The following is a 53,943-nucleotide window of genomic DNA, read 5'->3' as shown; positions in this document are numbered from 1 at the left end:
CGAATTAACATACAGGCTGCATGTATGCAACACGATTTCGCGCGTCGTTCCAACCGCGACCGCACCGAAGCGACGCGCGCCCACCTGATTGCCGCGGCGCGAAAGCTGTTCACGGAGAAATCCTATTTCGAGACCGGCACGCCGGAGATCGTCGCCGCCGCCGGCGTGACGCGCGGCGCGCTCTACCATCATTTTGCTGACAAGCAGGCACTGTTTGCTGCCGTGGTCGAGCAGGAGGCGGCAGCGGTCGCCGAGGAGATCGAGCGCGCCTCGCCGCCATCGCTGTTTGCCCATGACGCGCTGATTGCCGGCTCCGACGCCTATCTCGCCGCCATGCGCGCGCCCGGACGCACGCGGCTGCTGCTGCTCGACGGCCCGGCCGTGCTTGGCCGCGCCGCCATGGACGCGATCGACAATCGCCACGGCAACCGCTCTCTGCGCGAAGGGCTGGTCGCGGCGATGCGGGCGCAGACGATGACGAGATTGCCGGCCGAAGCGCTGACCGCACTGCTCGGCTCCGCCTTCGACCGTGCCGCCCTGGCCATCGAGGCCGGCGCCTCGGCCGAGGACTACCGTGCCGTGCTCATGGCGCTGATCGATGGACTGTCTCGTGCTCCTCATCCGGCACCTCGCCCGGTTCGAACTCGTTGAAGCAGCCGAGCTGGCGCTTGAACTGGTCGATCAGCCAGGCCGCCGCCGGCTTCGGGCTGCGATCGCTGCGATGCATGGCAAACAGCGGCGAGCTCACCTCCCTGAAGGATTCGAGGTCGATCTCGACCAGCCGGCCGCTCGCCAGGTCGTCTGATATCAGCCAGCGCGGCAGCCCGCCCCAGCCCAGCCCCTCGCGCATCAGCATATGCTTGGTGCGCACATCCGTGAGCCGCCAGGTACGGTAGGCATAGACGCCGAAGTCGCGCCCCTTGGTGCGCTCCGACTGGTCGGTGACGACAAGTTGGGTGTGTTCGCGCGCATCCTCGATCGCCACCGGTTTCGGCAGCAAGGCCAGCGGGTGGGTGGGGGCGGCGGCCAGCACGATCGACATGAAGCCGATGCGCACAAGGTTCACGTCGACATCGCCCAGCAGGCCGCCAATGCCAAGGTCGGCCTGCCCGCTGACGACATGGTCGGGGATCAGGCCGAGCGTGCCGATGTGCAGCCGCAGCATCACGGTCGGAAACTGCGCCTCGAATGCCTTCAGCACCCGAACCAGCACCGGTGACGGCAGCGTCGCGTCGACCGACAGCGCGACCTCGGCCTCGAGCCCCTGGTGGTGGCCGTCGACGCGCGAGCGGATGCGCTGCAGCACGCCGATCATGCGCCGTGCGTCCTCCAGCATCGCCCGGCCGATCTCCGTCAATTGCGGCTCGCGCGTGCCCTCGCGCTCGAACAGTTTCAGCCCAAGCTGCGCCTCGAGATTGGCGATGCCGTAGCTGATGACGGACTGTGCCCGGTTGAGCTTGCGGCCGGCGGCCGAGAAGCTGCCGGCTTCGGCGACTGTCACAAAGATCTGAAGTTGATCGAGCGTCGGGTTGGGTTGCATCGTTATATCCAATTTATGGATGGATCGTATAGAAAATATAGCAGTTTATTGAATGGATCGAAAGCCCCATATCTGGCGGGACAAATCATTCCAACCGCTGGAGAGAGCCCAAAATGTCCATTCTTCTTGTCACTTCGAGCCCGCGCGGCGCTGCCTCGCATTCGACCCGCATCGCCACCGAATTCGCCGAAAAGCTCGTCGCCGCCGATCCGTCGAACACGCTCGTCGTGCGCGACCTCGTCGCCAATCCGTTGCCGCACATCGATGCCGACTATGCGACGGGCATCTATACCCCGGCCGAAGCGCGCACCCCGCGCCAGGCTGAAGTCGTCGGCGTCTCCGATGTCGTGCTCGACGAGCTGTTCGCCGCCGACACGGTGATCCTGGCCACCGGCTTCATCAACTTCAACATCTCCTCGACCCTGAAGTCATGGGTCGACCACATCTCCCGCTCCGGCAAGAGCTTTGCCTATGGCGAGAACGGCCCCAAGGGTCTGGTCACCGGCAAGAAGGTCTATATCGTGCTGGCTTCCGGCGGCATCTATTCGGAAGGTGCGGCCGTGCAGTTCGATCACGCCATTCCCTACCTGCGTGGCGTGCTCGGCTTCCTCGGCATGACCGATGTCGATGTCATCCGCATCGAAGGCGTCGGCATGGGTCCTGACGCGGTGACAGCAGCGCTTGCCAAGGCGACCGCCAAGGTCGACGCCGTTGTGGCCGCCAGCCGGGACGTCGCGGCTGCCGCGTAAACAGCCGAGATTTGTCCGCATCGAAGGCAGGCGTTCGCGCCTGCCTTTTGCGTTCTAGCCGATGAGGTGCCTCAGCAGACCAGCGGCGCTGACCCCGATCAGCACGGTCGGCAGCATGGAAAACCGCGTGGCGGCTGCCAGAGTAACAGCCAGCGCCAGAAGATCCGCCGGGGACTTCGATACGAAGGCCGGTGCGATGACAGAGATCAGCACGCAGCCGGGCGCAGCTTCCATCACAGCCGTGGCACGGGCGCCCAGCGTGCGGTTGCGCAGGACGACATAGCCGCCGATCCGCGTCAGGTAAGTGACGCCGGCCATCAGCACGATGGTGAAAGGGGTCGTTGCATCGATCATGCATCACCCGCCATCAGCCAGGCCGCGACCAGACCCGACATGGCGCCGGCGGCGACATACCAGGCACCGGGAACGAAGAGATAGACCAGTGCTGCAACGACCAGGCTGACCAGCCAGGGCCGCGCCGCCGCCATACCCGTCCACATGCCGCGCATCAGCACCAGGAAGACAGCCGGGAACGCCATGTCAAAACCATAGGTCTCGACATGGCCAAGCATCGGACCGAGCAAGGCACCCAGCGTGGTGAAGGCCACCCAGGTGAGATACATCGCCAGCGCCGCGCCCATATAGTAGCGCGGGCTGAAGGCCGGCGTGATGCCGGCTGCAGCACGCAGTTTGGCATCGGCCAAGCCCAGCGCCCAGCTTTCATCGCACATAAGGAAAAGCGCCGGAAACACCTTGCGCCGTGGCAGGTCGCGCAGGAACGGCGCCAGTGCCGCCCCCATCAGCAGGTGACGGCTGTTGACCAGGAAGGTGATGGCGACGATGAGCACGATGTGCGGCGGCGACGTCCACAACTGGATCGCCGCGAACTCCGAACCGCCGGCGAAGTTCAGCCCTGTCATGGCAGACAGTTCGACCGTGCTCAAGCCTTTCTGCGTGGCCTGGGCGCCAAGCACCAGCGCATAGGGGATGGTGCCGAACAGCACCGGCGCGCAGGACGCCACGCCACGGCGGAATTCGGATTTCGAACCATCTGCCACCGTCTCGACTGCCTGTGAAATGCTCATGTGTCTTCATCGGCTGACCTCGCGGCCGCCGCTTCCCTGCGTTTGAAATCAACTGATGTCGGCAGCAAACATACCGAAATCGGTCCGCAATTTGGTTGCGGAGATTGTTGTATTTCGTCGAATTCTGGCATTTTATGTTACAAATTTTCGAATAGATGGAATCTGTAGCCATGAAGCTGGATGAGATCGACAAGCGGATTCTGCGGGCGCTGCAGCGCGACGGCCGCATGGCCAACAATGATCTGGCCAATGAGGTCGGGCTGTCGCCATCGCCTTGCCTGCGTCGCGTGAAGCTGCTGGAGGAAGCCGGTGTCATCGACCGCTACGTCGCCGTGCTCAACCCGGCCAGCATCGGCAAGGGTCTGACCTTCTTCACCCGCATCTGGCTGAAGACGCAGGACGAAGACACGATCGAGCATTTCGCCACCGAAGTCGCCAAGCTGCCGCAGGTGATGGAGTGCTATCTGATGCTCGGCGATTGCGACGCCATGGTGCGCGTGGTGGCGGCCGGCATCGACGACTACCGCCGCTTCCAGTCGGAGCATCTGAGCCGCATCAAGGGCGTGCAGAACGTCAAGACCGACGTCCCCAGCCAGACGATCAAATACACGTCGGAACTGCCGATCTGACCGGCGCCCGCGGCGGTCTCTTGGCGCGCGCTAGGGCAAAGCCTCAAGTTTTCCGCAATGGTTTTCGATATGCTTGGTTTGGATTCTGCTGAACCATCCGCACCGACCGGCCCACTGTAATTGTACTGCCGAAAGAAGCAGCTTCAGCAGGTCAAAAATCCGGCTCGGTCTTAGCCCACCGATAGCGTGTGACATCATGCTCTATGGTTTTGAATCGGACAGATTCAACCGCGTGAACCTTTATGGAATCGGCCTCGATCCGAAGCGTAGTTTCGCGATGATCGCCTATCGGAGGCTCTACCCAATCGAAATCCAACGGATCATAAGGGCCATCGGTTTTGGGTTGATCTGGCTCCGGCTTCGGTATTCTTTCGATAACGGTATATTCGCGCTCCCAACCTTCTTCATACTGGCGGGCAGTACTGGCTTCGATCTCTGTGCCGACCGGGATGTCCATCGCCTCACATCGTGAGGCTTTGTAAAAGAGCACGGCATTCAGACCCACACTGCCTGCCTGGACCGACGGGAACAGAATGCCGTCGAGTGGCACCTTGCCTTCGGTCGCGAGATAGTCGGCGATCGCCTGTGTTGGCAAGTATTCAGAATCCTGATCATCCGGCATAACGGGTCGCGCCATTCTCGCAGACAACGAACGAAGGAACATCATGCGCCCCAAGCGATATGCATATTGCGGATCAAACACACTGCCATTCTCATGCACATATTTGAGCGCGTTGAGATTGAGTAGTTTCAGCGGACGGACAATGGCGAAGCGGGAAATAGCAACCTGACTGCCGACTGGCGGGCGCACTTCGGCCAGAGCGATTTCGGGATCGGTCGCACCATAAAAAGTCGATATCCCCTTGGCATTCATACGGCCTGCGGTGGCAACACCTGGAGGCGGCGCGGCGAGCTCCAAGTCAGGACGTTCCAAGGCCCTGACTAGCTTGGCATCAGACTGGAAGGCACGTGCCCGATAAAGATGCGTGAATTGCGTTCCCGGTCCTGCCTCTTCAATCAGCGGTTTGCCGTCACGCGTCCGCATTTCATCAATGTGGTCGAACAGTTCCGCAAGCTGGGTAGCTCCGGTTCGGCTGAAAAAGCGTGCTTCGGTTTTTATGCTCTTCTCGAATGAGCGCCAGCTTGCCTGCCACTCCTCATCGCCCGGCATAATCTCTTCATAATGCAGGTCGTCCGCAAACGCAGTCTCTTCCCCCATAGCGGCCGCATCGAAATCGCTGTGCTTGTCTGCGAGGATGGATTGAATATCGGTCGCCGCTGCCTCGGAGATGTTCGCCGCGTTCATGATGGCATACACAGTCGATTCTCCTCTAGGCTCCCAGTCGTAGGTGCTTTCGGGATCATTGTGCATAGCCCGCTCGTATCCGCTGGGCTCGCTGGGGGTCCTTGAATAGTGGCTGTCGAATGCCCGCTCGACCGACTCTGCAACCTCATCAAGCGTGAAGGACTTACCCTCCTCGTTGCAGTAACGACATACCCGATCTGTGCCATGCTTTTCGATCTCAGCGCGAAGATAAACCTCGCTGACGCAACTTGCGCAGATCGCCTCGTCCCCCAGGTCGTCAACTTCCCAATGCTTCATGTCGCCTCCGTACCTTCGGAGACTATCAGGCTGACTGGCAGTTTGCAGTATCGATGACTGCGTCCCTTCGCATGGGCGGAGTTTTGGGACGGGATGAAAGCGGGCTGTCCTGTTGTCCAAAGCGATCCGGCCGGCTGAAACAGTGCTCTTTCAGACTGGATAAAAAATGCAACCGGATTGTAGGATCGAACCCGGTGTCGGCGTCCTTCGGGTGCAAGCAGCGCGCAGCGCTGCCCTCTGGCATGGGAGATTTGAATGAGCTTTTCCTATCGTTGGGTCATCGTCGCGGCTGGCGCGCTGATGTCCTGTGTCGCCATCGGGACGATGTTTTCGCTGGCGATCTTTCTCGAGCCGATGGCGATCGACACCAACTGGTCGCGCGCCGGCATTTCGAGCGCCATGACGCTCAACTTCCTGGTGATGGGCCTTGGCGGCTTCGCCTGGGGCGCGATATCGGACCGTTTTGGCGCCCGCATCGTCGTGATGACCGGCGCGGTTCTGCTCGGGCTGGCGCTGGTGCTGGCCAGCCGGGCCGGTTCGCTGCTGAGCTTCCAGATTACCTATGGCGTGCTGGTCGGCCTCGCGGCAAGCGCCTTTTTCGCGCCGATGATCGCGCTGACCACAGGCTGGTTCGACACCAACCGTAGCCTCGCCGTCTCGCTGGTCTCGGCAGGCATGGGCGTGGCGCCGATGACGATTTCGCCCTTCGCCCGCTGGCTGATCTCCGCCTATGACTGGCGAACCGCCATGTTCGACATCGGCATTACCGCCTGGCTATTGCTGTTGCCGGCGGTGCTGCTGGTGCGCCAACCACCGAAGCCCGTCATGGCCGATACCGGCTCCGCGCCGGTTGCCGAAGGCGCCGGCCTGACGGTCGGCAAGGCGCTGCGCTCACCGCAGTTCATCGTGCTGGGGCTGACCTTCTTTGCCTGCTGTGCGGCGCATTCCGGCCCGATCTTCCATATGGTCAGCTATGCCATGCTGTGTGGCGTCGCCCCCATGGCAGCGGTCTCGATCTACAGTGTCGAAGGCCTGGCAGGCCTCGGCGGCCGGCTCTTCTACGGCGTGCTGGCCGACCGGCTGGGCGTCAAGCCGGTGCTGATCGCGGGCCTGGCGATCCAGGCGATCGTCATTGCCGCCTATCTCTCGATCAGCCGGCTTGAGCAGTTCTACATGCTGGCCGTTATCTTCGGTGCCACCTATGGCGGCGTCATGCCGCTCTATGCGGTGCTGGCGCGCGAATATTTCGGCCAGCGCATCCTCGGCACCGTGTTCGGCGCCGCCACCATGCTGTCCAGCCTCGGCATGGCGCTGGGCCCGCTTGCCGGCGGCATGGTGTTCGACGCCTACGCCAACTATTCCTGGCTGTTCATCGGCTCGGCTCTTATCGGGCTCGGCGCGGTCGGCATCGCCATCGCGTTTCCGCCGCTACCGCGCAGGGAGTTCCAGCCGGCGTAGTCCGGGTCGATTTCCCAAACCTTGCTGGCCAGGCGCGCAATCAGCCTGGCCCGTTCGGTTCACTGCGGATTCCCCCTTGCGCGAGGCAGTTTACGGCCAACGTTTGCACCAAGCGATCTCGACTGAGCTCGCGCATCCAGTCCACGCCAGAGAGGACACCCTGATGGTCGAACATCCGAGTGGAAGCGAAAGCAACAGAATTGCCGCAAGCGCTGTTGCCGACGACGATCCGCGTCTCGCATTCATTTATCAGGAAGCAGTGAGAGGTCTCACGCAACAGCAAACCCTTGTGGAGAACATGAGCAGCCGCGCCGGCAGCCTTGTCTTCGCCACCGCCTTCGCAAACTCGTTGCTTGGCGGTGCGGCCCTTTCCAACGGGCTTGGGCCTTGGGACTGGATTGCGGTGGCCCTGCTGTTCGGCATTGGCGGGCTGATCGTCTTCATGCTTTGGCCCTACCACCAATACACATTCCGCTTCGATCCCGAAGAGTTGCTTGATCAATATGTCGACGGCGACAGGCCGACGACGATGTCGGCCATGCGCCGCGCGCTTGCGCTTCGCATCAAGGCGGACATGGCCGGCAACTGGCGAATTATCCAGCGGCTGCGGGTGGCGCTGCAGATTGCGCTGCTGTTTCTGCTGCTCGATATCCTGGCCTGGCTTTTGGCGATTGCAGGCGTTTGAGCCGGAGGGCACACGGGTCCGCCACGGCCCGGCGCTTGAAGGACAGGCAACCCACGATGGATCGAAAAGCTTTCTTGAGCATTTAAGCTTTGGCTAATAGTAGCCCAGGAGAGAACCAATGAAAAAGACGCTGCTCATTTTGAGCCTGCTCATTCCGCTCTCGGCGTGCTCCCGTACCGAACAAGGCGCTGTCGTCGGCGGCTTGGGTGGCGCAGCGGTAGGCGCCGCGGTGGCCGGCGATCCTGTGCAAGGGGCGGTTGTTGGCGGTGCGGTTGGCGCGATAGCCGGGGCCGTCATCGGGCACGCCAGCGAAGCCGGCCAGTGCAGATATCGCGATCAGTATGGCCGGGTTTACGTTGCACGATGCCCGGAGGGTTACTGACCTGGAGGCGCGTGATCTCTTTCGATCACGCGCCTCCTCCGGAGGTGGGATAAGCGATGGGCTATCGGATCAAAGTACTGCTGGGTTGCTGGTTCGCCGTTGCCAGCGCTGCCGCGATGTATGCGGCATCCACCGCCGCGATCTCCGCCGCGCCTGTTGATGCCAAGACGATTGCCGATCACCTCTCATCGGTAAAGTCCATGTCCGGGGACTTCGTCCAGTCGGGTCCAAATGCGGAGAGGACCCGTGGCAGGTTTTTTCTACAACGCCCCGGCAAGATCCGATTCAACTATGCAGGCCAATCAGGGATCAGCGTGATTGCAGATGGCAAATCCCTGGTGGTTTATAACAGAAAGCTGAAGACATCGCGGCTTTATGCTCTCTCGAAGACGCCGCTTAAGCTGCTGCTCGACAATAAGGTCGACTTCTCCGGCAATCGCGTGAAAAGCATCAGGGACGATGGCGCCCAAGTTACCGTCAAGCTGTCCGACAGATCGACCTTCGGCAATTCGAGCATCTCCATGGTGTTCGACAGTAAATCTCTCGATCTGCGCAGATGGAGCCTCACCGACGAGAAGGGACTTACCACAACGGTGACTATATCAAATGTGAAGCAGGGCGTTCGCGCTCCCGAGGGCACCTTCGTGATCGATTACACGGCAAACCGTGAATTCAACACCACCACGAAATAGCCGAAGCCGCGGGCATATTCCCTGGGCCGGAACCAATGCGATTACCAGCGGTTTAGTCCATGAAGGGACCGGAACCGCAAAGGACGCGGCGCAATGATTGAAATTCACAGCATGGAAGCGGCCAAAGCCAGACTGCGTATAAGGAGAGCTGAGCACTCTTTGAAGTGCGCGAACGACTTGCTGGATGAGGAAGGTGGCGTCGCCCTCAATCTGGCATTGTGCAGCCGGATAAGAGCCGCGCAAAGGCACCTGATCGAGGCAAGGGCACGCCTGATGACGATCGATCCCGCCAGGACGAATTGACCCGCTGGTGGTCGCACGTCAACCCCTGAGCGATAGGTCTATCGTGGCGCAAGGCCCGGGCGGCGCTCGGTTCGGCGATGGTCCGGCCCTTACCCAAAAATCCGATCGCCCTGCTCGTCGACCAACTGGATGCCCTTCTTGATCGAGATGTCGACGGCGTCGTCGAGCGGAGAGTTAAAGAAGGTTGTGTCAGACAGACCTAAGGCGATAATAGTTATTCGTGGGTAAGTGGGGCTTTTCAACGTGACAACTCGCCTGGGTCCGCTGGTAACCTTTTGCTTGATCGCCTTTGTCGCCTTGACTGCAACTGCATCGGCCGTCGCAAAGCAGAAAGCGCCCGAAGAATGGCCGATGAACTTCATTCTGGTTCGGAACGGCGATTGCAACGTCAACTGCGTCCAATGGATATCTGCCGAGGGCATAATAAAACCTGATACCGCCAGGCAATTTGAGAAATTTCTGCGGAAACTGAAGGGAGAAAGGCTTCCTGTCGTGTTTCAGTCTGGCGGCGGGAACGTGGATGCGGCGCTCGAAATGGGACACATGATCCGCGCCGCCGGCCTCGAAACTGCGATAGGCAGGACGCAGTTGAACGGCTGCCCGATGCTGGTGCCACGCTGTCCGCAAAAGATGGTCAGGAACGGCTGGTCGGAAGGGGAAGTTCATTCTGGTGGGGCGTACTGTTTCTCGGCCTGCCCATGGGCCTTGGCTGGGGGCCAGGTCCGCGCCGCAGCTGCCAATGCCCGGATCGCCGTCCATCAGATAACGAACGGCCGGAAGACACCCCGAATGCACAACGGCAGAAGAAGCCTTGATGAGATTTCGACGGTGCCTGATCCGGCGCTGAAGCAGTTGCTGTCCGACTATTTCGACGAAATGGGCGTCAACAGCGCCGATGTGTTCGCCATGATGGGGCTGGCAACGCCGCAGGGCCTTTATAACGTCTGGGACGCTGAAGCGCTCAAATCAGGCATCATAACGAAAGTCTACTCGTACTCGGAAGAACCGGGCTACGTCATCGGTGGAACGAATGTTGCCGATCCGGCCGATCCCACGCCGGCGGCTACTCCGGTGCCGGCGGTTACCACAATGCCGGACGAACTCATGCATTTACTGCCATAGCAAGGCGGCCTATAGAGTGAGCCGGCTTTGATGGCATTGCGGAGACCCGGCCTTGTTTGGCGTTCCTAACACGCTTGACAGCATCTTCACGCTGATCGGTTGGGCTCATTGCGAGATGCCGAAGATTTCGCCTCGACCGGTCCTGCCTATCCAAAAACCCGATCGCCCTGCTCGTCGACCAGTTGGATGCCCTTCTTGATCGAGATGTCGACGGCGTCATCGAGCCCGGCAAAGCGGTCGGCGCGGATGAATTTGTGTTCCTTCACCACGCCGTCGATCTCCTTGGAGACGACGCCGCAGGTCTGGTACTGGCCATCGGCCTTGTAGGGCGTGGCGCTGATCAGAAAGCCCTTGTGCTCGACCTGCTTGGCTGGCGCTGCACTCGTCGGCTCAGCCGTCTGGGTTCCGCCGCCGCCACCGCCGAAAAGACGCTTCAGAAAAGACATCGGACTTCCTCCAACAGCATTCATCCCGCACCATGTAGAGTGACGCGGGATGAATTTCACTATCGGTCCTTGGGCCAGCGGGCAAGGGCTGCGTCCGGTCGGCTGGACGAGCTTACTTGTGCGACAGCGCTTCCAGCGCCTCGGCGGCGGCTTCGAGGATGGCGATGGCCTCGGCCTGCTTGTCGGCCGGGGCGTCGACGAAGTCGCCCAGAGCCGCGCGCAGCCGGTGACGGACTGCGCGGAATTCGTCGCGCGCTTCCGAACGATCCCCGCGGCCGCCACGACGCCCGCCCTCTTCGCTCTCGTCGTTCCAGCCGAACCAGTCGCGCGCCTTGGCCATTTTGCGGCCGAAGCGCTCGAGATGGTCGAGCACGCCGTCGATCATCTCGCGGTTGTCGGCGAGATGCGCCTGGCCCGCCTCGGTGATCGAAAACACCTTCTTGTTGCCGTCGGCGGCGGAGGCGGCATAGCCGGCCTCTTCCAGGAAGGTCAGCGTCGGGTAGACCACGCCCGGGCTCGGGCTGTAGATGCCGCTGGTGCGCTCTTCCAGGGCCTTGATGATGTCGTAGCCGTGACGCGGCGCTTCGGCCAGCAGCGACAGCGTGATCAGCTTGAGGTCGCCGTCGGCCAGCATGCGTCCGGCGCGGAACATGTCGCCCGGACCGCCGCGCCCGCCACCACGGCCGCCGTGGCCGAACGGGCCAAAGCCGCCGCCCCCTCTGCCACCGAATTTGCCGGCCATGTGCATGAACATGCGCTCGCCGAAATGACCGCGCCCGAAATGATTGTGTTTGTGCATTGATTGCTCCTTGAGTTGTATCGTACGATATATCTTAATTAGGCAAGTCAATCGATGGAGTCAAGATATATCTTACGATGTATCTGAATGCAGCACCAGCGGGCTCGATTTTCCAGTCTCGGCCGCTTCGTTGCGAACGGCGGCCACCGATAAATTCGGCTACCAGCGCCCCTTGCGCCGGTTCCAGGCATAGAGAAGATCGGCAAAGCGATCGTAGGCAAAGCGTGTCAGCGGCAAGGCAACCGGATTGCCGAACAGCGTCGCCAACCAGCCCTCGCCCGGCGTGACCTTCCATACCGCGATGGCGACATCGGCGCCGACCAGCAGTCGGCCCTCGGCATCGGTGGCGTGCAGCCGGCGGCGGATATCCTCAAGCGACGCGCCAAATCCGGCTAGCGCTGCCGGTTCAAGATTGATGTCTCGGAACTCGATCCGCCCAGCCTTGACCGCTTCGATCAGCCGCCGCTTCTGCCTGCTGATCCCGGCATCGCAGACCGGGCAGCGCGTATTGTACCAGACGGTCAGCATAGTTCCGGCATTTGGTTGGTAGCGCAAACTTGAAGGACCACGAACGATCGGGCGCCGTCAAGACGTCGCTCGGTCGCTCGCGCGAAGGAGAATGTATCGGGCCAGCCGGTCCGGCCCTTCCGCTACAGGCTCTATCCGAGCGAGGTGACGATCTCGCGGTAGGCCAATTCGGGAAAGGCCTTCAGCGTCCGCGTCCTGACATTGCCGGCTGCCGCCAGCATCAGCGAGAAGCGCGCCAGCACCGCGTCGTCGGGCGCTTCGACCATCGCCACCATGTCGTATTCGCCCATGGTCAGGTAGAACGCCTTGAACGATCCGCCCATGTCTCCCAGCTGCTTTCTGGCGGCGTCGAGCCGCTTCGGTGACTCGCGCACGTTTCTGGCACCCTGCTCCGTCCAGTTCATCAGCACGATGTAGCTTGTCATGGCACACCTCCCTCCGGGGCCACGGAGCACGGCGGCTTCGCCGGGGCGGGCATCCGGGTTATCGCCCAGAAATGCATCCGACAGCGAAATTATCCTCCCGAAGGGCCCGGCCCGCAAGAGTGCGCCCCACAAACAAAAAAGGGCGCCATCGGCGCCCTTGAACTCTTTGCATCGGTAAGTCTCAGCTATCCAGGAAACTGCGCAGCTTGCGCGACCTGCTCGGGTGCTTGAGCTTGCGCAGCGCCTTGGCTTCGATCTGGCGGATACGCTCGCGGGTAACCGAGAACTGCTGGCCGACTTCTTCCAGCGTGTGGTCGGTGTTCATGCCGATACCGAAGCGCATTCTGAGCACGCGCTCCTCGCGCGGCGTCAGCGAGGCCAGCACGCGCGTGGTGGTCTCGCGCAGATTGGCCTGGATCGCCGCGTCGATCGGCAGGATCGCCATCTTGTCCTCGATGAAATCGCCCAGATGCGAATCCTCCTCGTCGCCGACCGGCGTTTCGAGCGAGATCGGCTCCTTGGCGATCTTCAAGACCTTGCGTACCTTTTCGAGCGGCATGGCAAGCTTTTCGGCCAGTTCTTCCGGCGTCGGCTCGCGGCCGATCTCGTGCAGCATCTGGCGCGAGGTGCGCACGATCTTGTTGATCGTTTCGATCATGTGCACCGGAATGCGGATGGTGCGCGCCTGATCGGCGATCGAACGCGTGATCGCCTGCCGGATCCACCATGTCGCGTAGGTCGAGAACTTGTAACCACGGCGGTATTCGAATTTGTCGACCGCCTTCATCAGGCCGATATTGCCTTCCTGGATCAGGTCGAGGAACTGCAGGCCGCGATTGGTGTATTTCTTGGCGATTGAGATGACGAGGCGCAGATTGGCCTCGACCATTTCCTTCTTGGCGATCGCCGCTTCGCGCTCGCCCTTCTGCACCTGGTTGACGATCTTGCGGAATTCCAGGATCGAGATCGCCGTTTCGGTGGCGAGGTTCTGGATCTCGGCGCGCAGGTCCTTGATCGCATCCTTCTCGTTCTTGGTGAATTCCTTCCAGCCGCGCGAGGTCAGGTTGCCGATCGAGCGCGTCCAGTTCGGGTCGAGCTCGGAACCCTGATATTCCTTCAGGAACTCTTCGCGACGCACGCCGTAGCTTTCGGCGAGCCTGAGCAGCTTGCCTTCGTTCTGCACCAGGCGCTTGTTGATGTCGTAGAGCTGCTCGACCAGCGCCTCGATGCGCGCCGTGTTGAGCGACAGCGACTTCACCGCCTTGATCAGCTGGTCCTTCAGCTCCTTCAGCCGGCGATCCTGGCTGGGCGACAGCGTGCCGGCCGCGGCCAGACGGTTCTCGACCTGCTGATCCTGCAGCTTGCGCAGCTTTTTGTAGGTGTCGGCGATAACGTCGAGCGTCTCCATCACCTGCGGGCGGAGTTCCGCTTCCATCGCGGCCAGCGACAGGCTTGCTTCGTCCTCGTCTTCGTCGTCGTCATCCGTCAGCCCACGCGTATCGGCGCCGACATTGGTGATGTCGTCTTCGTCGTCGCGCGAACGGCGCGGCTTGTCCTCGACCTTGGCTTCCTCGACGCGCTCGACCACCGGCGCCTGCTTGGCCTCGGGGCCGGCATAGGTGGCTTCGAGATCGATGATCTCACGCAGCAGGATCTTGGATTCGTTGAGTTCGTCGCGCCAGATGATGATGGCCTGGAAGGTCAGCGGGCTTTCGCACAGACCCGCGATCATCGTCTCGCGACCGGCCTCGATGCGTTTGGCGATGGCAATTTCGCCCTCGCGCGACAAAAGCTCCACCGAGCCCATCTCGCGCAGATACATGCGCACCGGATCGTCGGTGCGATCGGTCGGTTCTTTCTTGGTGGTGGTGGCGGCAACCGCGGTGCCGGTCTGCTCAGCCAGCTCGTTGGCGTCTTCCTCGGCATCGGCCGCGGTGTCGGCGGCCTCGGGCTCCTCGCCCTGCTCGTCGTCCTCGACCACGTTGATGCCCATGTCGGACAGCATCGCCATCGTGTCCTCGATCTGCTCGGAGGTCACTTCCTCTGAGGGCAGCACCGAATTCAGCTCGTCCATGGTGACATAGCCGCGCTTCTTGGCGGCCTTGATCATCTTCTTGACAGCATCATCGGAAAGGTCGAGCAGAGGGCCATCGGTGGCGCCTTCGCGTTCGGTTTCGACCTCTTCCTTTTCCTTTGTCGCCATAGTCTTTATCTTCTCCTAGCGGCCGAACTTCAAAGCCGCGTAAGCTGTCGGACCAGTCAAATCGGATGCGCTCGCTTATGAAACGCGCTTCACCGGGCCAGTAACTGCATCAACTCGTTTCGTTTGGTGTATGTCGTTGCCCCAAAACCGGGTTTCCCCTTTTTGGGCGACATCCATTAAGTCCAGATTAACCCTGATATCTGTGGCAGGCGGGCTGCCTGTCCAGTGACCAGTACCTCACATCGCTTATTTCCCGTCGACGCGGGTTCGGGTTAACGTTTCGAATCGTCCTGATTCCGCCAATCTGCCAGAAGGTCAAGCGCCTCTCGCATGATTCGCATGAAAAAAGCGAATCAATTACCCGACTTAGCCCGTTACGCGCCATTTCGACGCGCAACGACGCTTTCTCAATTCACTCGCTTCCAACTAAGCTCGCCCTGCCCTGCCCGAGGAGACGCCAAACCCTTCGATCAGCGCTTCCGTGGCTTGCACATCCTGGAATTGCGCCTGAATTTCGATCAGGTGCCGGTAGTTTTCGTCTGTGGGATCGGTGGCGAGCGCCGCTTCCGCCTGTTTCAGTTCCTTATGTAAGGTGCGCGCGCTGCGCTGCAAGTGCAGCGCCTGGCTGAAAGCATCGCGGGCATCTTCAAGGGCGGCGGTCTCCAGCGCCGGCCATTGCCGCATCCGCCGGATCAACCCGACGGCCCGCTCCCAGATCTCGGCGCAGCCGGCGCGTTCGATCGTCGCAATCACCGCCTGCCGGTCATTGGCCATGTCATGCGCCATTGCATCGAGGATTGCCGCATGCAGCCGCCTCAGATCGGAGTTGGCGAGATCGAGAAACTCGATATGGGCGAAATTCTCGTCGATCAGTGCCGGATGGTTGACCAATGCGACGATGATCGTCGCCTCGCGCACCGACATCCCCTCGCCGCCGCGTTTGACCAAAGCCGACTGGCCGAGACTTTCGGTGATCGCAATGCGGCCGCCACCGCTCTTGGCGAACTGCCCGCCGGGAGCGGCTGCCTTGCCCTGGCCCGGGCGCCCATCCTGGCGGCCGCTTTGCCTGGTGCCGCGCTGCGAGCCGAAGAAGCTCAACACGCGCTCGCGCATCTCCTGTTGATAATGGTAGCGGAGACTTTCATCGCGGATGCGGCTGGTCAGTTCGCGCAGCGTCTTCTCAAGCTCGGCCCGCCGCTCCGGCGTGTCGAAGACGCCGCCCGCCGTCTCACGCATCCATAAAAGATCGACCAGCGGCCGCGCCTCGGCCAGAACGCTACGAAACGCATCCGGTCCTTCGGCCTTGACCAGATCGTCGGGATCCTTGCCTTCCGGCAGCAGCGCGAAACGCGCCGAGCGGCCGGCCTGCACCGACGGCAGCGCCATGTCGGCGGCCCGCCACGCGGCCTTCAACCCGGCCTTGTCGCCGTCGAAGCACAACATCGGCTCCGGCGCCATGCGCCACAGCAGCTCGAGCTGGTTCTCGGTAAGCGCGGTGCCGAGCGGCGCCACGACATTCTCGAAGCCGGCCTGTGCCAGCGCGATGACATCCATATAGCCTTCGACGGCGATGACCGTGCCGCCCTTGGCCAAGGCCTTGCGGGCGCGGGCGAAATTATAAAGCACGTTGCCCTTGTGGAAGAGCTCGGTGTCGGGCGAGTTCATGTATTTGGCCAGCGCATCGGGCTGCAGCGCGCGGCCGCCAAAGGCGATGATCTTCCCCCTGGAATCCGGGATCGGAAACATGATGCGGTCGCGGAACCAGTCATAGGAAACCGGGATGTCGTCGCCGTGGCGCACCAGTCCGCAGGCCTCGATATCGGCTTTCGGCACGCCCCTGGCGGCGAGATGCTCCTTCAGCGCATTGCGGCTGTCGGGCGCAAAACCAAGCCGGAACGATTGCTGCGTCGCCGGCGTCAGGCCGCGGTCGCGCAGATAGGCACGCGCCTTGGCGCCTTCCGGTCCCTGCAGCCGTTCCTGGAAGAAGGCGGTCGCCATCTCCATGACGTCGGTCAGGCTGGCGCGTTCCTTTTCGCGCCGCTCCTCCTGCGCATCGCGGACCGGCATCGGCACCCCGGCCATGTCGGCGATCTTTTCCACAGCTTCGGGAAAGCTCATCCCGTCCAGTTCGGTGAGGAACTTGAAATGATCGCCCGAGACCGAACAGCCGAAACAATGGTAGCGGCCCTTCTTGTCCTCGCAGTGGAAGGAAGGGCTCTTCTCGCCATGGAACGGGCAGCAGGCCCAATAGTCGCCGCGCGGTGCGTTGGTCTTCTTGCGGTCCCACGCGACGCGCTGGCCGATCACCGATGAAATCGGCACGCGGTCGCGTATCTCGTCGAGGAAGGCGGGTGGAAAGCGCATCGGGGAACTCGTTTCCCGATTATATAATCACGCCCGCGAAATCCGACGACCCTTAATGCGGGCCATACCCGGTTTCCACAGGCAAAAAGAAAGGCGGCCGTAGCGGGCCGCCTCCCTTTTCAATGTCCGGCAAGGTGCCGATTAATGCGCGGCAAGCGCGCCGAAGATGACGCCGGAGAGGATGCCGACCAGCACATAGTCGTTGCCGACGCGGATCCATTCCTGGCCGCGGCCGGGGCGATGCAGGCCGTAGCGGCCATAGTCGCGGATCGGCTGATGGCGCTTCCAGCCGGAATATTTCTGGCCATGCCGCCAGTTGTTGCGCTTCACGACGACGACCTTCTTCTTGTAAACGCGCTTCCTCACATCGCTGTGGTGGCCGGGCTTCTGCCAGTCGACCTGGCTGTAGTTCGACTGCGGCGCGTTCGGCGCATTCAGCGGTGCGGCCTGGCCGGTGAGCGACGTGGCGGCCAGCATCGAGAAAGCGAGTGCGGAAAGGACGATGCGTTTCATGAGAAGTCTCCTTGGTTGTCGATATCGAAGCAGTAGCTGCCCATCGATGAACCGAAACTGAACGCACGCATTACAATTATGTAATGGATTCCTTGATTTACCCAAGGAAGCTGAACATGATCGCAAAGGCAGGAGCCAGTCGCACCGCAAACTCGGCCTATCCGCCGCTTCGCGCCCGCCCAGCAATGCAACCATTTGCGCGTCCGTCCATTTTCCGACACCGCCTGTCGCGCGGCAACGGCCCTTGAAATCGACAAGATTTTATTATCCGGCTAAAATATTCGAGCTATTATAAGTCACCGCCATGAACATGATTCGTTCCCTCGTTTTTCCTTCTGATCGCCACGCAAAACAGGGCGGGCGCCCTGTTTGCATGCGGGGGACGAAATGAGCGGGTCCGTCGTCCTTCTGCATCTGGCCGGCGCCGTGGCGCTGATGCTGTTTGCCACCCGCATGGTGAAGACCGGCGTTGAACGCGCCTATGGCGACGTGCTGCGCCATCGCCTCCGCGCCACCATGCGCAATCCGATCATGGCGGTGCTGGCCGGCACCGGCCTTGCCATCGCCCTGCAGAGCTCCACCGCCGTCACGCTGCTGGTCGGCTCCTTCGCCGGCTCTGGCATCGTCTCTGGCGCCGCGGGCCAATTGGCGGTGCGCGGCGCCGAGATCGGCTCGGCGCTGGTGGTCAAGCTGCTGACCTTCGACCTCACCTTGCTGGTGCCGCTGTGCCTGATCACCGGCACGGTCATGTTCATGGCCACCGAGCGGCGCGACTGGCGCCAGTCCGGCCGCATCCTGGTCGGCATCGGCCTTCTGATCCTGTCGCTGGAGATGATCGGCCAGGCATCGGAGCCCCTGCGCAACAGCCAGCTCATGCCGGTCATCATCAACTACTTCTCGACCGATTCCATCACCGCCTATCTGCTGGCGGCACTGATCACCTGGCTGTTCCAGTCGAGCATCGCGGCGGTGCTGTTGATGGCGACGCTGGCAGGCCGTGGCCTGATCACGCCCGAACTTGGCGTCGTTCTCATCCTTGGCGTCAACCTCGGCTCCTCGATCATCGCGCCGATGCTGACCCGCTCGTCGAGCCCCGAAGTGCGCGTCGTGCCGATCGGCAATCTCCTGATGCGCGGGCTTGGCTCGCTGGTCATGCTGATCCTGGTCATGATCTTCAGGCCGCACTTCGCCTTTCTCGGTTCGACGGCGGCGGACCAGATCGTCAATGCCCACATCCTGTTCAATGTGCTGATCCTGCTCGCCGGCCTGCCGCTGGCAGGCTTCGTCTACCGCGCTTCGGAGAAGATCGTCGCACTTGGCACCAAGCCCGTGCCGGCCGCCTCGCTTGACGTCGTCGAGCTGTCCGCGCTCAACGAAAGCGCGCTCGACGTGCCGAGCCAGGCGCTGGCCAATGCCACCCGCGAGGTGGTGCGGGTCTGCGAGACGATCGAGATCATGCTCAAGCGTATCATCGAACTCTATGAAAGTGCCGACGCCGACAAGATCAAGGCGCTGGCCGCACTCGACGACCGCGTCGACCGCAAGCACGCCGCGATCAAGCTCTACCTCGCCAAACTGACCAGGAACCCGCTGACCGAGGACGAGGCGCTGCGCTGCCAGGAACTGATCGGCGCCTGCGTCAAGCTCGAGCAGGTCGGCGACATCATCGTGCGCAACATGCTGGTGCATGTGAAGAAGAAGTTCGAGCGCGGACTGGAATTCACCGACGAGGGCTGGGCCGAGTTGTGCGCCTTCCATGGCTCGGTTCTGGCCAATGCGCGGCTTGCCTTCAACGTTCTGGTGTCGCGCGATCCCGAGACCGCCCGTCAGCTGGTGCTGGAAAAGGACCGGCTGCGCGACCGCGAAAAGGAAACCAGCGCCAGCCATTTCGTGCGGCTGCGCGACGGCACCGCCAAGAGCGTCGAAACCAGCTCGATCCATCTCGACACCATCCGCGACCTGAAACAGATCAATTCGCTGCTGGCCTCGATGGCCTATCCGGTGCTTGAAGAGCGCGGCCTGCTGACGGGGTCGCGGTTGAAGGCGAGCTGAGAAGCGCCACTTTCCCTTCTCCCCTGGGGAGAAGGGAAGCGGCTGCTCGCATCCAATTCAAGAAAACCTAAACTCGCGACAAAAATTTCTGGATTGCCCGCAAAGCCCATCCGTGGTTTGAGGCGCTTCCAGCTAAGGCTTCTCCATGTCGCTTCCGCTCATCGCCCTGTTCATCGCCGCCTTTGCCTTCGGCACCACCGAATTCGTCATTGCCGGCGTGCTGCCGCAGGTGGCGCAAGGCCTGGGCGTCTCGGTTCCCTCCGCCGGCTATCTCGTCTCCGGCTATGCCGGCGGCATCGCCATCGGCGGCCCGCTGCTGGCGCTCGCCACCAAGTCATTGTCGCGCAAGACCTTGCTGCTCGGCCTCGCCATCGCCTTCACCATTGGCCAGGCGGCTTGCGCGCTGGCGCCCGATTTCACCTCGATGCTTCTGTTGCGCATTGCCGTGGCGGTCGCGCATGGCGCCTATTTCGGCGTCGCCATGGTCGTCGCCGTCGGTCTCGTGCGCGAGGACCAGCGCGGCATGGCTGTCGCCGTCATCCTGTCCGGCCTCACCGTCTCCAACGTCATCGGCGTGCCGGCCGGCACCGCAATCGGCAACATCTGGGGCTGGCGTGCGACTTTCTGGGTGATGTGCGCGCTGGGTGTCGCGGCAACGCTTGCCATGGCAACCCTTTTGCCGCGCACCACCGGCTCATCGGCCAAGCCCGCCGGCTTCGCCCGCGAGGTCCGCGTGCTGGCCCGCCAGCAGGTCTGGACATCGCTGATCCTGATGCTGATGCTGATGATCGGCCAGTTCGGCCTGTTCACCTACATCACCCCGACACTGCTGGAAGTCACCGGTCTCGACGAGAACCTGGTGCCGTGGGTGCTGCTGCTCAACGGCGTCGGCGCAACCCTTGGCGTCTTCCTCGGCGGCAAGCTCTCCGACTGGAAGCTGATGCCGTCATTGATCACCATGCTGGCCCTGCAGGCGGTGACGCTTGGCGTCATCTATGCCGTCAGCCCCTATCCCCTGCCGATGGTTGTGGCGATCGTCATCTGGGGCGGTCTCAACTTCGCCATCGGCACGCCGATCCAGACCCGCATCCTGGCCTGGACCGCGGACGCCTCGAACCTTGCCTCGTCGCTCATTCCCTCCGGCTTCAATGTCGGCATCGCGCTGGCCGCTTCGTTGGGCGCCGCGATGCTGAACAGCGGCTATGGCTACCGCAGCCTGCCGCTGCTGGGCGCCATCGCCATGCTGGTTGCCGTGGCAGTGGCGCTCGCCTCTTATGTCTGGGAAGGGCGCAGCAACGCCACGCCGCCGCTGACAGCCCCAGCCGAGTAGATCACGATCCGGAAAAGTGGACGCCGGTTTTCCGAAAAGATCGCGATCAACCAAAAACACTTCACCCGCGCCAGCGCAGCAGGCGCATGGCGTTGGCGGTGACCAGCACGGTCGCGCCGGTATCGGCCAGGATCGCCGGCCACAGGCCGGTGATGCCCAAAATGGTGGTGACCAGGAACACCGCCTTCAGCCCCAGCGCCACGGTGATGTTCTGGCCGATATTGGCCATCACCGCCCGCGACAGTTTCACCATACGCGCGACGTCCATGACGCGGCCGTGCAGGATCGCCGCGTCCGCGGTCTCCAGCGCCACGTCGGTGCCGCCGCCCATGGCAATGCCGATATCGGCGGCCGCGAGCGCCGGCGCGTCGTTGATGCCGTCGCCGACCTTGGCGACCTTGAAACCCTCGCGCTGCAATTCGCCGACGATGCGCTGCTTGTCCTGGGGCAACAGGTCCGCCCGCGCCTCGATGCCGAGCGAAGCGGCGATGGCTTGCGCCGTGCGGCGGTTGTCGCCGGTCAGCATCACCGCGCGGATGCTCTCGGCCTTCAGCGCCGCGATCCCGGCCGCAGCATCCGGCCGCGGCTCGTCGCGCATGGCAATCAGCCCGGCCACCACGCCATCGGCGACCAGCACTGACACCGTCTTGCCCTGGCCGTTGAGGCTGTCGACGGCGAGGCGCTGCGCTTGCGTCATGTCGGCGCGTTCGCCCGCCGCCTGGCCGGAGCCGAGGAAGACGGCGACGCCGCCAACGCTGCCCTCGACACCCTTGCCCGAGATTGCCTTCGCCGCGAGAGCCGGCGGCACCGGCGCCTTGTCGGCCTTGGCCCGGTCCAGGATCGCCATCGCCAACGGATGGCTGGAGCCCTGCTCCAGTGCTGCCGCCAGCGCCAGCACGGTGCGTTCATCCCTTCCATACGCCACGATGTCGGTGACGGCAGGCTTGCCTGCGGTCAGCGTGCCGGTCTTGTCGAAGGCGACCGCCGTGATCCGGCGAAAGCCTTCCAGCACCGCACCGCCTTTCATCAACAGGCCACGCCGCGCACCGGTCGCAAGGCCCGCGGCGATCGCCGCCGGGGTCGAGATGACCAGCGCGCAGGGGCAGCCGATCAGCAGGATCGCCAGGCCCTTGTAGATCCATTCGTTCCAGTCGCCGCCGGCAAGCAGCGGCGGCAACAATGCCACCAGCGCACCGACCGCCAGCACCGCCGGCGTGTAGGTGCGCGAGAAGCGATCGATGAAGCGCTCTGTCGGCGCCTTGGCCTCCTGCGCCTCCTCCACCAGCCGCACGATTCGGGCGATGGTGTTGTCGGAAGCGGCCGCCGTCACCCGCACCTTGAGCACGCCATCGATGCTGATCGTGCCGGCAAAGACGGCGTCCGCAACGCCCTTGCGCTTCGGCGTGCTCTCGCCGGTCACCGGCGCCTCGTCGATTTCGCTCGCGCCCTCGATGATCTCGCCATCGGCCGGGATGCGGTCGCCCGGCCGCACCAGGATGATATCGCCGACCGCAAGGTCTTCGGCGGGACACTCCGATGTGCCGCCTGCGCGCTCGACCAAGGCCGTCTTCGGCACCAGATCGGCAAGTCCCTGGATGCTCGCCCGCGCCCGGCCGGCGGCGACACCCTCCAGAAGCTCGCCGATCAGGAAGAGCACCACCACGGCGGCGGCCTCTTCAGTGGCACCGATCATCACGGCGCCTATCGCCGCGATGGTCATCAGCATCTCGATCGAAAACGGCGTGCCGGCCAATGCGGCCATCAGCGCGCGCCGTGCGATCGGCACCAGGCCGACCAACAGCGCGGCCAGGAACACCCCGCGTTCCGCCACCGGGAACAGATGGCCGATGCCGTATGCGGCGAGAAGCGCTGCCGCGCAGGCGAGCGTCAGCACCGCCCGGCGGGAACGCCACCACGCCTGCCCCGTCTCGGAATGGCCATGATCGGGATCGGGATCGTGGCTCGCATGATCGTGGCCTTCATGGTCATTGTGGACGTGATCGGCGTGCGCCTTGTTTGACATCGGCGATACATGTGCCTCGGCCCTGACGATGCCGTAGCCGAGCCGAGCAACCTGCTGCAGCACCCTGTCTTCCGGCAACGCGCCGCCATGGCTGACCGTCATGCTGGCACCGGTCACCGAAACCGAGACATCGGCGACGCCGTCTAGGCGACGCCCCGCCGTATCGATCTTGGTTGCGCAAGAGGCGCAATCCATGCCGCCGATCTTGAACCGCGTCTGCCTGATTTTTACCTGGTCGAGGGGCGCCGTCATCACATCACCTGTCTGTCTTGCCCGCGCGGCGTCGCCGCATGGGTCTTGAACGCTGATGTCAGGCACTGTAATTGCTCTAGTCACTAGAGCTTCAAGAGGCAATTCATGTTTTCGATCGGTGATCTCTCGCGCCGCACCGGGGTCAAGGTGCCGACCATCCGCTACTACGAGCAGATGGGCCTTGTTGCCGCACCCGAGCGCTCGGAAGGCAACCAGCGCCGCTATTCCAGGCAGGAGCTGGAGCGGTTGGCCTTCATCCGCCACGCCCGCGATCTCGGTTTCGCCGTCGAGGACATCCGCTCTCTGATCGATTTGAGCGGCCACCCCGAGCAACCCTGCGGCCACGCCGACAAGATCGCCGAGGAGCAACTGATCTCGGTGCGGGAAAAGATTGCCCAGTTGAAGCGGCTCGAGGCCGAGCTCGAACGCATCGCCACGTGCTGCAATGGCCAGACGGTCGGCGATTGCTACGTCATCCGCGCGCTGTCGGATCATGCGCTGTGCGCCGATGAGCATGGTTGAGATACATCCTACAGCTCGATCCGGAACCGCAAGCTTTCCGCTCCGCCATAGGCGGCGTCCTCGAAAAAGCGTTCGACGAGCTTGCCGCCATTGGCCAGGATCACCTTGTGCGAGGCCGGATTGCCCGGTTTGGCGGTGATCTCGACGTGAGCCAGGCCGACCGCCCTCGCCTCCTCCAGCATCAGGCGCAGCGCCTGTGTAGCGTAACCGCGCCGCCGCTTCCACGGCACCACCGCATAGCCGATATGGCCGAGCACATGCGGCGGCAGGTCCGACGTGCCCTTCTGCCAGCGAAAGCCGATCGAGCCCGACGCCTCGCCGTCCCAGATCCAGCGGCGGAAGCCCGGCAGGCGCGGCACCTTTTTGCCGTCGGGCAAGGTGATCGGACCGCCCCTGGCCTGGGGATCATCGAGGTCGGCGAGAAAAGCCACGGGATCCCTTTCGATTGCCGCAAGCTGCTCGCGCGTCGCTTCCAGCAATCGCACATTGTCCGGCGACCAGCCGCGTTCGAGTGCCGCCTTGTAGGACGGCAGATGTTCGAACGCGGGTTTGACGATTTCGATCATGGTGCACCGGTGCAGACGCGATGCCCACAAAATAGCATGCTTGACCAGGGAGGCACGGTCCACCAAAGCGCGGCCCCATACGACAAAGGCCGCGCTCCCATCACTGGAAACGCGGCCCTGGCGTTGTGTCCTTGGGAGGACCGGCGATCCGGCGCGGCCGCGCCGGAGCGCCTTTAGCGATCTCAGGCGATGTCGAAGCGGTCGGCGTTCATCACCTTGGTCCATGCCGCAACGAAATCCCTGGTGAATTTCGCCTTGGCGTCCGCCGACCCGTAGACCTCGGCAAGCGCGCGCAATTGGGCGTGCGAGCCGAAGATCAGGTCGGCACGGGTGCCGGTCCACTTGACCGCCTTGGTCTTGCGGTCACGCGCCTCGTAGACTTCGTCGGAGCCGGCGGCCGGATCCCAGACCGTGTTCATGCTGAGCAGGTTGACGAAGAAGTCGTTGGTCAACGTACCCGGCCGGTCGGTGAACACGCCGTGCTTCGAGTTGGCCGTGTTGGCGCCGAGCACACGAAGACCGCCGACCAGCACCGTCATTTCGGGTGCGGTCAGCGACAGCAATTGCGCCCGGTCGACCAGCATGGCTTCGACCGACATCGGCTGCTTGCCCCTGACATAGTTGCGGAAGCCATCGACTTTCGGCTCGAGCGCGGCAAAGGAATGGACATCCGTCTGTTCCTGTGAAGCATCCATGCGACCCGGCGTGAACGGCACCTTGGCCTCGTGGCCGCCATCCTTCGCCGCCTTCTCGACAGCGGCGACACCGCCGAGAACGATGAGGTCGGCCAGCGAGATCTTTTTCCCGCCGGTCTGTGCCGCGTTGAACTCCTTCTGGATGGCTTCCAGCCTGGCCAGCACCTTCGACAGTTCCGCCGGCTGGTTGACCTCCCAATCCTTCTGCGGCGCCAGCCGGATGCGTGCACCATTGGCACCACCGCGCTTGTCGGAATTGCGGAACGTCGAGGCCGAGGCCCACGCCGTCGAGACCAATTCGGAAACCGACAGGCCCGATGCCAGGATCTTCGCCTTCAGCGACGCAATGTCCTGCTCGCCGACCAGTTCGTGGTCGACCGCGGGGATCGGATCCTGCCAGATCAGCTCTTCCTTCGGCACGAGCGGGCCGAGATAGCGAACGACCGGCCCCATGTCGCGATGGGTCAGCTTGAACCAGGCGCGGGCAAAAGCGTCGGCGAACTGGTCCGGATGCTCATGGAAGCGCCGCGAGATCTTCTCGTAGGCCGGATCGACCCGCAGCGCGAGATCGGTCGTCAGCATGGCAGGCGCGCGGCGCTTGGACGGATCGTGGGCATCCGGCACGGTTCCGGCGCCGGCGCCGCCCTTCGGCGTCCACTGATGCGCGCCCGCCGGGCTCGTGGTCAGCTCCCATTCGAAGTTGAACAGATTGTCGAAGAAGTTGTTGCTCCACTTGGTCGGCGTCGTGGTCCAGGTCACCTCGAGGCCCGAGGTGATGGCATCGCCGGCGATGCCCGTGGCATGCTTGCTCGACCAGCCGAGGCCCTGCGCTTCGATGCCGGCGCCTTCCGGCTCCGCACCCACAAGCGAAGCATCGCCGGCGCCGTGGGTTTTGCCGAAGGTGTGGCCGCCGGCGATCAGCGCCACGGTCTCCTCGTCGTTCATGGCCATGCGGCCGAACGTCTCGCGAATATCGCGTGCCGAGGCCAGCGGATCCGGCTTGCCGTTCGGCCCTTCCGGATTGACATAGATCAGACCCATCTGGACGGCGCCGAGATGGCCCTGGAGTTCGCGGTCGCCGGAGTAGCGCTTGTCGTCGAGCCACTTGGTTTCCGAACCCCAATCGACGTCCTGCTCGGGTTCCCAGACGTCGGCGCGGCCGCCAGCAAAACCGAAGGTCTTGAAGCCCATCGATTCCAGCGCGACGTTGCCGGTGAGGATCAGCAGGTCGGCCCAGGAGATCTTGCGCCCATATTTCTGCTTGACCGGCCACAGCAGCCGGCGCGCCTTGTCGAGATTGGCATTGTCCGGCCAGCTGTTGAGCGGAGCAAAACGCTGCTGGCCGGCCCCGGCGCCGCCACGGCCGTCGCCGATGCGGTAGGTGCCGGCACTGTGCCAGGCCATGCGGATGAACAGCGGCCCGTAATGGCCGAAGTCGGCCGGCCACCAATCCTGCGAATCCGTCATCACCTGGTGCAGGTCCTTGATCACCGCATCGAGATCGAGCGACTTGAATTCCTCGGCATAGTCGAACTCTTCGCCCATCGGGTCCGAAAGGTTCGACTGCTGATGCAGAACGCCAAGGTCCAGTTGGTTCGGCCACCAGTCACGGTTCGTCCTGCTGGAGGATCCGTGCGCAACGGGGCATTTGCCGGCACTGGGATCATCGGTCTGTGCGTCCATGTTCTTCTCTCCGATCGTGGCTGTGTTGAGCTGTTCAACTGCTGCGTGAACAGGGACACAAAAATGTCCCTGTAGGCGGTCCGTTTCATGGCTGGCGCGATGACCTGAGCCCGATACGCGACCGAATATGTTGGATGTCCTGTTGCTGCGGGCATGCGCCTCACCAGGCGGTCCCGGCTGCTCCTCATCTTCGTTACGACTCCTATAGCAAAGCCGCTTGATTAATTTAAGTTGGATTTCCTGATTGCAGCGATAAGATGACATTATGACAAACCTGACGCTGAAGCAGCTGCGTTATTTCGAGGCGCTGGCCCGGCACAATCATTTCGGCCGCGCCGCCGATGCCTGCTCGATCTCGCAGCCCGCCATCTCGGTGCAGATCCGGGAGTTGGAGGAAACGCTGGGCACGGAGCTTTTCCAAAGAGGCCCACGCCAGGTCCGGCTGACCAATTTCGGCGAGGAATTCGCCTTGCGCGTCCGCGACATCCTACGCTCGGTGGATGAGTTGACGGATCTGGCCCGCGCCTCGCGCGACCGGCTGGTGGGACGGTTGCGCATCGGCGTGATCCCGACGATCGCACCCTACCTTTTGCCTGCCATCATCGGCAACCTCGCCCGCATGCATGACGGGCTCGATATCCACGTGCGCGAAACGCAAACGCAAAAGCTGATCCAGGAACTGGCCGACGGCCGGCTCGACGCGGCCATCGTCGCCTTGCCGGTGTCGGAACCCTCGCTGACGGAAATCGTGCTGTTTGCCGAGAACTTCGTGCTGGTCCGGCCCGGCGAGGACGAGGGAAAGCCGGTCCCCAACCGCGAAATGCTGCGCGAGATGCGGCTGCTTCTGCTGGAGGAAGGCCATTGTTTTCGCGACCAGGCGCTGTCGTTCTGCAACATGCATTCGGCGCGGCCAAGGGAGTTGCTGGACGGCAGCTCGCTGTCGACCCTGGTGCAGATGGTCGGCGCCGGCGTCGGCGTCACCTTGATTCCCGAAATGGCCGTGCCGGTGGAGACGCGCTCGGCGGCGGTGTCTGTCGCCCACTTTGCCAACCCCCAACCGTCGCGGACGATCGGCATGATCTGGCGCAAGACAAGCCCGATCGCCAAACAGCTGATGCTTATATCCGAAGTGGTTCGCCAGGCGGCCGAAACGTTGCGCGCGCAGCACAATCCGGCATCGGTTGAGCTGAACCTGGTAGCAGCCGCCCAATGAAGGCTTGGCTGACCCGATCGTCAGCCTGCCGCGTGGAACCGGATCTCGCCCTTGTTCAGGAAGCAGGTCTTGTTGAACAGCGACAGATCCAGAGGGTTCGGCAACCGCACATCGCCGATATCGGGAACCGGCTTCTGCGCCGGGTCGTAGGACCGGTCGATCTGCGAGATGAAGACGAGGATCAATCCCCTGTCGCCGGCAAACGCTTTCAGCGTGCGAACCTGCGCCATCAGCTCCGGATTTTGCCGCTTTTGGTCGAGCAGTTGCAGGTAGTCGATCACCACCAGCGTGCCGCGCGGCGCCGAGCCCAATGCCTTGACGATATAGTCGGCGCTGATGGCGTCGGAATTGTCGAACACGAACCGGTCGTTGAACTGCACCGGGTCTGCCCCGATGGCTCGAAACCGGTCGAGCACATCCCGCTGCGTATACTCCAGCGTGAAGAACACGCCCCGACTGCCGGACTTCATGGCTTCGATTGCCAGTTCGAGACTCATCAGCGTCTTGCCGTGGCCGGGTCGTGCACCCACCAGGACCAGATCGCCGGGCGCAAGTTGCGCAAACAGTGTGCCGGCAGGCGCCGCCCCGGCTGCCTTGGCCGCAAGCAGGCTCCAACTGGCGAAGCCTTCCCGTACTGCAACACGGTCAAGCGCTTCGTGGAGCGGAATTTTGGCCTCGCGGGACAACAGCCTGGCTTGACGCTTCAGATGATAGATGGGCGCGGACAGCTTCATGACAAACCTCCTGGTGCGAGCCGTTTTCGCAACCCCTCCTTATGCCAAGCGCTCGAACAGTTGGTTCGGTGATGAGAGAGCCCTGCATGGATGATGCTTTCCCGGCGGAGGGAGGAGGCGTGAGCCACGCCAGAATCAGATGATAGCTCAATCCCTGCGTATCGAAAATCGCGGAACTCGAGAGATCAGGTTCCGAACCCGCGGCTTTTCGCGATAGGAATTTTTTCTTGACTCCCTGCACTCAGCTATGGTACATATTTGTCCATGGTGCTGATTTGCGCCGATGGCCCGCCGCACAGGCGGGTTTTTCGTTTGATGCTCCGTCAGCCAACGCGCCGACGAGCTCGAAGGAACCCGCCAACCCGAGTTCGTTGCCCTGCTTCAAGGATACGAAGACGTCCGCCGCAAGCCTGGAGCCAGCATGTCGGCGTAGGGCCGTTGCATGCGTCGACCTGCTTTGCGGATCTTCATGCGGGCGCGCTAAACAAGATGTGTTTCGCCTGATAATGCGAGGCCATCTATGATCGATTCTCGCGGCAATACCGCAAGAAATCGCCATTCGCTTCGACAGGAGAATTGATCCGGTGCGGTTGAGATCTGTTTGTCTGGGCGTCGTCGCCAGCTTTTTCGTCGCCGTCATCGCCGTGACGGTGTCGGCTCGATCCTTTGCCGCATCATCTGACGTTCCGGCCTGGTTGCAGGCTCATGTCGGCAACAGCGAGGGCCAGATCTCACAAATTGTCCTCGAACGAGCCCGCGCGCTTTATCGGAAGAAGGTCGCCCAAGGGGCCGTCAAGAACCCCTGCTACTTCGCCATGGATGCGACACGCCCCAGCGATCTGGGCAATGGCGTGCTCGGCCGCCGCTACTACGTCATCTGCGAGGGCAGCGAGTCCTTCCGCGCGATTTCGTCGGGTCATGGCAGCGGGCGGAATCTGAAGGGTGTCGTCGATTTTTCGAACGGCAAGCGGTGCGCGAAGAACTTCGGCAATGCGATGGATTCATCGTTGACGGCCGGCGGCGCCTATATGACCCGCGAGGCGAAAACCTCGTTCAAGGGTTATTACCGCACTGGTGCGAAACGGGACGTGGCTTTCCAGCGCACCTTCATCCAGTTCGACGGCGAAGGCGAAGCCGCGAACGCCAGGCAGCGGGTGATCGGCGGCCACGCGGCCCAGGTGCTGCACGGCCTGTGCCTGCGCAAAAATCCGAACAGCTCGCATGCCGACCATGACGGCTTCGTGCCGTTCGGCAAGCTGGTGGATTATGCCGGCGGTCGCAGCAATGGCTGCACCAGTTGGTCGCCGGCGGATGCGCAGCAGATTATCCCGATGGTCAAGGACAATCCGACGACGCTCTACATCTACCCGGAATCGCGCGACATCGCCGCGGTCGCAGCCAACCATTCACAGCCGGGCACCTATTGGAACGCGTCCTGCCTGAAGGAAATCGGCACACCGAAATTCTGGCCGCGAAAGACCCTCGAGCCGATCATCGCCCAATACAGGAAGGATCATCCGGCACCGCCGCCGCAGCCAGTGCCGATTTGCACGCAGCCGTGACGTCCGCTTCGGCATGCGAACCATGCGCATTGATCAGCAACCCGTCGTGAACCGGTATCGATCCCGATCTCCGAGGTTTGCCAGCGTCTGACTCCCCGCGCGTCGTCGATGTCGGTAAGCCAAAGGCTGGGATAGGTTCATTTGTAACCTCGGCGCGTTGGTCCCCAGAGACAACGCGCGCCCATGGCGCGGGCGGCCGCCGCCGAGAAGGCCGCCGAAACGAAAGGCGCATCCGGTCGTTCCGCCGCCGCGCGCAAGGCAGTGACCAAGGGTACCCGCGGCAGGAAGGAAGCGGCACAGAAGGCTGCCAGAACGCGAACACATCACGCTTACATTGAACGTCTTCTTCGAGGACTGGCGCTCCGGGTGACGACTATGATCGAGAGGCGATCACATGGGTAATCGCCTGCGCCTCGCACCTTCCCGCCGCGTTGTATGTCGCGAACGGATCGGGAGTGGCTGAATGCTCCCGGCGAGGAGAGTTCCCGGTGCCGTGCCAGGCCGATTGGTTGGAACCAACGGCCTGCTCTCCAGTTAGAAAGCCAGCAAGTCTGGTTGTAGCCTTGCCGCCATGTGACCCGACGGTTTCAAGGCCGCCGATTGAGCTTCGGAAGCGTGGAGAGCACGCTTGATGGAGAAAAATCATGAACCAATGGTCAAACGCCAAGCTCTGTGACGTAGCAAATCTGGTCCTCGGAGCAATTCTCTTCTTCTCTCCATGGATATTCGCCTTCGCGGCGGGGACACAGTCCCAGAATGCCATGGGCAGCGGCATCGTGATTGTCGTGCTTTCGGTTGCCGCCCTCTTCGCCTTTGCTGTCTGGGAGGAATGGCTGAACCTCGTTGTGGGTCTTTGGGTAGTTGTGTCTCCCTGGGTGCTTGGATTCCAGGCAACCACAGCCATGGGCGTGCATGTTGTAATCGGCGTTCTGGTCGCGGTGCTGGCTGCGATCGAGCTGTGGATGATGAACCAGAACCCGCCGACGCAGTCTACGGCCTAGCAGGACTGGGCGTCCTTGCGGCGGCCTGATCGTGACGGATTGGCCGCCGACAAATTGGCATCCCGCTGGGTCGCCGATGACGGTGGAAAATCATCTGACGGTGGCCCCCCGGGAGGCCAGCGTGCCTGCCGCCGCAACCCCGGTTGCACAGCCGCTGACGACAGCCCTGCAGACAGCGTCGCCGACAGCCAGACAACAGGAGGTATGCCGACATGAAAGCAATCCGCATCCACGCTTTTGGCGGACCTGAGGTCCTTTCGATCGATCAGGTCCCCTCGCCTCAGCCGCTTGACGACGAGGTTGTGCTCAGGGTCCGCGCCGCAAGCGTCAATCCGATCGACTACAAGACCCGCGAAGGGTCGGTGAGCGAGACCCTGCCGGTCACGCTCGGGCGCGACGTATCCGGCACGGTGGAAATATGCGGTACGCGGGCGCATACGTTGAAGAAGGGCGACCCGTTGTTTGCGATGCTTGGTCATGACCGGGGCGGCAATGCCGAATATGTCGTGGTCAAGGCGACGGAGGCGGCTGCCAAACCGGATCGTCTAAGCCATGTCGAAGCCGCGGCGGTGCCGCTTGCCGGCATCACCGCATGGCAAGGCCTTTTCGATCATGGCGGCCTCAAATCCGGACAACGGGTTCTCATCCATGGCGGCGCCGGCGGCGTCGGTCATCTGGCGATCCAGCTGGCCAAGGCCGTGGGCGCGTGCGTCGCGACAACCGTTTCCGCCGAGGACGTCGTTTTCGTCCGTGAGCTTGGCGCCGATCAGACGGTCGACTACAAGAATCAGCGTTTCGAAGAGGTCGTCGATGCGGTCGACCTGGTGTTCGATCTTGTCGCGGGCGACACGCAGGAGCGCTCCTGGGAGGTGCTCAAGCCTGGCGGGACGCTCGTTTCCACGCTTTCCCAACCGTCGCAGGAAAAGGCAAACTTGCGTCGGGCGCGTGGCGTCTCCTACCTGGCCGAGCCGAATGCGGCGCATCTTGCCGAGATCGGCCGCCTCATCGAGGCCGGCAAGGTCACCCCCTTCGTGCAAGCCACCTACCCTCTTGGAGAGGTCGCCAAAGCGGAAGAACGGCTGGAAAATGAGCATGTGCGTGGCAAGATCGTGCTTGAGGTTTCCGCCTAGCGCGAGTTGATGCTCCTGCCCTCTCGAACGGGTTATCCGATCCGCGCCTTGCCGTCGCTGTCCGGCACGTTTGGAAACAGCACCTTCAGCTTGTGTTCCGCGCTTGCCCAACTGCGCCTGTGATGTTGCCACAGGCACCAGTTGCTCACCGCAAAAGCTAGAATGCCGACAGTCACGGCGAGACTGGCCGTCGAGCCAACGACGACCTTGAGCATCACGCCGGCAAAGACACCGGCGATGGCACCGTTGACGACATTCACCATCCCTGCGGTTCCGGCGAACGCTTGCCAGGGCCTTGGCTTGAGGCCGACATCGGCCAGCAGAGCCGTTTGGTTGTCATGGGTGGAGTGAACCAGATAGCGCGCCATCGAAGGGGTGAGCTCGGTGTAGCAGTGCCTGATGCGTGCCATGCCGCGGGCGTGGACCATGTCTTCGATGGCCACCTGCACAGCCCTGACGAATGTCACCAGCCCAATGAAGTAGAGGCACGGCAACAGGATCAGGCTGAACAGCATGAAAGGAAGCCCCATCCTCGTCACCTGGGCCACGAAAGCAAGGGCGATCGTGGCGCTGGATACCGAAGTCAGGAACAAATTTGCGCGCTGATTCGCCTCCTGAATAGTCGCCGCCCTGGCGGTCCCCAGCACCAAATGCTCCGTCGTCATCATCTGCAGGAGTTGCTGTCGGTTCTCGCCTTCATTGGTTTTTGTCTTCCTTGCAGGCATCGCAAAAAATCCGTTCAGGACGCGCTCCCCCAACCAGCTCCTCAAAGCCGCCCACCAGGAACGAACTGCTTCGGAAGGGGTTCCGGCGCAACCAAGACCGCTACCGTGGATCCCGGGGCAGAGCCGGATCACAGGCCGAGCCAATTTTGTCGACAGATAGCGAAACGATTGTCCCTGAGCATCGTTTCGAAACCAGACATGAATTTGATGAGGAGGCGATGATGAGCGCTACCGGTTTGGATGTCTTTGACAGGACGCTGCAGACAACCAACATCTGGCTCGACGAGATCATGGACGATCATGGTCCGGATCGGCGAATTGCATGGCACATATTGGGCGCGGTCCTGCGGACCGTAAGGGACAGGCTGCAGATCGGGCTTGCGGCCAAACTTGGGGCGGAACTGCCGCTCCTGGTGCGCGGCGCCTATTACGACCACTACCGGCCCGCAGCCGAGCCGGACAAAACGCGCTCCCTGGAAAACTTCTCGCAGCACATCGGCGAGGAATTGAAATCGATCCGCCCCGTCGATCCCGAGGATGCAGCACGCTCGGTATTCCGAGTTCTTGCACGGCATATTGATCTTGGCCAATCGGCTAAGGTGCGCGATGCGCTGCCGAAGGAAATCCAGGCGCTCTGGCCTGAAAGCCTCGGTGTCAAATAGAGATGGTACGAATCTGACGGCTCCCCGGACAGCCAGGCCGAGGCTGGCGCCCCTGTCGGGCGTCAGTCCCGCAAACGGTTGGCGGCATGATCCTGATGCTGCTCGGTCGCAACCTGCCTGGAGTCCAAACCGCGTTCTTTGGAATGCTGTGCCTTGTCGCGATTGGACAGAACCTTGTTTTCTTCGAGCTTGTCTTTTGGCGTCACGGTCATGGCGCCTGTGCCGGAACCCTTTCCTTGTGAACCTGCTCCGATGTGCTTCTTGCTGCCGCGTGCCATGGGCTGCCTCCAATCTATGACGAATGTTCCAGGAGCGTTGCTGGTCCGTGACGCGCTTTAGTCGTCGGCACGGTTCTTGTGATGGGCGCTTTCCTGATTCTTGCCGCGAAGCATGTTGCGGTCGTCTGGATCGACGAGGTCCGGTGTGTCCGCTCCCTTGCGCAGTGCTTCGCGTTCCGCCGCTGATCGTTTCAGATCCGCCTCGGCATCAAAATCCTTGCCGGCGTTCTTTGTGTTTTCCCGCTCTTCAATGATGCGAATTTGTTGATCGTGGGTTTTGCGTCCAGTCATCGCTTTCCTCCGGCGTGTTCGTGTCGGCGCCCGAAAGTGGTGCGTCGCCGACCGTCTCTAAGGTCGGTTACGGCGTTTGCCTGGCCGAGCCTGCCTTCGTGCTGATAATGGCAAGGTGACGGGATCGTTCCGAAAGGCGTTGAAAAGCTTCTCGCCAGATGGCTCGGCTCGGCCCGGCGCTCACATTGACGCAGGCTCCGGCTGGCGCCCGCCCTTGTGAACCGCAGCGTCCTTTGAACGCTCGGCAACCGCCGGGCTGGTGCCGGATGCCTTTGCCGTCGCGGCACTCGGCTCCGCGCAGAAATCGATGACAGCCTGGATGAACTCTGCCGGATATTCGATGTTCGACAGATGGACCGCAGGCAGCACAACCAGCTTCGCGCCGGGCACCGTCGCGGCGATCAGCTCGCTGTGGCTGGCTGCCGTCACCGTGTCGTGCCGACCGGCGATCACCAGCGTCGGCCGGGGTATCAGTGCCACGGTGCGGCGAAGGTCCGCGTCGCGAACCGCCGCGAACAGACCCGCCAGGCCCTGCCGGTCGATAGCCAGCAGCATGGCGCGAAAGTCTTCGACCACAGGCTCGTTGGCGGCAACCAGCGACGCGGGGAACCAGTTGCTCAGGAACGTCTCAGCGGTTTCCGACATGTCCGGCGCCTGGCGCACCGCAGCGATCCGCTCGTCGAAATAGCTTGCCGGCGCCAGATGGGACGAGGTGTTGCTCAGGATCAGCCGGTCGATCCGCTCGGGCGCGTGGATGCCGAGCCACTGCGCGACGAACCCGCCGAGCGACAGGCCAAGGAAATGTACACGTTGCAGGCCGAGCGCATCGAGCAACTCGATGACGTCGCGGCCAAGCCGGTCCAGCGAATAGGCGCCGACCGGAACGCTCGATCCGCCATGGCCGCGAAAATCGTAGCGCAGGACACGAAAATGCTTCGCCAATTCGCCGACCTGCCCATCCCACATGTGCAGCGTGGTGCCGATGGAATTCGACAGCACCAGCACCGGCTTGCTTGCGTCGCCGTCGAAGCGGTAGGCGATGCGCGTGCCGTCGCCCGTTGTGACGAAATTCAGCTCATTCATGATGAAGATTCCTTCTGGAACGTTGAACGAGACAGAGCCTAGCCGTGGAGCGATTTTGTTGATATTACAAAGACAAGACAAGCTCTGTAACAAAAACTGACATGGCCGAATTCACCCTGCACGATCTGCAATGCTTCGATGCGGTGGTCCGCACCGGCGGTTTTCAGCCTGCGGCGGCCATGCTGTATCGCTCGCACCCCGCGGTGTTCGCCGCCGTCGCCAAGCTGGAGCGACAGCTCGGCCTCGTCCTTTTGGATCGCAGCGGCTATCGCGTGCGTCCGACCGAGGCCGGGCTGTCGTTCCACCGCCGAGCGCTATCGCTGCTGCGCGAGATGGACGGTTTGCGCGTCCATGCCGCCCAGTTGGCGATGGGTGAGGAAAGCGAGATCCATGTGGTGATCGGCGACCTGTGCCCGCGCCCGCAGGTGCTGGGCATGCTCGGGCGATTCTTCGCACAGTTGCCCGGCACGCGCCTGCATCTGCATTTCGAAGCGGTGGGCGGCCCATGGGAGCGTCTCTTCGACGACGAAGCCGACCTGATCCTGCACTGGGTCGACAAGGGCGATGCGCGGGTGGAATGGGTCGATTTGTGCAAGGTGTCCTTCATTCCCGTGGTGGCGCCGGGCTTTCTGCCTCAGCGTATCGAGCAGCCGATCACCCCGGACCAGATGCAGGCACTCACCCAATGCGTCATGCGCGACAGCGCCCGCCATTCGCCACAACAAAACTATTCGCTGATCGAAGGCGCGCCGCAATGCCTCGTCGCCGACCAGGGCATGAAGAAGGAGATCATCCTGCAGGGCCTTGGCTGGGGCCACCTGCCCCGCTTCCTGATCGAGGAAGAACTGCAGGACGGACGCCTGCACTCCATTGCCGGCCGTCATCTGCCGGGCCGCACCGACGAACTGGTGGTGGCGCGCCGCCGCGACCGGCCGCATGGGCCGATCGCGAACCGGCTGTGGGATCATATCCAGCAGGAAGCGCCGGCATTGCGCCGTGTGCTCGAAGCGCCGAAATCCGCCGAGGAAGTCAGCGGCCAACCAGCCAGCGAAAAGCGCGACGGATGAACGTTTGAGCGTCCTCCGTCACTGGTTCGCCGTGCGCCATCAGCACTCTTTCGGCCGGCCATGCCAGTATGCGTTGAAGAGCGGCACGCGCGGCGCGCCGGTCGGTAAAGCCGGCGCGGAATTTTCGCGGCACTGAGGGCTCTGCGGCCACCATCAGATCCAGCCGGGCTACGAGCGCCCGCCAGCCCTTGAACCATCCGGCGTGGAAATGCTGGATCAGATCGGTGAACAACACTGTCCTGCTTGCGCGGTGGAAGAAGACAATCTCGGTGGTGATCCTGTTGCCGCGCACGACGACCTGGTCGAGATCGTCCGCCCAGTCGGCGGCAGGCGTATCGCCGAGTTCGCCGCAGAAGAGGATATCTCGGCGCTTTTCCCGCAGGCCGGGTGGCGCATAGACCTTGGCATCGGGATAGCCGCGCTGCCAGTCAGCGAGAAACACGTGGTGAAGCGAATTGGGCGGGATCAGGAAGCGCACCACGCCCAGAGCGTCCACATCGGCGCGCAGCTCGTTCGTGAGCTCTACCGGTGACCAGATGAACAAACCGCCCCCGGACAATCCGATAACGGCCATACGCGTGGGATAGTGAAAGCCGGCGGCCGCCGTGACGATCGGACCATCCGCAATCCAGATCCCAAGGCCGAATTCCTTGAGACTACCAGCCATTTGCACATTGCTTCCCATAGAGCCGCTTGAATTCCGATGCGCCACGGTCGACCCTTCGCGGGATTGGCGGCTGCCGCAATGCGGCGGTCACGCAGCAAAAGTTTACATATGTGTAAATTTACACTAGGGTATAAAAATGACAACCCCAAAGCGGACCGAACGGTCGCGAAGCCTCATCCTCGATGCCGCCGACCTGGCGTTTCGGGAGATGGGGTTTGCCAACACCTCGGTCGAGGAGATCGCGACGCGCGCCGGCTTGACCCGCAAAACGGTCTACAATCTGTTCAGTTCGAAAGAAGAAATCGCGTTGCGGCTCATCGCCCGCGTGGAGGCGGGCGATGCCGCCTACCGCGCCCGCATGGCGGCGAACGAAGATGTATTCGTCATGCTCGAGACAGTCTTTCTCGACAGCGCCGGCTGGTGCCTGGCCAATCCCTCGCTTGCCAGGCTGGCTCTTGCCCCCGCCGAGCGTCCGTCCCTGCAGCCGCCGCCCGACCGGCCCTCATTCCAGCGCCTGGTCCGGGACCTTCTGGTGCTCGGCCAACGGCAAGGTGTCATTCGCAGGGATGACGATGCCAATTTCATGGCGCTGGTCCTGCTTGGAATATACGGCCAGGCGATGCTTTCGGCGCTTTCGGCCGGGTCATTCAGCGAGGACGAGATCAGGCACCTCATCCGCATCGTCGTTGAAGGGATCGGCAAACGCTAACTACGCGAACCACTTGTCCGCCGATCTCCAAAGCGCCGCAGGAGTGCTCCCGGCCTTCGCTTCATTGGCTGCTCTTCGGAGCCTTGGCGTCCTTTGAACGCTCCGCGATAGCGGGGCCGGCCCCGGACGTCTTTTCGGTTGCGGCGCTCGGCGTGACTTGTCTTGGCGGGTTTTGTCCCTCCGACTGGCGGGTGCGGTCTTCCACTTCGCCCATCCGGCGGGTGAGCCCTATTCCGCCGGCAGGCTTCTCGTTGGCGGCCGCATCCTGGGAGAATTCATCGGAAGCGTCGGCACCGGTCTTTGCCGGATATTTCGTCGCACCGGTTTCATAGCGGGTTTCGTTCTCAGTCATGGCATCTCTCCAGTTGCATGACGGATAAACATCTCGGCGCTATCCGGGTTCCAATTCCTGGACTTGGATTCCGGACGGATCTGGATTCCGCCCGGTCGGCCACCCAAGCGACGAGATGAGCAGCACCCTACTGCAGCAGACCCTTGACGATGCCGCTCGCCTTGCCGAAATCCATCTGGCCGGCATATTTCTGTTTCAGCGCGGCAATCACCTTGCCCATGTCCTTCTGGCTGGCCGCACCGGTCGCGGCGATCGCCTCGCGCGCCGCCGCGGTTACCGCCGCATCGTCCAGTTGCGTCGGCAGGAAGGTGCGGATGATCTCCATCTCGCCGCGCTCCTGCGCGGCCAGTTCCGGCCGCTTGCCGTCATCGAAGGCTTTGGCCGATTCCTCGCGCTGCTTCACCATCTTGGCCAGGATCTGCAGGATCTCCTCGTCGCTGGCCGGCTCCTTGCCTGACCCGCGATTGGCAATGTCGCGGTCGTGAATGGCGGCCTGGATCAGCCGCAATGTCGGCAGCCGGTGCTTGTCCTGCGCCTTCATCGCGCTCTTCAGGGATTCGGCGATTTTGCCGCGCATGGTGCATTCTCCTTCGATCGGCGCGGACAATAGCGCCGCGGGCGAGCCAAGGCAAACTCTGATGTGCCGAGGCAAGCCACTGATTTTGCTAGGCGAAATAAAATATGGCGGCATTTCGCATGATCATTGACCGCCCTGCCCCCTTCCCCTATGTACTGGGCCTTGCATGAACGGAAATTTGACTGCGTGGAAGCCGCGAAATCGCCGCTTCGCGCCGTTTGCCGCGCAGATGGCCCGCCGGGCCGGTTGCAGCGCGCGGCCTGACAGGAGTGCCGCATGGCCGAGATGACGCCCGCCTTGACCCCCGCTTGGGCCACGGAAAAGCCGACCGCCCTTCTGGTGCTGGCCGACGGCACCGTCATCGAAGGTCGCGGTCTCGGCGCCACCGGCTCCGCTGTCGCCGAAGTCTGCTTCAACACGGCGCTGACCGGCTATCAGGAAATCCTCACCGATCCGTCCTATGCCGGCCAGATCGTCACCTTCACCTTCCCGCATATCGGCAACATCGGCACCAATGACGAGGACATCGAGGATCTCAATCCGGTCGCCCGCGCCGGCGCCGTCGGCGCCGTGTTCAAGGCCGATGTCACCAACCCGTCCAACTACCGTGCCGGCACTGGTCTCGACCAGTGGCTGAAGAAGCGCGGCATCGTCGCTTTGTCGGGCATCGACACCCGCGCGCTCACCGCGCTGATCCGTGAAAAGGGCATGCCCAACGCCGTCATCGCGCATGCGCCCGATGGCGTGTTCGACATCGACGATCTGAAGCGCCGCGCCGCCGCATGGTCGGGCCTGATCGGGCTGGATCTCGCCAAGGAGGTCACGTCGGGCCAGTCCTCGGTCTGGCGCGAGACGCCCTGGGTGTGGAACGAAGGCTTTGGCGAACAGATCGAACCGACAATGCACGTCGTCGCCATCGACTACGGCGTCAAACGCAACATCTTGCGCCTGCTCGCCGGCCTCGGCGCCAAGGTCACCGTGGTGCCGGCCAAGTCCGGCGCCGAGGAAATCCTCGCCATGCAGCCGGACGGCATTTTTCTCTCCAACGGCCCCGGCGACCCGGAAGCCACCGGCGACTATGCCGTACCGGTCATCCGGGATCTGCTGAAGACCGACATCCCGGTGTTCGGCATCTGCCTTGGCCACCAGATGCTGGCGCTGGCGCTGGGCGGCAAGACCGCCAAGATGCACCAGGGCCATCACGGCGCCAACCATCCGGTCAAGGACCACACCACCGGCAAGGTCGAGATCGTCTCGATGAACCACGGCTTTGCCGTGGATGCCGACTCGCTGCCATCAGGCGTCGAGGAAACCCACGTCTCGCTGTTCGACGGTTCGAATTGCGGCATCACGCTGACCGGCCGGCCGGTGTTCTCGGTCCAGCATCACCCCGAGGCTTCGCCCGGCCCGCAGGATTCGCACTACCTGTTCCGCCGCTTCGTCAATTTGATCCGCGAAAAGCGCGGTGAGGAATTGCTGGCCGAACGGGCTTAGCGCGATCCGGTAGCGCCGCCCCTCATTGCCCTGCCGGGATGGCACTCCCTGGTGAGCGCAATGCGGTTGTGACTCACACCTGTGCTCCATCCTCAGCGACATCGGTGGCGACATTCGTGCGCGCTGCCGGCCTCGCAACTTTCGTCACAAAGACGATGACCGCCAGCGTCAGGAAGCACGCTCCCAGCAGATAGGGCGCGCCGCCGAAGGTCACCGGCGCGCTTGGCCCGGTGAACCAGGAAAAGATCGCCGTGTAGAGCAGCGGCGTGATGATCGAGGTGATCGAGAAGATCGAGGTCATCGCGCCCTGCAGTTCGCCTTGCGCCGAAGGCGGCACCTTGGCGGCGGCGAGGCTCCTCAGCGGCGGGTCGGCCAGCGCTTCCAGGCAGCCGACGACGATCACCGCATAGATCATCCAGCCTTGCGACGCGAAGGCGTAGCCGAAGGCGCTGGCTGCCGTGAATGTCAGGCCGATGACCGCCGTCTTCCACTCGCCAAGCCTCGGGATGACGCGCGGCAGCACCGTCGCCATGACGATCGCGCCGCACAGGCCGAAGGCGCCGAGCGAGAAGCCGATCTGCTGCTCGCTCCAGCCATAGCGGTAGCTGGAGACGAACGACCAGACCGCCGGATACATCATATGCCCGAGCGTCATCAGGAAGAAGACAAGCCCGATCCAGCCGATGCCTTGATATTGGCGCATCTGCAGAAGCGTGCCGACCGGGTTGGCGCGTTTCCACTCGAAGCGGCGGCGGTGCTTGTCATCGAGCGTTTCCGGCAGGAAAAACAAAGCGATGAGGAAATTCACGAAGGCGAGCCCGGCGGCGAAATAGAACGGCACGCGCGGCCCGAACGTGCCGAGCAGCCCGCCCAGAACCGGCCCGATGACGAAGCCGACGCCAAATGCGATGCCGAGCAGGCCGAAATTCTTAGCCCGATTGTCATCGTTCGAGATGTCGGCGATGAAGGCCGATGTCGTCGAATAGCTGGCGCCCGAAATGCCGGCCAGCACGCGCCCGATGAACAGCATCGGGTAGGACCAGGCGACGGCGCAGATCAGATTGTCGATGGAGAAGGTCAGCACCGATGCGAGCAGGATCGGCCGCCGCCCGAACCGGTCGCTCAAGCCGCCCATGATCGGTGCGAAGAAGAACTGCATCGCCGCATAGACGAAGAACAGCCAGCCGCCTTCGATCGCCGCGCCGCTGATGCTGACCCCGGTCAATTCCCGGAGATAGGCCGGCAGCACCGGCATGATCATGCCGAAGCCGATAATGTCGAGCAGCAGCGTGGTGAAGACGAGCGCAAGGCCCCGTCTGGCGGTTTTGGGGTCGATCATGCAGGATCAAGCTCCTCTGCTCGCCCTCAGGCGCAGGCGGACGCACCTTATAGGCGAGCTCGCGGAAAGGAACAATGCAGGAACAGGCCGAATCTATTCATCCTGACACCACCTGACGGCAGCATCGCCGGCAGGTGAAGCTCGACAACGGTCTGGTCAGATCGGCCCACTCAGCGTGTTGCAATCCGACAGCTTGCCGCTCTTGTAACCACGCGCCAGCCAGGTCTGCCGCTGCTGCGAGGTGCCGTGGTTGAAGCTTTCCGGCACGACATAGCCCTGCATCTTCTTCTGCAGCGTGTCGTCGCCGATCTGCTTGGCGGCGTTCAGCGCGCTTTCGATGTCGCCCTGCTCCAATATGCCTTTCTGTCCGGTGTAGTGGGCCCACACACCGGCAAAGCAGTCGGCCTGAAGCTCGATTCGCACCGACATCTGGTTGGCCTCGACCTCGCCCATGCTCTGCCGCATCTGGTTGAACTTGGACATGATGCCGGTCAGGTTCTGCACATGATGGCCGATTTCATGCGCGATCACATAGGCGCGGGCAAATTCGCCCGAAGCGCCGAACTGCTGGTCGAGTTGCTGGAAGAAGGTCATGTCCAGATAGACCTTGTGGTCGCCGGGACAATAGAACGGTCCGGCCGCCGCGGAGGCAAAGCCGCAGGCCGAACGGACCTGGCCGGAAAACAGCACCAGCTTGGGATCCTCGTAGGTCAATCCCTGCGACTTGAAGATGCCGGTCCAGGTGTCCTCGGTCTCGGCCAGCACGGTCGCCACGAACTGCTTCATCTCGTCATTGGCCGGTGTGGCACCGTTGTCCTGGCCGCTGTTGTCGGTGATCTGGCCGCCGCCGCCCGGCAGCAGGCCGCCGTCGCCACCACCCAGGATCGTCGAAGGATCGAAGCCGAAATACCATCCGGCCAGCACCACCAGGATGACGAGGAAGATGCTGCCCCCGCCACCGGTGCGGCCGCCGATCGGAATGCGGAACTGGCCACCGCCGCCGCCGAGTCCGCCACCGCCGCTGTCGCTGCGGTCGTCCTCGATATTGTCACTCTGACGACGGCCCTTCCAGAGCATGGCAACTCCTCGTACAGCAAACCTCCCCGTTGCTCCGGGGCGACAAACAATTATCCCAACGGTTGCGCCAAGTCACAGCATTTTTCGATGGCCTTTTTGGCCACACGCGTTGCCTTGCGGCCAAGTTCGTTGTGGCGAGCGGCTCGGCGTGGCAATCGTCCCCGTGGCCTACAGCCGATCACGTAAGCCCGACAGAGAGCTAATCTTCCTGCTTGGCGCCGGCGCTCTTGCCGTCGGAGCTCTTCGAACGCTCCTCGAAACGCGCCGCGCCCTTTTTCAGCGGATGGCCGGTTTCGGCTTCGGTCTTGCGCTCATCCCTGGCCGCCGCCTGTTTCAGTCCCTCGGCTGCCTGCTTGCCCTTTGCCGCCGGCGTTTGTTCGATGCCCATCGTTTCCTCCCTTTCGCGCGCCAATCGCACGGATCTGGTGCAAACGTGTCTGGCGTGCGACGGTTCCGGCGACGCGGGAACTCTGGCGCTCAGCGCGCCGTCATCGCCTTGCGGAAGGCTTCCAGCGTCTCGGCGCTGACATGGTGCTCGATGCCCTCGGCATCGATGCGCGCTGTCTCCGCACTGACACCGAGCGAGCGCAAGAAAGCTTCCACCGTCTGGTGGCGGATGCGGCTTTCCTCCGCGACTTTGCGGCCGGCTTCGGTCAGGAACACGCCACGATAGGGCTTTCTCGACACCAGACCGTCGGCGCACAGCCTGGTCAGCATCTTGGCCACCGTCGGCTGCGCGACGCCGAGCCGTGCGGCGATGTCGACCTGACGCGCCTCGTTGCCGTCTTCGATCAGGTCGGCGATCAGTTCGACATAATCCTCGACCAACGCACTGCGGCGCGCTTCGCGCTGCTGCCGGAAGCCCTCCGAATGAATTTCGGCGTCGAGCAGCGGCTCGCGCGGAACTGGTCTGTTCTTCAGCACCAATACGCGCTCCTCCCAAGACTATTTGCCATCCATGCTTTCATAGCACGGGCTCTGATTCTTCAGGCCGTTTATTTGCATTCCGCCACAGGTGCAACCGGGGCTTCCGATTGCCGTTTCACCCGATGACCGCCAGCCGGATAAAAAGCAACGACAATGAAATATAGCATATTGCATAATGTTGAGCCATGGCATAGCTTAAGGCAACATCGTCCAGTCTCGCGGAAAGCCCTCCTTCATGTCTGAAGCCGAAGCCACAGCCTCCCGTTCCTCATGGCGGTTCGCCAGGCCCGACGAGGACGAGCAGCCCAGCCTGCGCGAAGTCAATTCCTCTATCGCCGTGCCGAACTCGGGCGTCTGGTTCCGTCGCCTGTTCGCCTTCATGGGTCCCGGCTACATGGTCTCGGTCGGCTATATGGACCCCGGCAACTGGGCGACCGACCTCGCCGGCGGCGCCCAGTTCGGTTACACGCTGCTGTTCATCATCATGCTGTCCAACCTGATGGCGATCCTTTTGCAGGCGCTGGCGGCACGGCTCGGCATCGCCACCGGCCGCGACCTCGCCCAGGCCTGCCGGGCCTATTATCCCCGGCCGGTGAACTTCGTGCTGTGGATCGCCTGCGAGCTGGCCATCATCGCCTGCGACCTGGCCGAAGTCATCGGCACCGCGATCGCATTGCAGCTTCTGTTCGGCATTCCGCTGATCGGCGGCGCCATGCTGACGGCGCTCGACGCCTTCCTCGTGCTGCTCCTGATGAACAAGGGGTTTCGCTATCTCGAAGCCTTCGTCATCGCGCTTTTGATCATCATCTTCAGCTGCTTCGCCATCCAGATCTTCGTCGCCGCCCCGCCGGCCGGTTCGATCCTGCATGCCATGTTCGTGCCGTCGTCGGAAATCGTCACCAATCCGGCGATGCTCTACATCGCCATCGGCATCATCGGCGCCACCGTCATGCCGCATAATCTCTATCTGCACTCCTCGATCGTGCAGACCCGCGCCTATGAACGCACCGACAAGGGCAAGCGCGACGCCATCAAATGGGCAACGACGGACTCGACCATCGCCCTGATGCTGGCTTTGTTCGTCAACGCCTCGATCCTGATCGTGTCCGCGGTCGCCTTTCACAACACCGGCCACCAGGACGTCGCAGAGATCGGCCAGGCCTTCGAGCTGCTGTCGCCGCTGCTCGGCCTCGGCATCGCCTCGATCCTGTTCGCGGTGGCGCTGCTGGCTTCCGGCCTGAACTCGACGGTGACGGCCACGCTCGCCGGCCAGATTGTTATGGAAGGCTTCCTGCGCCTGCGCATCCCCAACTGGGCACGCCGGCTGCTGACGCGCGGCCTCGCCATTATCCCGGTGGTGGTCGTCACCGCGCTCTATGGCGAAAAGGGCACCGGCCAGTTGCTGGTGTTCAGCCAGGTCATCCTGTCGATGCAACTGCCCTTCGCGGTCGTCCCGCTGGTGCAGTTCGTCTCCGACAAGAAGAAGATGGGCAATCTCGCCATTCCGCGCGGCGTCGCAGCCCTTGCCTGGGTGGTCGCCGCGATCATCCTGGTGCTCAACTTCAAGCTGCTCTACGACACCATGTTCGGGGTCGGCTGAGTTCCGCTTCGCCTGGAAACCGGCTGCCCTCTGCGCAGGGGGCAGCCTCGCGACAAATCGGCAATCCGCGCTATGTTTTCCGGCATCATGACCCGGATCGAAGACATCAGGAAATTCTACGCGCGGCTGCTGGCCGCCAATGCCGGCTCGCCCGACCCACGTCTGGAAGCGGCTTTCGCCGACGTGCCGCGCGAAGCGTTTCTCGGTCCCGGGCCGTGGACGGTCGTCGCCGGCAACGGCAAGATCAGAACACCAAGCGCCGATCCGGCTCATATCTATCAGAACGTGCTGGTGGCGCTCGACGACGACAAGGGCATCAACAATGGCGAGCCATTCCTGCACGCCATGTGGATTGGAAAGCTTGAACCGAAACCCGGTGAGGCGGTTTGCCATATCGGCGCCGGCACCGGCTACTACACCGCCGTGCTGGCCCGGCTGGTTTCGCCAGGCGGCATCGTCACCGCTTTCGAACTCGACGAGAAGCTGGCCGATCTGGCGCGTCAAAATCTCGAAGCCTATGGCAATGCGACGGTGGTACATGGCGATGCCGTGACGACGCCCCTGCCGCCATCCGACATCATCTATGTCAATGCCGGGGTCGCAGCGCCCCCGGCCGGATGGCTGAAGGCGCTGCGGCCAGGCGGCCGCATGATCTTTCCCTGGCGGCCGGCCGAGCGCGTCCCGCTGGCGGTGATGGTGACACGCACGCAAAAAGGCTTCGCCTGCGATCCGTTCATGCGGTCGTGGTTCATTCCCTGTGTCGGCGCCTCGGTCGCGGACCCCGCGGCGATGATCCCCACCGGCGAGCAGGCCGCGCGCAGCCGCTCGATCTGGCTGGCGCAGGACAGGGCGCCGGACGACACCGCCACCGCCATATCAGGCGATGTCTGGTTCTCGTCGGAAAATCTCCACACCGAGCCTCGCAAGCAACGGTGATTTTCCAAAATTTCGTCCTGTCCTGTCGGACCGGTGGCTCGTCGCCCGTCCTTGGGCTGAAGTCCGCCACGACGGCGTGGACCGAAGAACGGGAGCATTGGAATGAGAAAGATTATCTCTGCGACATTCGTCAGCCTCGACGGCGTCATGCAGGCGCCCGGCGGCCCGCAAGAGGATCCGGTCGGCGGCTTCAAGTTCGGCGGCTGGACCTTCCATTACTTCGACGAGGCGGGGGGCGCGGCGATGGATGAACTGTTCTCCAAGCCTTTCGCCCTGCTTCTCGGCCGCAGGACCTACGATATCTTCGCCGCCTACTGGCCATATCAGAAAGATCCGATCGCGGATGCCTTCAACCCTGCGACCAAATATGTCGCGACGCATCGGCCCGACACCCTCACCTGGCAGAACACGCAATCGCTCGGGCCTGATATCGTTGCGGAGTTGCGCCGCCTCAAGCAGGAGGATGGACCCGACCTGCTCATCCAGGGATCGGGCAACCTGATCCGAACGCTGCTCGCCAACGGGCTGATCGACGAGATCCGGCTGATGGTCTTCCCGCTGTTGCTGGGTAACGGCAAGCGGCTGTTCGGCGACAGCGCGATCCCGGCCGCCTTCAAGCTCATTAAGTCGCAGGCAACCGGCACCGGCGTCATCATGGCGACCTACGAACGCGCGGGCGAGGTCAAGGTCGGGTCGTTTGTCACGGGAGAGCCGTCGGAAGCCGAGCTCGAGCGGCGCAGGAATTGGAAGTAGCAGGACCTGGGTTCCTCGCCCCACGATGAAAGATCGACCCCCACTCCGTCGAGCTTCGCTCGACACCTCTCCCCCGGTTGACGGGGTAGAGGAACGGCGCGAACCTACCTCAGCTGGCACCTTTCCTCTCCCTCCGGAGGGGGGAGAGCGACGGGGGAGAGGAACCCCAGTTCTGAGAAGCTTCAAGCAGCGACTGGTCGCCGCGCCAGCCCTTCCCGTATATGCCGTGCGAATTCCTGCGCCGCGGGCCCTACCCCATGCCTCGGCAGATGCAGGTTGATGGCAAAATTCGGCAGCGGCGGCAGGCCGGACTCCGATGGCAATATGTCGAGATCGGCTGGCACCGTGGAGGCCAGCCAGGTGGTGACGGCGAGGTCGGAGCGCACCGTCGCGGTCGTCGCGTCGATGTTGCCGTTCTCGAACACGGTGCGCCACTCCAGCCCATGCTCACCGAGCGCCGCCAGCACAGCCGGCCGGAAAGCGCAGGTGTCGGCGACGATCGAGACCGGCAGCGGCCGCTTGGCGCGGGCAACGCCGCCCTTGGCACCGACCCAGACCAGCCGGTCAACGACGAGGCATTCGCCGGCCGACGGGCCGGCGCATTCCTCGATCACGGCAAGGTCGATGGTCCCGGCCGCAAGGGCAGCAGTCAATTCTGGCGACGAGGCGCAGACCAGCGATATCTCGACCTGCGGATAGGTCTCGGCATAGGTCTTCAGCACCGGCGCCAGCAAGGTGCCGACAAGGTCGTAGGGCACGCCGAGCCGCACCTGGCCGGCCACCGGGCTCCCAGCCATTTCGGCCCAGATCTCGTCATTCAAGGCCAGCAGCCGCTTGCCCCTGCCGAATAGCTGTTCACCGGCGCGCGTCAGCCGCAAGCCGCGCCGGTCGCGCTCGAAGAGGCTCGAGCCGAACGCCTCCTCCAGCCGTTTGACCTGCTGGCTGACAGCACCTTGCGTCAGGTGCAGTGCATTGGCCGCCGCTGTCATGCTGGCCTTGTCGGCGACGGTGATAAAGGTGCGGATCAGCGCCATGTCGAGATTTCGGATCATGGTTGGCATTATGCTTGCTAATGTCAACCATAGCAAACATTGCATTTACTGAAGTTCGTGCGCAGCTACGATGGCAGCCCTCCCACCGAGGACGCCGCATGCTCGAGCCCATTTTCCCGCTCATCCTGTTTGCCATCGTCGCCACCACCACGCCCGGCATCGCCACGACCCTGTCGACGGCATCGGGCGCGCAGTTCGGCTTTCGCCGTTCCGTACCCCTGCTGATCGGCAGCGCCGCCGGCCTCGCCACGGTGACGAGCGCCGCCGCCGCCGGGCTCGCCGGCCTGCTGCTCGCCGTGCCCTCGCTGCAACTGGCGATGAAGGTCACCGGCTCACTTTATCTCGTCTGGCTGGCGATCAAGATCGGCCGCAGCGGACCGCCTAATCTGGATGTGAACATGACCAGGCCGAACAGCTTTCTCGGCGGCGCCGGCATTCAATGGATGAACCCGAAGGGATGGGCGATGGGACTGGGCGCCGCGGCGTCGTTCGCGGCATTGGCCAGCGGACCGATGCAGCTCGCGCTGCTGCTCGGCGCCACTTTCGGCCTCGCGGCCGCCGCCTCGCTTTCACTGTGGTGCGTGGCCGGCATGGTGCTGGCGCGGCTGCTCAAGACCGAGTGGCAATGGCGCGCGCTCAACGTCGTGCTGGCGCTGGTGCTGGCCGCCTCGATCATTCCGATGTGGCGGTCGGTGTAAAGCGCTCAAGCCAAAACCCGCGCCAGCCCCCCACCCGGGCCTTCGGTCCGACCTCCCCACAAGGGGGAGGTAGGGAGCGCGCCTTTTCCAAGCCTCAAGGAGGGTGGCGCGCGCCCCTAACCTTCCCCCTTATGGGGGTCCGAAGGTGGGCGAGACCCGTGGCTCGCCCCGGCAAGTCGCTGCGAAGCAGCGGGCTGGGGGTCCTGGTTCGCAAAGCAAACCAGCCCCTCAACCGTCAAACCCCGTAACGCGCCGCCGGCTTGTCGGCGTGCAGGCTGCCGTAGAAGGCTTGCCGGGCGCCGAGGAATGTGTCGAGCTTGGCCGCATCGGCAAGCGCGGGCACGGTGACCGCCTCGCCTTTGGCCAAGCCGACAAGTGCGGCATCGACCATGTCGTCGGCGGTCATGATGATCTCCTTCGGAACGTTTGCGATATCGGTGCCGGCAAGTTCCCAGAAATCGGTCCGGGTCGCGCCCGGCAGCACCACCTGCACCTTCACATTGGTGCCCTCGACCTCACGGTGCAGGGCTTCGGTGAAGTTGACCACATAAGCTTTGGTGCCGCTGTAGATGCCGCCGAAGGAGGTGTCGAAGGCGAGCACCGAGGCGATGTTGACGATGCCGCCGCGGTTGCGTGCCAAAAGCCCCGGCAGCACGGCGCGGGTTAGACGCGTCAAGGCGATGGTGTTGACCTTGATCATGCGCTCGGCCGCGTCGACATCGGCGGTGGCCACGACGGCCTGGCCGCCGATGCCGGCATTGTTGACCAGCAGTGTGATGCTCTCGTCGGCTGTTACAGCTTGCTCGACGCGGCGCACATCATCGTCGTTTGCAAGATCGGCGCTGATCACGCCGACCTTGCGGCTATAGGTCTGGCGCAGCTTCCCGGCCAGTTCCTCCAGCCGGTCGGCGCGCCGCGCCACCAGCACCAGATCGTAGCCCTGCCCCGCCAGCCGGTCGGCATAGACCGCGCCGATGCCCGACGAAGCACCGGTGACGACCGCCGTGCCCTTGTTGCCCTGTCCACTCATTGTCCTGTTCCTTCTTCAACTGATCTTGTTCGTTTCGAATGACCCCGGCGCCGTGGCATCTGCCGCGCTGCCGGAAAGCCGCTTGATCTGATTTAGTGGCATATACCACTAATCGTGAAGTAGGCATATGCCACTATCTTGTCAATGAGACGGGCGGGGATTATTTGAGGGGAGCAGCCGGGCCTCATTCGCCGGCGCCAGGGACCATCATGTCAAAGGACAGCCTGCCCGGCCTCACGCTCTGCAACAACGCCGCGCTGCGCCGCGCGGCGCGCAAGCTCGGCAAGTTTTATGATGATGTGGTGGAGCCGTCAGGCCTCAAGGCGACGCAGCAGGGCCTGCTTTACCAGATCCATATGGGCGATGAGCCGGCGATGGGCGCCATCGCCACGTCGCTGATCATGGACCTGTCGGCGCTCGGCCACACGCTGAAACCGCTGATCCGCGACGGCTATGTCGAGACCTTCGCCGACCCGGAGGACCGCCGCGTCAAGCGTGTACGACTGACGCCAAAGGGCCTGGACAAGCTCGAGGAAGCGATGAAACTGTGGCAAATCGCCCAGCAGCGCTTCGAAGATGTCGTCGGCAAGGACAAGGCCGAAGATTTGCGCGCGGCTCTGGATGAGATCGCCGCGCTGGATTTTGATCTGCCGCCGGCCACGCCCTAAGGCCAGCGTTTGCCAAAGACTCTACTCGGCAGGCATTTCTACAGGCCGAGCCGCCCAGCGGCCGGCGACCACGACGCCAAGCCCGACGATCGGGAAGATCGCGGCCACTAGGCCGAGATCGGCCGGCGCGCCGTAGCGCAGCACGGCACCACCGACCACGGCACCCAGCGCCACGCCGAGATAGAGCGCCGAGGCGTTGAGCGACAGCACGATCGGGGCGGCATCGGGCGCCAGCTTGATGATGCGGCTCGCCTGCGCCGGCGGGAACGCCCAGCCGACGATGCCCCACGGCACCATCATCGCCATCAGCGCCGGCCCGGCAATATGGTGCGGCAGGAAGGTCGGGATGACCGACAATAAAACCAGCATGGCTGCACTCAGCGCCAGCGACCAGCCGACGGTGCGGGTCGCACCGAACCGGTCGGCGGCCTGGCCGCCGCCAATGTTGCCGATGACGGCGCCGACGCCGAAGGCGAGCAGCATGCCGGGCAGCGCGATCTGGCTGAGACCGCCGCCCTCGATGGCAAGCGGCGCGACATAGGCAAAGACGGTGAAGGCGCCGATCAGCGCCAGCACTGTCGTCAACAGGATCGGCATCACGCCGGGACGCAGCGCTGCCGCCAGCCTGCGCTTCAAGGGCAGCCTGGTGCCGACGATGCCCTGCGGCAGCCGGTACCACAGGATCGCGCCTGCAAGCGCGCCAAGGCCGGCGATGGCAAAGAAGGTGCCGCGCCAGCCGGCGACGGTGGCAACGAGCGCGCCGAGCGGCGCACCGAGCGCAACGGCCACAGTGGTGCCGCCGACGACGACGGCGATGGCACGCGCCCGGTGATGATCATCGACCAGCGCTACTGCGGTGCCCTGCGCGGTTGCGGCGAACAGGCCCGACGACAGCGCCATGACGATGCGCGCGACCAGCAGCAGTTCGAAGGAGGAACTCAAGGCGGCGGCGATGTTGCCGATGACGAAGAACACCAGCGTCCACAGGATGACGCGGCGCCGGTCCCATTCGCCGGTCAGCGTCGCGAGAATCGGCGTGCCGACCGCATAGGCGAGCGCGAAGGCGGTAATCAGCGTGCCGGCCAGCGGAATGGAGATGCCGGCATCCGCCGCGATGTCGGGCAGAAGGCTGGAGATGACGAAGCCTTCGGTCGAGATCGTGAACGATCCGAGCGCGAGCCAGAAGAGGCGCTTGTCCATGGCGGGATGTCCTTAGTTCAAAAGTTATTGAACAATTGGACATAACAGGGCATCATGTCAATGAAGCCAGGGAAAAATAGCTGAACCTTCCTGACAGCCCTGTGTCAGCACAGGCCGGGCGGGGTTCGCGCGAGACGGAGAAAGGCCACGTGGAGCCAACAATGATGGATGCGTTGAAATCGGACCCGACTGTGCTTAGTTTCGAGCCATGACCTTGCCACACCCCAATACGGACCAGATCAGCCTGCCGATCGTGCTTGGCGTGCTCGGCGACCCGACGCGGCTTGCCATCGTGCGCTATCTCGCCAGCAAGCAGGGCGTGCCGCTGAACTGCAGCCAGTTCCTCGATTTCGGCTCGAAGACCAATCTGAGCTACCACCTCGCCAAATTGCGCGAGGCCGGCGTCACCCGCGCCGAGGTGGTCGGCACCAACCGCATGATCACACTGCGCCGCGCCGATCTCGACGCCCGCTTCCCCGGCCTGCTCGACAGCGTCATCGCCGCCGCCGGCGACGATCCCGCACTGCCGGCGGTTGGCGGCCACGATATCGAAGTGCACGCCCGACCCTGAAGGACTTGGGTTCCTCGCCCACGAACGTGGGGAAAAGGAAAAGCGGCGTCACACAGGAGCTTCCCGAAATGCGCATCGCCGTCCTCGCCGACATCCACGGCAATGTGCTGGCGCTCGACGCCGTGCTTGACGACCTGCGCCGGCGCGGCGGCGCCGACCTGACCGTCAATCTCGGCGACAGCGTTTCCGGCCCGCTATGGCCGCGCGAAACGATGGAACGGCTGCAGGCGCTGAACCTGCCGACGGTGCGCGGCAACCACGACCGCCTTGTTGCCGCCGACCCCGCTGATGACACCATGTGGCCCTCCGACGTCTATGCGCAGGAGCGGCTGACCGAGGCACAGCGCCAGGTGCTGTTCGCCCAGCCGTTGACGCTGGAGATCGCACCCGGAATCATCGCTTTCCACGCCCGTCCCGACCATGACGAGAAATATCTCATTGATACGATCGCCAATGGCCAGCTGGTGCGCGCGCCGCTGACGGCGATCCGTCGGCGGCTGAAGGCGCTCGACCCGGCTTGCCGCATCGCGCTGTGCGGCCACAGCCACCGCGCGGAACTGATCCGCGTCCCCGACGGTCCCGTCATCTTCAATCCGGGCAGCATCGGCTGCCCTGCCTATGACGATTCCACGCCGCCGGCGCATGTCTCCGAGCAGGGCTCGCCGCATGCGCGCTACGGCATTGTCACCTCGGGCAGCAACGGCCAGCCTGACGGCTTCGAGGCCATCGCCGTCGACTACGACCACGAGGCGGCCGCCAGGCAGGCCGAACAAGCGGGCCGGCCGGAATGGGCTCACGCGCTCAGAACCGGGTTCATGCCCCTGCCCGGCTGAAGGCTGGCGAAACGGCGGCCCGAATTTTCGGGCTTACATGGCGCCGCGTCGTCCCTTATAAAACCGGCCGGGCTTGCGGCGGGCTCGATCCGCCGCGGCACGGTATCAGCGCACGGCCAAACGATGAGGCGCACAGTTACGCTCCGAACAAACCTCCATGCGCTGATTGCTGCTCCGCTGCTGATGACGGCGTGGCCGGTGATTGCCCCCGCTATGGCTGAAGAGATGGCCCAAGAGGCGCCGGAGCTCGTCATCTCCGTCGTCACCGGCCTGGCGCCGGACGACCTTCTCAAGGTCCGCACCACCGCATCGCCGGTCGCCACGGTCGAGGCGCGGCTGAGCAGCGGCGACATGGTCACCAATCTCGGCTGCAACGACATCAACGGCTACAAATGGTGCAAGGTCGAAAGCACGGGCAAGGAGAAGCTGAGCGGCTGGGCGCCGGCGCGCTATCTCATCCCCCTCAATCCGAACCCCTATGTCGAAGGTGAGCCAAGACCGGCCGGTGCGCCGGTGATTGCCTCCACCGGCAGTGGGGCCGAGCAGGCCTCGGCACCGGACCAATCGCAGGCCACCGGCTCAGCCGACAGCGCGCCGGTCGCACCGCCCGACCTGACGGCGCGGCTTGGCGGCGCCGGTCCGGCAGCCGAAAGCACGCCGAAATCGGCCGCGGAAATCGGCCACGCCGCCATGCAGGATGCGTACCTACTGGCGCTGGCGGCGCCTGACGTCCCGCTTGATTCCACTCCGACGCTGGCTTCTGGCCCCGAAATTCCCTGCGCCCGCTATGTCGGCCAGCCGATGGAGCGCTGCAAGGTCAGCGTGGTGCACAGCGCCGACAAGGCGAACATCACTGTGACCTGGCCCGATGGCGGCACGCGCATCATCTCTTTCCGTGCCGGCCAGCCGGCCGGTTCCGACGCGCCCGGCGACTTCCGCTTCACCAGGGAAGGTAGCCTCAACATGATCCGTGTCGGCGTCTCGGAGCGGTTTGAGATCACGGATCAGTTGGCGCTGGGGAATTAGAATTCAGGGGAGTAAGGGAGCAGGGAATAAGGGCTGTCT

58 protein-coding genes are annotated in these 53,943 nt (G+C 63.2%); 28 read left to right on the top strand and 30 right to left on the bottom strand.

Annotated elements, in window-relative coordinates:
• Positions 1 to 24: 24 nt before the first annotated feature.
• Positions 25 to 651, top strand: a complete 627-nt coding sequence (locus EN990_RS14785) for a TetR/AcrR family transcriptional regulator (protein ID WP_127370445.1) — start codon at positions 25 to 27, stop codon at positions 649 to 651.
• Here EN990_RS14785 and EN990_RS14780 read toward each other — a convergent pair.
• A complete protein-coding gene (locus EN990_RS14780; protein ID WP_027162049.1) occupies positions 584 to 1,540 on the bottom strand; it encodes a LysR family transcriptional regulator in 957 nt (318 codons plus the stop codon). The two genes, EN990_RS14785 and EN990_RS14780, sit on opposite strands and share 68 nt — an antisense overlap.
• A gap of 113 nt (positions 1,541 to 1,653) precedes the next feature.
• Here EN990_RS14780 and EN990_RS14775 point away from each other — a divergent pair, with 113 nt between their 5' ends.
• Entirely contained in the window at positions 1,654 to 2,289 is a 636-nt protein-coding gene (locus EN990_RS14775) for an FMN-dependent NADH-azoreductase (protein ID WP_024505492.1), read from the top strand.
• Positions 2,290 to 2,343: 54 nt separating this feature from the next.
• On the opposite strand, the gene EN990_RS14770 is transcribed toward EN990_RS14775, so the two are convergent.
• Both EN990_RS14770 and EN990_RS14765 read right to left on the bottom strand, forming a co-directional pair.
• On the bottom strand, positions 2,344 to 2,643 hold the full coding sequence (locus EN990_RS14770) for an AzlD family protein (RefSeq protein ID WP_127369670.1): 300 nt from the start codon (positions 2,641 to 2,643) through the stop codon (positions 2,344 to 2,346).
• The gene (locus tag EN990_RS14765) at positions 2,640 to 3,374 is read right to left on the bottom strand and encodes an AzlC family ABC transporter permease (RefSeq protein ID WP_013530159.1); all 735 of its coding nucleotides are present in this window, start codon (positions 3,372 to 3,374) and stop codon (positions 2,640 to 2,642) included. Before EN990_RS14765 ends, EN990_RS14770 begins: the two co-directional genes overlap by 4 nt.
• A 170-nt stretch (positions 3,375 to 3,544) precedes the next feature.
• Between EN990_RS14765 and EN990_RS14760 the strand changes: the two genes are divergently transcribed.
• A complete protein-coding gene (locus EN990_RS14760) occupies positions 3,545 to 4,003 on the top strand; it encodes an Lrp/AsnC family transcriptional regulator (protein ID WP_013530158.1) in 459 nt (152 codons plus the stop codon).
• Between the two features lie 151 nt (positions 4,004 to 4,154).
• Here the strand turns inward: EN990_RS14760 and EN990_RS14755 are convergent, their stop codons facing one another.
• The gene (locus EN990_RS14755; protein WP_127369671.1) at positions 4,155 to 5,606 is read right to left on the bottom strand and encodes an RES family NAD+ phosphorylase; all 1,452 of its coding nucleotides are present in this window, start codon (positions 5,604 to 5,606) and stop codon (positions 4,155 to 4,157) included.
• A gap of 255 nt (positions 5,607 to 5,861) precedes the next feature.
• Between EN990_RS14755 and EN990_RS14750 the strand changes: the two genes are divergently transcribed.
• From EN990_RS14750 to EN990_RS14730, 5 genes are all read left to right on the top strand, one after another.
• The gene (locus tag EN990_RS14750) at positions 5,862 to 7,064 is read left to right on the top strand and encodes an MFS transporter (protein ID WP_127388318.1); all 1,203 of its coding nucleotides are present in this window, start codon (positions 5,862 to 5,864) and stop codon (positions 7,062 to 7,064) included.
• A 298-nt stretch (positions 7,065 to 7,362) separates the two neighbouring features.
• Complete coding sequence (locus EN990_RS14745) at positions 7,363 to 7,749, top strand: hypothetical protein (RefSeq protein ID WP_082826532.1); 387 nt, start codon at positions 7,363 to 7,365, stop codon at positions 7,747 to 7,749.
• Between the two features lie 118 nt (positions 7,750 to 7,867).
• Positions 7,868 to 8,131, top strand: coding sequence for a glycine zipper domain-containing protein (locus EN990_RS14740; RefSeq protein ID WP_127369557.1), 264 nt, complete (start codon positions 7,868 to 7,870; stop codon positions 8,129 to 8,131).
• A 56-nt stretch (positions 8,132 to 8,187) separates the two neighbouring features.
• Positions 8,188 to 8,823, top strand: coding sequence for an outer membrane lipoprotein carrier protein LolA (locus EN990_RS14735; protein WP_127369556.1), 636 nt, complete (start codon positions 8,188 to 8,190; stop codon positions 8,821 to 8,823).
• A gap of 93 nt (positions 8,824 to 8,916) precedes the next feature.
• On the top strand, positions 8,917 to 9,126 hold the full coding sequence (locus EN990_RS14730; RefSeq protein ID WP_013530154.1) for a hypothetical protein: 210 nt from the start codon (positions 8,917 to 8,919) through the stop codon (positions 9,124 to 9,126).
• A gap of 89 nt (positions 9,127 to 9,215) precedes the next feature.
• On the opposite strand, the gene EN990_RS14725 is transcribed toward EN990_RS14730, so the two are convergent.
• On the bottom strand, positions 9,216 to 9,488 hold the full coding sequence (locus EN990_RS14725; RefSeq protein WP_127369555.1) for a hypothetical protein: 273 nt from the start codon (positions 9,486 to 9,488) through the stop codon (positions 9,216 to 9,218).
• On the opposite strand from EN990_RS14725, the gene EN990_RS14720 reads away from it, so the two are divergent.
• The gene (locus tag EN990_RS14720) at positions 9,478 to 10,248 is read left to right on the top strand and encodes a hypothetical protein (protein ID WP_127369554.1); all 771 of its coding nucleotides are present in this window, start codon (positions 9,478 to 9,480) and stop codon (positions 10,246 to 10,248) included. The genes EN990_RS14725 and EN990_RS14720 overlap by 11 nt on opposite strands.
• Positions 10,249 to 10,394: 146 nt before the next feature.
• On the opposite strand, the gene EN990_RS14715 is transcribed toward EN990_RS14720, so the two are convergent.
• From EN990_RS14715 to EN990_RS14685, 7 genes are all read right to left on the bottom strand, one after another.
• Entirely contained in the window at positions 10,395 to 10,694 is a 300-nt protein-coding gene (locus tag EN990_RS14715) for an HlyU family transcriptional regulator (protein ID WP_024505488.1), read from the bottom strand.
• Between the two features lie 112 nt (positions 10,695 to 10,806).
• The gene (locus tag EN990_RS14710; RefSeq protein ID WP_063168775.1) at positions 10,807 to 11,493 is read right to left on the bottom strand and encodes a PadR family transcriptional regulator; all 687 of its coding nucleotides are present in this window, start codon (positions 11,491 to 11,493) and stop codon (positions 10,807 to 10,809) included.
• A gap of 159 nt (positions 11,494 to 11,652) precedes the next feature.
• Positions 11,653 to 12,021 (bottom strand): DCC1-like thiol-disulfide oxidoreductase family protein, encoded by a 369-nt coding sequence (locus tag EN990_RS14705; RefSeq protein WP_063168776.1) that lies wholly within the window; start codon positions 12,019 to 12,021, stop codon positions 11,653 to 11,655.
• Between the two features lie 131 nt (positions 12,022 to 12,152).
• Complete coding sequence (locus EN990_RS14700) at positions 12,153 to 12,446, bottom strand: GYD domain-containing protein (RefSeq protein WP_063168777.1); 294 nt, start codon at positions 12,444 to 12,446, stop codon at positions 12,153 to 12,155.
• A gap of 181 nt (positions 12,447 to 12,627) precedes the next feature.
• Positions 12,628 to 14,649, bottom strand: a complete 2,022-nt coding sequence (gene rpoD, locus EN990_RS14695; RefSeq protein ID WP_013530149.1) for an RNA polymerase sigma factor RpoD — start codon at positions 14,647 to 14,649, stop codon at positions 12,628 to 12,630.
• Between the two features lie 426 nt (positions 14,650 to 15,075).
• Positions 15,076 to 17,013, bottom strand: a complete 1,938-nt coding sequence (gene dnaG / locus EN990_RS14690) for a DNA primase (RefSeq protein ID WP_063168778.1) — start codon at positions 17,011 to 17,013, stop codon at positions 15,076 to 15,078.
• Positions 17,014 to 17,154: 141 nt separating this feature from the next.
• On the bottom strand, positions 17,155 to 17,526 hold the full coding sequence (locus tag EN990_RS14685; RefSeq protein WP_013530147.1) for an RcnB family protein: 372 nt from the start codon (positions 17,524 to 17,526) through the stop codon (positions 17,155 to 17,157).
• Between the two features lie 387 nt (positions 17,527 to 17,913).
• Between EN990_RS14685 and EN990_RS14680 the strand changes: the two genes are divergently transcribed.
• Both EN990_RS14680 and EN990_RS14675 read left to right on the top strand, forming a co-directional pair.
• Positions 17,914 to 19,578 (top strand): Na/Pi cotransporter family protein, encoded by a 1,665-nt coding sequence (locus EN990_RS14680; protein ID WP_013530146.1) that lies wholly within the window; start codon positions 17,914 to 17,916, stop codon positions 19,576 to 19,578.
• A 145-nt stretch (positions 19,579 to 19,723) separates the two neighbouring features.
• On the top strand, positions 19,724 to 20,908 hold the full coding sequence (locus EN990_RS14675) for an MFS transporter (protein WP_127368189.1): 1,185 nt from the start codon (positions 19,724 to 19,726) through the stop codon (positions 20,906 to 20,908).
• Between the two features lie 61 nt (positions 20,909 to 20,969).
• On the opposite strand, the gene EN990_RS14670 is transcribed toward EN990_RS14675, so the two are convergent.
• Entirely contained in the window at positions 20,970 to 23,183 is a 2,214-nt protein-coding gene (locus tag EN990_RS14670; RefSeq protein ID WP_127388317.1) for a heavy metal translocating P-type ATPase, read from the bottom strand.
• 105 nt (positions 23,184 to 23,288) lie between these two features.
• On the opposite strand from EN990_RS14670, the gene EN990_RS14665 reads away from it, so the two are divergent.
• A complete protein-coding gene (locus EN990_RS14665; RefSeq protein WP_013530143.1) occupies positions 23,289 to 23,705 on the top strand; it encodes a helix-turn-helix domain-containing protein in 417 nt (138 codons plus the stop codon).
• A gap of 8 nt (positions 23,706 to 23,713) precedes the next feature.
• Here the strand turns inward: EN990_RS14665 and EN990_RS14660 are convergent, their stop codons facing one another.
• Together EN990_RS14660 and katG are read right to left on the bottom strand one after the other, a co-directional pair.
• Positions 23,714 to 24,271, bottom strand: a complete 558-nt coding sequence (locus tag EN990_RS14660; RefSeq protein ID WP_013530142.1) for a GNAT family N-acetyltransferase — start codon at positions 24,269 to 24,271, stop codon at positions 23,714 to 23,716.
• Between the two features lie 182 nt (positions 24,272 to 24,453).
• Positions 24,454 to 26,649 (bottom strand): catalase/peroxidase HPI, encoded by a 2,196-nt coding sequence (gene katG / locus EN990_RS14655; protein ID WP_063168780.1) that lies wholly within the window; start codon positions 26,647 to 26,649, stop codon positions 24,454 to 24,456.
• Between the two features lie 265 nt (positions 26,650 to 26,914).
• Between katG and EN990_RS14650 the strand changes: the two genes are divergently transcribed.
• Positions 26,915 to 27,862 carry a hydrogen peroxide-inducible genes activator gene (locus EN990_RS14650; RefSeq protein ID WP_013530140.1) on the top strand — a complete coding sequence of 316 codons (948 nt, stop codon included), beginning with the start codon at positions 26,915 to 26,917 and terminating at the stop codon, positions 27,860 to 27,862.
• 20 nt (positions 27,863 to 27,882) lie between these two features.
• Here EN990_RS14650 and EN990_RS14645 read toward each other — a convergent pair whose 3' ends face one another.
• Positions 27,883 to 28,596, bottom strand: coding sequence for a DNA helicase (locus EN990_RS14645; RefSeq protein ID WP_013530139.1), 714 nt, complete (start codon positions 28,594 to 28,596; stop codon positions 27,883 to 27,885).
• 584 nt (positions 28,597 to 29,180) lie between these two features.
• On the opposite strand from EN990_RS14645, the gene EN990_RS14640 reads away from it, so the two are divergent.
• The 3 genes from EN990_RS14640 to EN990_RS14625 all read left to right on the top strand — a co-directional run bounded on the left by EN990_RS14640 (position 29,181) and on the right by EN990_RS14625 (position 32,289).
• Positions 29,181 to 30,158, top strand: a complete 978-nt coding sequence (locus EN990_RS14640; protein ID WP_127370147.1) for a hypothetical protein — start codon at positions 29,181 to 29,183, stop codon at positions 30,156 to 30,158.
• Positions 30,159 to 30,802: 644 nt separating this feature from the next.
• Positions 30,803 to 31,159, top strand: a complete 357-nt coding sequence (locus EN990_RS14630; RefSeq protein WP_027162069.1) for an SPW repeat protein — start codon at positions 30,803 to 30,805, stop codon at positions 31,157 to 31,159.
• Between the two features lie 212 nt (positions 31,160 to 31,371).
• The gene (locus EN990_RS14625; RefSeq protein ID WP_127385450.1) at positions 31,372 to 32,289 is read left to right on the top strand and encodes an NADP-dependent oxidoreductase; all 918 of its coding nucleotides are present in this window, start codon (positions 31,372 to 31,374) and stop codon (positions 32,287 to 32,289) included.
• Between the two features lie 32 nt (positions 32,290 to 32,321).
• On the opposite strand, the gene EN990_RS14620 is transcribed toward EN990_RS14625, so the two are convergent.
• Positions 32,322 to 33,047, bottom strand: a complete 726-nt coding sequence (locus tag EN990_RS14620; protein ID WP_245465139.1) for a hypothetical protein — start codon at positions 33,045 to 33,047, stop codon at positions 32,322 to 32,324.
• 188 nt (positions 33,048 to 33,235) lie between these two features.
• On the opposite strand from EN990_RS14620, the gene EN990_RS14615 reads away from it, so the two are divergent.
• Positions 33,236 to 33,676, top strand: a complete 441-nt coding sequence (locus EN990_RS14615) for a DUF2267 domain-containing protein (protein ID WP_013530134.1) — start codon at positions 33,236 to 33,238, stop codon at positions 33,674 to 33,676.
• 62 nt (positions 33,677 to 33,738) lie between these two features.
• Here EN990_RS14615 and EN990_RS14610 read toward each other — a convergent pair whose 3' ends face one another.
• From EN990_RS14610 to EN990_RS14600, 3 genes are all read right to left on the bottom strand, one after another.
• On the bottom strand, positions 33,739 to 33,954 hold the full coding sequence (locus EN990_RS14610) for a hypothetical protein (RefSeq protein WP_013530133.1): 216 nt from the start codon (positions 33,952 to 33,954) through the stop codon (positions 33,739 to 33,741).
• 57 nt (positions 33,955 to 34,011) lie between these two features.
• Positions 34,012 to 34,245, bottom strand: a complete 234-nt coding sequence (locus EN990_RS14605) for a hypothetical protein (RefSeq protein ID WP_127370095.1) — start codon at positions 34,243 to 34,245, stop codon at positions 34,012 to 34,014.
• A gap of 180 nt (positions 34,246 to 34,425) precedes the next feature.
• Positions 34,426 to 35,328, bottom strand: a complete 903-nt coding sequence (locus EN990_RS14600) for an alpha/beta fold hydrolase (protein ID WP_127385449.1) — start codon at positions 35,326 to 35,328, stop codon at positions 34,426 to 34,428.
• A 101-nt stretch (positions 35,329 to 35,429) separates the two neighbouring features.
• On the opposite strand from EN990_RS14600, the gene EN990_RS14595 reads away from it, so the two are divergent.
• Positions 35,430 to 36,395, top strand: coding sequence for a LysR family transcriptional regulator (locus tag EN990_RS14595; RefSeq protein WP_013530130.1), 966 nt, complete (start codon positions 35,430 to 35,432; stop codon positions 36,393 to 36,395).
• Here EN990_RS14595 and EN990_RS14590 read toward each other — a convergent pair.
• Positions 36,358 to 37,062, bottom strand: coding sequence for a DUF4336 domain-containing protein (locus EN990_RS14590; protein ID WP_024504113.1), 705 nt, complete (start codon positions 37,060 to 37,062; stop codon positions 36,358 to 36,360). The genes EN990_RS14595 and EN990_RS14590 overlap by 38 nt on opposite strands.
• Before the next feature lie 136 nt (positions 37,063 to 37,198).
• Between EN990_RS14590 and EN990_RS14585 the strand changes: the two genes are divergently transcribed.
• Positions 37,199 to 37,771 (top strand): TetR/AcrR family transcriptional regulator, encoded by a 573-nt coding sequence (locus EN990_RS14585; RefSeq protein ID WP_013530128.1) that lies wholly within the window; start codon positions 37,199 to 37,201, stop codon positions 37,769 to 37,771.
• 61 nt (positions 37,772 to 37,832) lie between these two features.
• Here the strand turns inward: EN990_RS14585 and EN990_RS14580 are convergent, their stop codons facing one another.
• A complete protein-coding gene (locus EN990_RS14580) occupies positions 37,833 to 38,123 on the bottom strand; it encodes a hypothetical protein (protein WP_063172881.1) in 291 nt (96 codons plus the stop codon).
• Between the two features lie 127 nt (positions 38,124 to 38,250).
• Positions 38,251 to 38,700: a GatB/YqeY domain-containing protein gene (locus EN990_RS14575; RefSeq protein ID WP_013530126.1), complete on the bottom strand. Its 450-nt coding sequence runs from the start codon at positions 38,698 to 38,700 to the stop codon at positions 38,251 to 38,253.
• Between the two features lie 276 nt (positions 38,701 to 38,976).
• Between EN990_RS14575 and carA the strand changes: the two genes are divergently transcribed.
• Complete coding sequence (gene carA / locus EN990_RS14570) at positions 38,977 to 40,194, top strand: glutamine-hydrolyzing carbamoyl-phosphate synthase small subunit (protein WP_013530125.1); 1,218 nt, start codon at positions 38,977 to 38,979, stop codon at positions 40,192 to 40,194.
• Positions 40,195 to 40,267: 73 nt separating this feature from the next.
• Here the strand turns inward: carA and EN990_RS14565 are convergent, their stop codons facing one another.
• The 4 genes from EN990_RS14565 to mntR all read right to left on the bottom strand — a co-directional run bounded on the left by EN990_RS14565 (position 40,268) and on the right by mntR (position 43,537).
• On the bottom strand, positions 40,268 to 41,533 hold the full coding sequence (locus tag EN990_RS14565) for a tetracycline resistance MFS efflux pump (RefSeq protein WP_027162079.1): 1,266 nt from the start codon (positions 41,531 to 41,533) through the stop codon (positions 40,268 to 40,270).
• Between the two features lie 156 nt (positions 41,534 to 41,689).
• On the bottom strand, positions 41,690 to 42,610 hold the full coding sequence (locus tag EN990_RS14560; protein ID WP_013530123.1) for a neutral zinc metallopeptidase: 921 nt from the start codon (positions 42,608 to 42,610) through the stop codon (positions 41,690 to 41,692).
• Positions 42,611 to 42,809: 199 nt separating this feature from the next.
• A complete protein-coding gene (locus EN990_RS14555) occupies positions 42,810 to 42,998 on the bottom strand; it encodes a hypothetical protein (protein ID WP_013530122.1) in 189 nt (62 codons plus the stop codon).
• A gap of 89 nt (positions 42,999 to 43,087) precedes the next feature.
• Complete coding sequence (gene mntR, locus EN990_RS14550; protein ID WP_024504117.1) at positions 43,088 to 43,537, bottom strand: manganese-binding transcriptional regulator MntR; 450 nt, start codon at positions 43,535 to 43,537, stop codon at positions 43,088 to 43,090.
• Positions 43,538 to 43,772: 235 nt separating this feature from the next.
• Here mntR and EN990_RS14545 point away from each other — a divergent pair, with 235 nt between their 5' ends.
• The 3 genes from EN990_RS14545 (at position 43,773) to EN990_RS14535 (ending at position 46,826) form a co-directional block, all read left to right on the top strand.
• Positions 43,773 to 45,137: an Nramp family divalent metal transporter gene (locus EN990_RS14545; RefSeq protein WP_013530120.1), complete on the top strand. Its 1,365-nt coding sequence runs from the start codon at positions 43,773 to 43,775 to the stop codon at positions 45,135 to 45,137.
• 87 nt (positions 45,138 to 45,224) lie between these two features.
• Entirely contained in the window at positions 45,225 to 46,073 is an 849-nt protein-coding gene (locus EN990_RS14540; protein WP_164766116.1) for a protein-L-isoaspartate O-methyltransferase, read from the top strand.
• A 102-nt stretch (positions 46,074 to 46,175) separates the two neighbouring features.
• Complete coding sequence (locus tag EN990_RS14535; protein WP_127369590.1) at positions 46,176 to 46,826, top strand: dihydrofolate reductase family protein; 651 nt, start codon at positions 46,176 to 46,178, stop codon at positions 46,824 to 46,826.
• A 182-nt stretch (positions 46,827 to 47,008) separates the two neighbouring features.
• Here the strand turns inward: EN990_RS14535 and EN990_RS14525 are convergent, their stop codons facing one another.
• The gene (locus EN990_RS14525) at positions 47,009 to 47,878 is read right to left on the bottom strand and encodes a LysR substrate-binding domain-containing protein (protein WP_013530117.1); all 870 of its coding nucleotides are present in this window, start codon (positions 47,876 to 47,878) and stop codon (positions 47,009 to 47,011) included.
• A 98-nt stretch (positions 47,879 to 47,976) separates the two neighbouring features.
• Between EN990_RS14525 and EN990_RS14520 the strand changes: the two genes are divergently transcribed.
• The gene (locus EN990_RS14520; protein ID WP_127369782.1) at positions 47,977 to 48,576 is read left to right on the top strand and encodes a LysE family translocator; all 600 of its coding nucleotides are present in this window, start codon (positions 47,977 to 47,979) and stop codon (positions 48,574 to 48,576) included.
• 235 nt (positions 48,577 to 48,811) lie between these two features.
• Here EN990_RS14520 and EN990_RS14515 read toward each other — a convergent pair whose 3' ends face one another.
• Positions 48,812 to 49,606 carry an SDR family oxidoreductase gene (locus EN990_RS14515; RefSeq protein WP_013530115.1) on the bottom strand — a complete coding sequence of 265 codons (795 nt, stop codon included), beginning with the start codon at positions 49,604 to 49,606 and terminating at the stop codon, positions 48,812 to 48,814.
• A gap of 209 nt (positions 49,607 to 49,815) precedes the next feature.
• Here EN990_RS14515 and EN990_RS14510 point away from each other — a divergent pair, with 209 nt between their 5' ends.
• Positions 49,816 to 50,274, top strand: a complete 459-nt coding sequence (locus tag EN990_RS14510; protein WP_013530114.1) for a MarR family winged helix-turn-helix transcriptional regulator — start codon at positions 49,816 to 49,818, stop codon at positions 50,272 to 50,274.
• 21 nt (positions 50,275 to 50,295) lie between these two features.
• Here EN990_RS14510 and EN990_RS14505 read toward each other — a convergent pair whose 3' ends face one another.
• Positions 50,296 to 51,474 carry an MFS transporter gene (locus EN990_RS14505; RefSeq protein WP_013530113.1) on the bottom strand — a complete coding sequence of 393 codons (1,179 nt, stop codon included), beginning with the start codon at positions 51,472 to 51,474 and terminating at the stop codon, positions 50,296 to 50,298.
• A gap of 208 nt (positions 51,475 to 51,682) precedes the next feature.
• Here EN990_RS14505 and EN990_RS14500 point away from each other — a divergent pair, with 208 nt between their 5' ends.
• The 3 genes from EN990_RS14500 to EN990_RS14490 all read left to right on the top strand — a co-directional run bounded on the left by EN990_RS14500 (position 51,683) and on the right by EN990_RS14490 (position 53,904).
• Positions 51,683 to 52,045 (top strand): helix-turn-helix transcriptional regulator, encoded by a 363-nt coding sequence (locus EN990_RS14500; protein WP_013530112.1) that lies wholly within the window; start codon positions 51,683 to 51,685, stop codon positions 52,043 to 52,045.
• Between the two features lie 68 nt (positions 52,046 to 52,113).
• The gene (locus tag EN990_RS14495) at positions 52,114 to 52,878 is read left to right on the top strand and encodes a metallophosphoesterase family protein (RefSeq protein WP_127370366.1); all 765 of its coding nucleotides are present in this window, start codon (positions 52,114 to 52,116) and stop codon (positions 52,876 to 52,878) included.
• 123 nt (positions 52,879 to 53,001) lie between these two features.
• Complete coding sequence (locus tag EN990_RS14490) at positions 53,002 to 53,904, top strand: SH3 domain-containing protein (protein ID WP_164766115.1); 903 nt, start codon at positions 53,002 to 53,004, stop codon at positions 53,902 to 53,904.
• Positions 53,905 to 53,943: the final 39 nt, after the last annotated feature.

This window comes from Mesorhizobium sp. M7A.F.Ca.US.005.03.1.1, assembly GCF_003997975.1.
GTDB classification, from domain to species: domain Bacteria; phylum Pseudomonadota; class Alphaproteobacteria; order Rhizobiales; family Rhizobiaceae; genus Mesorhizobium; species Mesorhizobium ciceri.
This window is presented reverse-complemented; position numbering and strand designations above follow the sequence as displayed.

Bases quoted from the DNA above. Each gene is read 5' to 3' on its own strand.
- EN990_RS14615 (WP_013530134.1), top strand. From the start codon at position 33,236: ATGAGCGCTACCGGTTTGGATGTCTTTGACAGGACGCTGCAGACAACC.
- EN990_RS14525 (WP_013530117.1), bottom strand. From the start codon at position 47,878: ATGATCCGAAATCTCGACATGGCGCTGATCCGCACCTTTATCACCGTC.
- EN990_RS14660 (WP_013530142.1), bottom strand. From the start codon at position 24,271: ATGATCGAAATCGTCAAACCCGCGTTCGAACATCTGCCGTCCTACAAG.
- EN990_RS14610 (WP_013530133.1), bottom strand. From the start codon at position 33,954: ATGGCACGCGGCAGCAAGAAGCACATCGGAGCAGGTTCACAAGGAAAG.
- EN990_RS14680 (WP_013530146.1), top strand. From the start codon at position 17,914: ATGAGCGGGTCCGTCGTCCTTCTGCATCTGGCCGGCGCCGTGGCGCTG.
- EN990_RS14670 (WP_127388317.1), bottom strand. From the start codon at position 23,183: ATGACGGCGCCCCTCGACCAGGTAAAAATCAGGCAGACGCGGTTCAAG.
- EN990_RS14515 (WP_013530115.1), bottom strand. From the start codon at position 49,606: ATGAGTGGACAGGGCAACAAGGGCACGGCGGTCGTCACCGGTGCTTCG.
- EN990_RS14510 (WP_013530114.1), top strand. From the start codon at position 49,816: ATGTCAAAGGACAGCCTGCCCGGCCTCACGCTCTGCAACAACGCCGCG.
- EN990_RS14715 (WP_024505488.1), bottom strand. From the start codon at position 10,694: ATGTCTTTTCTGAAGCGTCTTTTCGGCGGTGGCGGCGGCGGAACCCAG.
- EN990_RS14555 (WP_013530122.1), bottom strand. From the start codon at position 42,998: ATGGGCATCGAACAAACGCCGGCGGCAAAGGGCAAGCAGGCAGCCGAG.
- EN990_RS14535 (WP_127369590.1), top strand. From the start codon at position 46,176: ATGAGAAAGATTATCTCTGCGACATTCGTCAGCCTCGACGGCGTCATG.
- EN990_RS14735 (WP_127369556.1), top strand. From the start codon at position 8,188: ATGGGCTATCGGATCAAAGTACTGCTGGGTTGCTGGTTCGCCGTTGCC.
- EN990_RS14675 (WP_127368189.1), top strand. From the start codon at position 19,724: ATGTCGCTTCCGCTCATCGCCCTGTTCATCGCCGCCTTTGCCTTCGGC.
- EN990_RS14685 (WP_013530147.1), bottom strand. From the start codon at position 17,526: ATGAAACGCATCGTCCTTTCCGCACTCGCTTTCTCGATGCTGGCCGCC.
- EN990_RS14600 (WP_127385449.1), bottom strand. From the start codon at position 35,328: ATGAATGAGCTGAATTTCGTCACAACGGGCGACGGCACGCGCATCGCC.
- EN990_RS14785 (WP_127370445.1), top strand. From the start codon at position 25: ATGCAACACGATTTCGCGCGTCGTTCCAACCGCGACCGCACCGAAGCG.
- EN990_RS14665 (WP_013530143.1), top strand. From the start codon at position 23,289: ATGTTTTCGATCGGTGATCTCTCGCGCCGCACCGGGGTCAAGGTGCCG.
- EN990_RS14505 (WP_013530113.1), bottom strand. From the start codon at position 51,474: ATGGACAAGCGCCTCTTCTGGCTCGCGCTCGGATCGTTCACGATCTCG.
- EN990_RS14595 (WP_013530130.1), top strand. From the start codon at position 35,430: ATGGCCGAATTCACCCTGCACGATCTGCAATGCTTCGATGCGGTGGTC.
- EN990_RS14770 (WP_127369670.1), bottom strand. From the start codon at position 2,643: ATGATCGATGCAACGACCCCTTTCACCATCGTGCTGATGGCCGGCGTC.
- EN990_RS14765 (WP_013530159.1), bottom strand. From the start codon at position 3,374: ATGAGCATTTCACAGGCAGTCGAGACGGTGGCAGATGGTTCGAAATCC.
- EN990_RS14630 (WP_027162069.1), top strand. From the start codon at position 30,803: ATGAACCAATGGTCAAACGCCAAGCTCTGTGACGTAGCAAATCTGGTC.
- EN990_RS14740 (WP_127369557.1), top strand. From the start codon at position 7,868: ATGAAAAAGACGCTGCTCATTTTGAGCCTGCTCATTCCGCTCTCGGCG.
- EN990_RS14520 (WP_127369782.1), top strand. From the start codon at position 47,977: ATGCTCGAGCCCATTTTCCCGCTCATCCTGTTTGCCATCGTCGCCACC.
- EN990_RS14650 (WP_013530140.1), top strand. From the start codon at position 26,915: ATGACAAACCTGACGCTGAAGCAGCTGCGTTATTTCGAGGCGCTGGCC.
- EN990_RS14540 (WP_164766116.1), top strand. From the start codon at position 45,225: ATGACCCGGATCGAAGACATCAGGAAATTCTACGCGCGGCTGCTGGCC.
- carA (WP_013530125.1), top strand. From the start codon at position 38,977: ATGGCCGAGATGACGCCCGCCTTGACCCCCGCTTGGGCCACGGAAAAG.
- EN990_RS14760 (WP_013530158.1), top strand. From the start codon at position 3,545: ATGAAGCTGGATGAGATCGACAAGCGGATTCTGCGGGCGCTGCAGCGC.
- EN990_RS14495 (WP_127370366.1), top strand. From the start codon at position 52,114: ATGCGCATCGCCGTCCTCGCCGACATCCACGGCAATGTGCTGGCGCTC.
- EN990_RS14750 (WP_127388318.1), top strand. From the start codon at position 5,862: ATGAGCTTTTCCTATCGTTGGGTCATCGTCGCGGCTGGCGCGCTGATG.
- EN990_RS14500 (WP_013530112.1), top strand. From the start codon at position 51,683: ATGACCTTGCCACACCCCAATACGGACCAGATCAGCCTGCCGATCGTG.
- EN990_RS14710 (WP_063168775.1), bottom strand. From the start codon at position 11,493: ATGCACAAACACAATCATTTCGGGCGCGGTCATTTCGGCGAGCGCATG.
- EN990_RS14775 (WP_024505492.1), top strand. From the start codon at position 1,654: ATGTCCATTCTTCTTGTCACTTCGAGCCCGCGCGGCGCTGCCTCGCAT.
- EN990_RS14585 (WP_013530128.1), top strand. From the start codon at position 37,199: ATGACAACCCCAAAGCGGACCGAACGGTCGCGAAGCCTCATCCTCGAT.
- EN990_RS14745 (WP_082826532.1), top strand. From the start codon at position 7,363: ATGAGCAGCCGCGCCGGCAGCCTTGTCTTCGCCACCGCCTTCGCAAAC.
- EN990_RS14565 (WP_027162079.1), bottom strand. From the start codon at position 41,533: ATGATCGACCCCAAAACCGCCAGACGGGGCCTTGCGCTCGTCTTCACC.
- EN990_RS14720 (WP_127369554.1), top strand. From the start codon at position 9,478: ATGAACTTCATTCTGGTTCGGAACGGCGATTGCAACGTCAACTGCGTC.
- EN990_RS14755 (WP_127369671.1), bottom strand. From the start codon at position 5,606: ATGAAGCATTGGGAAGTTGACGACCTGGGGGACGAGGCGATCTGCGCA.
- EN990_RS14560 (WP_013530123.1), bottom strand. From the start codon at position 42,610: ATGCTCTGGAAGGGCCGTCGTCAGAGTGACAATATCGAGGACGACCGC.
- EN990_RS14700 (WP_063168777.1), bottom strand. From the start codon at position 12,446: ATGACAAGCTACATCGTGCTGATGAACTGGACGGAGCAGGGTGCCAGA.
- EN990_RS14625 (WP_127385450.1), top strand. From the start codon at position 31,372: ATGAAAGCAATCCGCATCCACGCTTTTGGCGGACCTGAGGTCCTTTCG.
- EN990_RS14580 (WP_063172881.1), bottom strand. From the start codon at position 38,123: ATGACTGAGAACGAAACCCGCTATGAAACCGGTGCGACGAAATATCCG.
- katG (WP_063168780.1), bottom strand. From the start codon at position 26,649: ATGGACGCACAGACCGATGATCCCAGTGCCGGCAAATGCCCCGTTGCG.
- EN990_RS14705 (WP_063168776.1), bottom strand. From the start codon at position 12,021: ATGCTGACCGTCTGGTACAATACGCGCTGCCCGGTCTGCGATGCCGGG.
- EN990_RS14490 (WP_164766115.1), top strand. From the start codon at position 53,002: ATGAGGCGCACAGTTACGCTCCGAACAAACCTCCATGCGCTGATTGCT.
- rpoD (WP_013530149.1), bottom strand. From the start codon at position 14,649: ATGGCGACAAAGGAAAAGGAAGAGGTCGAAACCGAACGCGAAGGCGCC.
- EN990_RS14725 (WP_127369555.1), bottom strand. From the start codon at position 9,488: ATGAAGTTCATCGGCCATTCTTCGGGCGCTTTCTGCTTTGCGACGGCC.
- dnaG (WP_063168778.1), bottom strand. From the start codon at position 17,013: ATGCGCTTTCCACCCGCCTTCCTCGACGAGATACGCGACCGCGTGCCG.
- EN990_RS14605 (WP_127370095.1), bottom strand. From the start codon at position 34,245: ATGACTGGACGCAAAACCCACGATCAACAAATTCGCATCATTGAAGAG.
- EN990_RS14545 (WP_013530120.1), top strand. From the start codon at position 43,773: ATGTCTGAAGCCGAAGCCACAGCCTCCCGTTCCTCATGGCGGTTCGCC.
- EN990_RS14590 (WP_024504113.1), bottom strand. From the start codon at position 37,062: ATGGCTGGTAGTCTCAAGGAATTCGGCCTTGGGATCTGGATTGCGGAT.
- EN990_RS14645 (WP_013530139.1), bottom strand. From the start codon at position 28,596: ATGAAGCTGTCCGCGCCCATCTATCATCTGAAGCGTCAAGCCAGGCTG.
- EN990_RS14575 (WP_013530126.1), bottom strand. From the start codon at position 38,700: ATGCGCGGCAAAATCGCCGAATCCCTGAAGAGCGCGATGAAGGCGCAG.
- EN990_RS14730 (WP_013530154.1), top strand. From the start codon at position 8,917: ATGATTGAAATTCACAGCATGGAAGCGGCCAAAGCCAGACTGCGTATA.
- EN990_RS14780 (WP_027162049.1), bottom strand. From the start codon at position 1,540: ATGCAACCCAACCCGACGCTCGATCAACTTCAGATCTTTGTGACAGTC.